Below are 54,210 nucleotides of genomic sequence, written 5' to 3'. Positions count from 1 at the left end.
TGGACGTAGGGCTTTCCCATCGCAACACCTCGCCGACAAGGTGTTGCACTTCGTTTGTGAACTCAGGGGACCCACGCCAGTCGCCGCAAACTCAACTTGGAAATTGCCTGCGACGCCCGCCGGTGCCGCGTCAGTTCGTTCTCTCAACCGACGAACCCGCTGACCCTCGCGTGGGTGCCGGCCTTCGCCGGCATGACGGTGGTTTAAGGCTGCCGGGGCGATATTGATGAGGATGAGGTAAAGTCGGATCAGCCCTTCTGATAGCGCCATGCCCGCACGGCACCATCTCCTTCGCTAGCCCCTTAAATGCAAGAGACGAATAAAGCGAAGGCGATGCCCCGCGTCGCGCTTTCAAAACTGGCATACAAAATGTCCGCAAAGACGGGAAGGATCACAAATCCCGCCGCGAAAATCGCCATCAGTCGGCCGAAACCGCGCCAGAAGCCATCCCAGAAGACAGGCCATGGCCAACTATCGGAGCCAATCTTTCTCGTCATTTTTTGACCAACCCGCCAACCTACTCCGCTGCCGCCTTGGTGTACCCGTACTTCTCATTCAGCTTGTTGATCAGGTCCGCTGCCGCCTTCGGGATGTTCGTGCCCGGGCCGAAGATCGCGGCCGCACCGGCGGCGTACAGCGCCTCGTAATCGTGCGGCGGGATCACGCCGCCGACGACGACCATGATGTCCTCGCGGCCATCCTTGGCGAGTGCGCCCTTGAGATCCGGCACCAGCGTCAGATGCCCGGCCGTCATGGTCGAGACGCCGATCACATGCACGTCGTTCTCGACCGCCTGGCGCGCCGCCTCGTCTGGCGTCGCGAACAATGGCCCGATGTCGACGTCGAAGCCGAGATCGGCGAACGCGGACGCGATCACCTTCTGCCCGCGATCGTGGCCATCCTGGCCCATCTTGGCGATCAGAATGCGCGGCCGCCGACCATCGACCTTCTCGAACGCCGCCGCCATCTTGATGACCGTGCCGACATCGTCGTTCATGGAGCCTGCCTCTGATCTGTAGACGCCGGAGATGGTGCGCACTTCCGCGCGGTGGCGCGTGTACACTTTTTCCAATGCATCCGAAATTTCGCCGACGGTGGCCATCGCGCGCGCCGCCTTGACGCCGAGGTCGAGCAGGTTCGCGTTGCCCTTTGCGCCTTCGGTCAGCGCGTTGAGGGCGGCCTGAACGTCTGCCTCGTTGCGTTCGCCGCGCAGACGCTTGAGCTTGGCGAGCTGCTGCTCGCGCACGGAGTGGTTGTCGACCTTCAGAAGGTTGATCTTGAGGTCTTCGGTCGTGCGCAGCTTGTTGATGCCGACGATCGTCTGCCGCCCGCTGTCGATACGGGCCTGCGTGCGCGCGGCCGCTTCCTCGATGCGGATCTTCGGGATGCCCGCCGCGATCGCCTTCGCCATGCCGCCGAGCTTCTCGACCTCGTCGATGTGCTTCATCGCCTTGAGCGCCAGCTCGTAGGTCAGCCGCTCGATGAAGTGACTGCCGCCCCACGGATCGATCGGACGCGTCGTGCCGCTCTCCTGCTGCAGCACCAACTGAGTATTGCGCGCGATACGGGCGGAGAAGTCGGTCGGCAAGGCGATGGCTTCGTCGATGCCGTTGGTGTGCAGCGACTGCGTATGGCCTTGCGTCGCCGCCATGGCTTCGATGCAGGTGCGCGTCGCGTTGTTGAAGATGTCCTGCGCCGTCAAGCTCCAGCCGGACGTCTGGCTGTGCGTGCGCAACGAGAGCGAGCGAACGTCCTTCGGCGCGAACTCGCGCTTGATCAGCGTCGCCCACAGCAGGCGCGCGGCCCGCATCTTGGCGATCTCCATGTAGTAGTTCATGCCGATCGCCCAGAAGAACGACAGGCGCGGCGCGAACTTGTCGATGTCGAGGCCGCCGGCAACGCCCGCGCGGGCATATTCGATGCCGTCGGCGATGGTGTAGCCGAGCTCCAGGTCCGCCGTCGCGCCCGCTTCCTGCATGTGGTAGCCGGAAATCGAGATCGAGTTGAACTTCGGCATGTGGGCCGACGTGTAGGCGAAGATGTCGGACACGATCCGCATCGAGGGATCGGGCGGATAGATGTAGGTGTTCCGCACCATGAATTCTTTGAGGATGTCGTTCTGGATCGTACCGGCGAGCTTCGAAGCCGGCACGCCCTGTTCCTCGCCCGCCACGATGAACAGCGAAAGGATCGGCAGCACGGCCCCGTTCATCGTCATCGAGACGGTCATGTCCTGCAGCGGAATGGAATCGAACAGCGTCCGCATGTCGTAGATGCTGTCGATGGCGACGCCCGCCATGCCGACATCGCCACGCACGCGAGGATGATCCGAGTCGTAGCCGCGATGCGTCGCGAGATCGAAGGCGACCGAGAGGCCCTTCTGTCCGGCCGCGATGTTGCGGCGGTAGAATGCGTTTGAATCTTCAGCCGTCGAGAAGCCGGCGTACTGGCGCACCGTCCAGGGCTGCGTGACGTACATCGTCGGGTATGGCCCGCGCACAAAGGGCGCGATGCCGGGCCACGTGTCGAGGAAGTCCAGCCCCGCCGTGTCGGCCTCCGTGTAGACGGGCTTGACCGGGATGCCCTCCGGCGTCGCGAAGGTTTCGCCGTCCGGCAGGGACGAAGCTGTGTCCGCCTTCCGCGCGTTTTCGAGCTTGACCTGGGTGAAGTCCGGAATGGTGGTCATGCCTTAGTCTTCTCTTGCTGGGCTCAAAAAAGGGCAACGTCCGAAGAGTGTAGTCCAGAATGGCCGGAGTTACGAAGTGAAGCGGCCGGTCCGGGCCGGAAGTGGGCGCGTCAGAAGCCAGAACACCAAGCCGCCAACGCCGCCGGATAGGCCGTGGTAAACGGCCATTTCGCCGACAGCGGCCCAGGTGCTCGTGCCGTCCGTCGGAACGAACAGACCGAGAAACGGCAGCATCCAGAGAAGCGCCGCGAGTGCTGAAAAAGCGAGATAGCCTGCGAGATCGCGAAAGGATCCCGCAGACGACGTGCGCAGAAGCCTGCGGATGACGAGCAGTGCGGGTATCCCGGGAAGTGCCGCATAGACGAGCCCGGCAGGGATGAACGCTCGAGCCGGATCTTCGGATAATCCCCGTCCAAACACGAGGACGAGGCCGATCGTGCCGGCAACGAACGAGGCGAATACGGCGGCGAAGACGACGCCAAGCAATCCCGATTGCGTTCCAGCACCGGGAGCTTCGGTCATGCTTGCGCAGCGGTCGCTCACGCCACAACTCCGAGTTTGTCGTGCAGCCCTTTGAGGGTAGCCACGGCATCCGCGCCCGCAAACAGGAACTGATCGACGCCAGCCGCCCTGAGGGCAGCTTCCTTGTCGCCTGGGCGGCCCGCCATCAGCACGAACTTCGCGCCCGCAGCCTTGAGAGCTTTCGCGGTCGCTTCCGCGTGCTCGGCGTTAAGCGCGTCGGACGAGCAGATGCACGCCATGGTTGCGCCGGACGCCTTGAAGGCGCTGGCCGCTTCATTGGCCGATGCATAGCCTTCGGTCGTCAGCGAGGCGATGCCACCGGCGGCGAGGTAGTTCTTGACCCACGTCGAGCGCCCGGTGTGATCGATCACCGCGCCGATGCTGGCCAGGAACACGGCCGGCTCCGGGTTGCCCTTTGATGCGAATGCGTCTGATGCGTCGCGCAGTTTCTCGAACGGCTCGGCAAGCCGGTGCGGAACGAGCGGACGCACCATCTGCTTGGTGAGGACGGGAGGAACGGGTGCGGCCGGCAAAACCGACACGCCATCGTCGCCAAGCTGCGGGAACGCGGAGACGCCCGTGAGATCCTGCTTGCCGGTCGCGATGGCTTTCGCGCGCGTCGCGGCGTCGGCTGCGACGCGGTCCTGGATGAAGTCCTGGTCGAGCGCGGCGATGATGCCGCCCTTGGCCTCGATCTCCTGCATTAGGCCCCACGCGGCCTTCGCAGTCTCGTCCGTCAGCGCCTCGATGAACCAGGAGCCGCCCATCGGATCGACCACGCGGCCGAGCCAGCTCTCTTCCTGCAGCACGATCTGGATGTTGCGCGCGCAGCGGCGCGCGAAGTCGTCCGCTTCCCCGAGCGCCGCCGTGAACGGCAGCACGGTCATGGCATTCGCCCCGCCGAGCGCCGCGCCTGCGCAGGCGAGCGTCGAGCGCAGCATGTTGGTCCATGGGTCGCGCTGGGCCATGACGCGCAGCGAAGCGCGCGCGGAAATGTGGAGCGAGCCTGCCGCGTCGCCTGCGCCGGACGCGTCGGCGATGCGCCAGATCAGGCGGCGCGCAGCGCGAAGCTTGGCAACCGAGGCGAACAGGTCGGTGTCGGTCGAAACGGCGAACGAAATCTGGGCAAGGGCGTCCGCAGGTGTGATCCCTGCCGCCTCGAACATCCGCAGGTAGGCGATGAGCGTTGCTCCGAGGGCAGCCAGCTCGAACGCGTCCGTGGCGCCGGCCTCATGATAGAGGCTGCTGTCGACGCGTAGGGTCCGCATGGCGGGCGCTTCGGCGTGGGCCTCGCGGGCCAGCGCCATGGTCTCGGCGAAAGTCTGCTCGACGGGAGCGGGAAGGCTGCCCCAGCGGGCGAGGGAGCCGATCGGATCGAGCCCAAGAAAGATGACAGCGGACTTGGGCGGGATGTCGAGCCCGGAGAGCGCGGCGAGGAGGTGGCTGGCTGCCGTGTTTGCGTCGAGACCCGCCTTGAGCTCCAACGGCGCGAGGTCGAGCCGCATGCCGCGCAGCGCAGCGGTCATGTCGGCGGCGCTTTCGATCCGGCAGCCGGCCTGACCCGGGGCTTCGATCTCAAGCAGCACGCCATTGCTGCCGCCATTCAGCTCGGTCAGAATTTCCGTATTGGCCCGGTCCGGGTCGGTCGCGCGGATGGCCTGGCGGATTTCCCAGCCAAGTCCGGCGACGGTCGCACTCGCCCCACGTGTGAAGGGAGCTTGGCCCGGCAGCGCCGACTGCTGGCCCTGATCAGCCGTCGCACGCATATAGATCGGCTCGATCCGAATGCCGTCCGCCGTCCGCGTGACGAGCTTCTTTTCGAAGTCCGCGCCCTTGATCGCCTTGTCGACCAGGGCGAGCCATTGATCGCGTGTCGCCGCCTCGAAATCCGACGCGAGAGGAATTGCCGAGGCGCCAGCAGCGGGGTCAGTGGCCGTCATGTCGTTCTTGATCCTCGTTCATACGGGTCCGGGCTAGGCGGGACAGGCCGAACATCAGGGATTTCTATAGGGAAAACCACAAGCGCGCGCACGCGGAAAGGGGGTTTGTGACGGGTCCGCGACGGTTCGGCGCGCTTGTCGCGCCCGCCGCCCAGGGGAACGCGCCCGGGAATTTCCCCAGCTTGGCGAAGCGGGCCATGCAACTGAATTTGCAATGCGAGGGGCGGCGTGCAAAGACGGCCTTCATGTGGGATTCAGTCCGAGTCGGCCGTCTGGAACCGCCGCCATCGCGCTGAGGCACACGCTGTGAGCGTCACTTCGGAGAGCGGAATGAGCGAGTCGGTGTTGGCTGACGGCAAGATTTTCATCGGCAAGAGCGTGAAGCCCGAATACCTGGAGCTCCGCTTTGCGAACCGCCACGGCCTGATCACGGGCGCGACCGGCACCGGCAAGACGGTGACGCTGCAGGGCTTGGCCGAGGGCTTTTCCGCCGCCGGCGTGCCGGTCTTCGCCGCCGACATCAAGGGTGACCTCTCGGGTGTTGCGGCCGTCGGTGATCCGAAGGATTTCCTTGTCAAACGTGCCGCTGAGGTCGGCCTCGGCTCGGATTGGCACCAGCGCGCCTACCCGACCATCTTTTGGGACGTGTTCGGCAAGGAGGGCCACCCCATCCGCGCCACCGTGCTCGACATGGGCCCGTTGCTCCTGTCGCGCATGCTCGAACTCAACGAGGTCCAGGAAGGCGTCCTCAACATCGCCTTCCGCGTCGCCGCCGACGAAAAGATCCCGGTGCTCGACCTCAAGGATCTACGCACCATCATTTCCAACGTGGCCGAGCGCTCCAAGGAGCTGATCGCCAAGTACGGCAACGTCGCGACGACGTCCGTGGGCGCCATCCAGCGCCGCCTGCTGGTGCTGGAGGAGCAGGGCGCCGACCAGTTCTTCGGTGAGCCGTCGCTCGACATCAACGACTTCATGCGCCTGGCGCCGGACGGCCGCGGCGTCATCAGCATTCTCTCCGCCGACAAACTGATGGAGAAGCCGCGCCTCTACACCACGTTCCTGCTCTGGATGCTGACCAAGCTCTGGCAGACGCTTCCTGAAGCCGGCGACCTTCCGAAGCCCAAGCTCGTCTTCTTCTTCGACGAGGCACATCTGCTGTTCAGCGAGGCGCCGAAGGCGCTGCTGGAGCGCATCGAGCAGATCGCCCGCCTGATCCGCTCGAAAGGCGTGGGCGTCTACTTCATCACGCAGAACCCGATGGACGTGCCGAACTCGGTCTCCGCCCAGCTCGGCAATCGCGTCCAGCACGCGTTGCGCGCCTTTACGCCCCAGGAACAGAAAGCGGTCAGGTCCGCCGCGGAAACCTTCCGCAAGAACCCTGACCTCGACACCGCGCGCGTGATCTTGGAGCTGAAGGTCGGCGAGGCGCTCGTCTCGACCCTCGAGAACAAGGGTGAGCCGTCGATTGTCCAGCGCACGCTGATCCGCCCGCCCGAAGGCCGCGTCGGCCCCGTCACCGCCGACGAGCGCCTGAGCGTCATTGAGTACAGCCCGGTCTACGGGAAGTACGAGGAGACGATCGATCGCGAGAGCGCGCACGAAATCCTGACCAAGCGCGCCGACAAGGCGACGGACGCAGCCGGCGCCGGCAGCGGCGGTGGTGGTTGGGGCGACATCATTTTCGGCGGCGGCGGCGGCGGCACGACAGCCGACGGCAAGCCCAAGGGAAGGCCGAGCCAGGGCATGGGCGAAATGATCGGCAAGGATCTTCAGCGTTCGATTTCACGCACGATCGCCACCACGATCAAGAACATCATCATCAAGTCGATCACCGGACGCAGCCGCTAAGGCGCATCCGAAGTCCGCGTTTGCGTCGCAGCTTAAACGGGGAGCCTCGGGCCAAATCCGGCCCACGCTTTGGAAACAGATGGCGCGCATCCTCATTTGCCACGTGCCAAAGGACGGCAGCGTTGCCCGCGATCTCGGATCCGCGCTGATGGGGCGCGGCCACTTCGTCTCGTTTGACGGAGAGCCGGATCAGCCGCGCGACGACCGGTCGGCCCGCCTGCGCCAGTTTGAGGCCGTGATCGTCGTCTGGACGGAAACGTCGGCGCAGAACGCCGGATTGTCCGACATCGCCCGCGAGGTCATGCCGCTCAACCAGCTCGTGCCGGTACGCGCCGAAGATCTTTCGACGGCCCGCCTGCCGCTGATGTTTCGCAAGTTGAGCATGATCGCCCCGCGCGACATCGACGGCATCGCGCGTGTCGTGGCCCGCATGAGCACAGCCGCATCGTCGCTGCGAGAGATGGCTGAGCGCGACACGGCTCGGCGCACGGCATCCACCGCCACCGAGCAGTCCGCGGCCAACGCAGGGCGGGGGTCTCCCTATGTCGCCGGCCGTCCTCGCCCGAAAAGTGCCGATCCCGCAGCCCGCGTTCAGGGCGACACGTTTCAGTACAAGCCCAGCCAAGACAAACCGGGTCAAGATAGGCAAGGCCAGGACAAGACGGCCGCGCCGCCACCGGTTGTCGAGTCGAGCGCCGCCGTGTGGGCGCGCCCTCTGCTCGCCCTCCCGGAAGTGGACGCCGACGCGGCGGCCTACGGCGAACGCCAAACGGTCGGGAACGCTGCGCACGGACCGGCACGCGACGCTCGGCCGTCCGGCTCGCACCAGGAGCGCCCATCGGCTGCTGTCGTAACGGCGGAGGATTTGGGCCGCGCTGTGGATGCCGGGCTGCTCGTGCAGCGCATCCCCGGCACGATGTGGCTCGGAGAGCCGGCCACGGTCGAGTTCACGCTCGGCCGCGACTTCATTGCCGGCCTCTTTCAATCCGGCGCGCCGCAGGATGTCGCCGAGGTCCGCCAGTCTCTGGAAACGCTGTCACTCAGCCTCTATGGCGAGGCGGATGCTTTTGAAATCGAGCGCCAGTCCGAGCGCACTCAGTTCGTGAACCTCAAGCTCGCCATGGCGGCGCGCGACCCCGAGACGTTCGGGCGCTGGGCTTGGCTCGTGACCCCGCGCGCGGCCGGTGCGCACGACGTGGTGGTGCGCGTGTCCGCGCTCATGCGCGACCGCAATGGCGTCCCCGCGCCCGTCGCTTTGCCGGATCGCCGCTTCTCCATCACCGTGGACGTGCCGGCGAACACGAGTCTCGTGTCCGCGATCGCGGGCTGGGTTCGCCGCTGACCACCGTCGGGATGTACGCAGTTTCCCCAAGCCGATAGCGACACGGAACCGCTAGCCGGTCACTCTTGGACGTTTGTGTGGGTGCCGGCCGTCCAAGCGAGGCATGGCTGCCATGACGCCGGCATGACGATCAACTGTAGGCAGCCGCGGGCCGCAAATCCTCCGTCATCCCGGCGCAGGCCGGGACCCACGCAAGCGTCAAAAAATGCCACGGTTGAATCGGGCATTCCCCGCGGGAAACGTTCCGACAATCCGCTGCACGCGAAACGAAAAAGCGCGGGACCCTGGGGATCCCGCGCTAATCAAAGTCTGCGATGGTCCGGGCGTCAGCCCGCCATTTCCTCGACGTGCTCCCAGTTGACCAGATTGTCGAACCAGGCCTCGAGATACTTCGGACGCGCGTTGCGGTAGTCGATGTAGTAGCTGTGCTCCCACACATCGACGCCGAGGATCGGCTGGGCGCCGTGCATCAGCGGGTTTTCGCCGTTCGGTGTCTTGCTCACTTCGAGCTTGCCGTCGCGGACGGCAAGCCAGGCCCAGCCCGAGCCGAACTGCGTCGTGCCGGCGTTGATGAAGTCCGCGCGCACCTTGTCGAACCCGCCATAGCCGTCGACGAGCTTTGCAACCGAGCCGGGAAGCTTGGTGCCGCCGCCGCCCTTCTTCATCCACTGCCAGAAGTGGAGGTGGTTGTAGTGCTGGCCAAGGTTGTTCACGAGCGGCTGGTTCTTGCCGGCATAGGCGGCCGTACAGATCTCCTCGAGCGGCTTGCCCTCGAGACCGGAGCCGACGATCAGCTTGTTGCCGTTGTCGACATAGGCCTGATGATGCTTGTCGTGATGGTAGGTCAGGGTCTCGGCCGACATGTACGGCGCCAGCGCGTCGTAGGCGTAGGGGAGATCAGGGAGCTTGAAGGTCACGGGAATTCTCCGTTTGGGCGGAAGATAGTTCCCAATGCCTACCGGCTCGGACGGTTCCGTTCAAGCTTTGTCGGCCAGCCGCACGCCGTTGTGAAAGCTGCCGAAAAAAAGAGGGCGAGGATGAGGGGGAGGAAGCAGGGGTGCACCGACCCTGAACGATGCACCCCCATGGATCACGCCGGGGAAGATAAGGATCTCAGGGTAAAGACACCCTAGGACCGCGCCGCTGAACCCCCTCTGAATGGCGCGTTCACCTGCCGTTCATCGATGTGGCGGATTTGTGCCAGCCCCCGGTTTGACGCCGAAATGCCGGCCGGCGCGCGACGGAAGTTTCACAGGCGCGCGTCTTCCACTAGGGATACTGGAGAGTTTGAGGCAAACGGCAGGCGATGAAACGACGGATCAGTTCACTTTTTACACTCGCCGTGCCGGTCGCGGCTGCGGGCCTTGTGGGCTTTTGGCTGATTGGAGCGCCCGCCCAGACCGGGCAAGTGGTCTACGAGACGTCGCCCGCGTCCAAGGGTCAGATCCGCAAGATCGTGTCGACCTCAGGCCCCGTGCGCGCCCTCGTGACCGTCAGCGTAGGGTCCCAGCTCTCCGGTCAGGTGGAAGAGGTCAAGGTCGACTTCAATACCGAGGTCAAGCCGGGCGACATCCTGGCCACCATCGATTCCAAGACGTTCGCTTCCCGGGTCACCCAGGCGAAAGCGGACCTGATGGCCGCCGAGGCCGCCTTGGCCAACCAGGAAGCAGCGAAGAAAAAGGCCATCGCCATTCTCGAAGCCGCCGAGACCAATGTCGAGCGCCAGCAGAACCTGGCGGACAAGCGGCTGTCTCCTCAATTGACGCTGGAAACCGCGCTCCGCGACCGCGACGTCGCCAAGGCTGAAATTTCCGTGGCCGACGCTCAGGTGATGAGCGCCCGCGCGACCATCGAGCAGCGCAAGGCGTCACTCGACCAGGCCTCCATCGATCTCGACCGCGCAGAAATCCGCTCGCCGATCGACGGCACCGTGATCTCGCGCACCGTCGACCCCGGACAAACGGTGGCCGCAAGCCTGCAGGCGCCGGAGCTGTTCAAGATCGCCCAGGATCTCTCCCGCATCCGCATTGAAGCGCAGGTCAACGAGGCGGATGTCGGAGCGGTCGCCGACGGCAATACGGCGACCTTCACGGTGGATGCCTATCCCGACCGCCAGTTCGAAGGACGCGTGACGCAGGTCCGTCTCGCGGCGACCGAACTCAACAGCGTCGTCACCTACACGGTCATCATCGAAGCCGCCAACGAGGGACGCAAGCTCTTCCCCGGCATGACCGCCAACGTCAATATCGTCTCCGCCACGCGTGACGGCGCGCTCCGCGTTTCGAACGACACCTTGCGCTTCAAACCGAAAACCGATGCAGCCGGAGCCGACCGGCCGCGCGGCGAGGGGGGCCAAGGCGACCGCGGCGGCCAGATGGTCGAGCGGCTCAAAACCGAGGTGGGGCTGACCGACGAGCAGGCCGCCGTCGCGCGCGAGACGATGGCAAAACTCGGACGCGAGATGCGCGACTCGAGCCAGCCGAGCTTCATCGGCGGCGGTCCGGGCGGCGGCGATCGGAGCGCCATGCGCCAGCGCACCATGTCGCGCCTGGAGCAGGCCTTGGCGCCGCTTTTGACGGACACGCAAAAGGCCGCCTTCCAGCGCTGGAAGGACGGCCGCGAGGCCGTGCGGCCTGCCACCGTCTGGGTGCTCGGCAAAACCGGCGTGCCGGAGCGGCGCACGATCAGAACCGGCATTTCCGACGACCAGTTCACCGAGGTCGTGGGCGGGCAACTGGCCGAGGGCGAGGCGGTCATCGTCCGCGCCCGCGACGTGAAATCATGAACGCGATGGAGCGCACGTCCGAGCCCGCTCCGCCATCGCCACCGGCGCTGGGACCGCCGCTCATCGTCGCGCGCGACCTGAGCAAGGTCTATCGCGTCGGCGAACAGGATCTCGTCGCGCTCGATCACGTCTCGCTTGACATCGCGACCGGCGATTTCGTCGCCATCATGGGCCCCTCCGGCTCCGGCAAATCGACCATGATGAACCTGATCGGGGCGCTGGATGTGCCGACGTCCGGGCAACTCGTGCTCGACGGGCGCGATATCGGCACGTTGTCGGTGGATGAACTGGCCGACCTGCGCAACCGGTCCATCGGCTTCGTCTTCCAGCAGTTCAATCTGCTGCCGCGCACGTCGGCGCTCAATCAGGTGATGTTGCCCTTGCTCTACGCCCATCCGCGCCCCGCCGACAGCGCCGAGATGGCGAAGAAGCGCCTGGAGCAGGTCGGCCTCGGCAATCGCATGGATCACACGCCCCGCCAGCTGTCCGGCGGCCAGCAGCAGCGCGTCGCCATTGCGCGCGCGCTCGTTAACAATCCCAAGCTCCTGCTGGCGGACGAGCCGACCGGCGCCCTCGACAGCCGCACGTCCGACGAGATCATGCAGGTGTTCGCCGATCTCAACCGGGCCGGGATCACCGTCGTCGTCGTGACCCACGAGCCCGAAATCGCGCTCTGGGCCGGCCGCCGGATCACCTTCCGCGATGGCCATATCGTCGACGACGTGCGCCAGACGCCGATCGCCGGCGCGACGGAGGCGCAGTCGTGACCTTCTGGGACAGCATCCTCATCGCCGTGCGCGCGCTCCGGGTCAATCTCCTGCGCTCCGTTCTGACCACGCTCGGCATCGTCATCGGCGTGGCCTCGGTCATCATCCTGGTCGCCGTCGGCACCGGCGCGTCGAGTGAAGTCGATCGCCAGATCAAGGCGCTGGGTACGAACATGCTCGTCGTTTTTCCGGGCTCGATGCGCGTCATGGGCCGGGCGGGCGGAGCCGGAACGGACTTGCCGCTCGCCGAATCCGACGTGACCGGCATCCGCGACAGGGTAAGCGGCGTGACCGAGGTGGCAGGCCAGATCGAGGACTCCGCCCCCGTCGTCCGCGGCAGTGCAAACTGGACATCGAGCGTCAGCGGCGTTCACGCGGAATACGCCAGCGTGCGCGATTGGCCGATCAAGTCCGGCCGCGACATCGAGCCGGGCGACGTGCGGACGGGCGCCAAGGTCGCCGTTCTGGGCGCGACCGTCGCCAAGGAAATCTTTCCGGGAGAAGATCCCGTCGGCGCCGCCATCCGCATCAAGAACGTACCGTTTCAGGTCGTCGGCGTGCTCACCGCCAAGGGCCAATCCGTCATGGGGCGCGACCAGGACGACATCGTCCTGATCCCGATCACGACCGCCCGCCTGCGCGTCTCCGGAAAAAGCCAAATCCAGAATGACCGCGTCGGCCGGATCTACGTCAAAGTCGATAGCGGATCGGACATGGCGACGGTGCAGGAGGACATCGAAAACCTGCTGCGCCAGCGCCGCAAAACCCGCGCCGGGACGGAAGACAGCTTTTCCGTGCGCAATCTCGCCGAAACGATGAAGGCGCGCAGCGAAGTGCTGACGACAATGAGCTACCTGCTCGCTGCCACGTCGGTCATTTCTTTGATCGTCGGCGGCATCGGCATCATGAACATCATGCTCGTCTCGGTGACGGAACGGACGCGCGAAATCGGCCTTCGCATGGCTGTCGGCGGCCGGCGAAAAGACATCATGCTGCAGTTCCTCGTCGAGGCCGTTTCGCTTTGTCTGTTGGGCGGATTGATCGGCATCGCGATTGGCGTTTCCGCATCCGCCGTTATTGCATTTGTCGCCGATTGGCCGATTTTGGTTTCGCCGGCGGTGCTCGGTGGCGCACTTGCGGCCGCGGCCGCGACGGGTATCTGCTTCGGACTGTTTCCGGCGCGGCGCGCTGCGCTCCTCAATCCGATCGACGCTTTGCGCAGCGAATAGCCTTTGCGCGGGCTTAAGCGCCAGACACACAACCCATTGATCCAGCACGCGCCTCGATATTGCGACTGCCGTCGCGGGATCGTCGGCATACATATTAAATGTATCGCGACGTTTTTTATCTATTCGCAGGATTTTTGGTGTGAAAAGTCCGTTGGACGAATATAAACGCCACCACGGAACCTTTGAAAGCTGGGACGGAGTAACGATGGCCACCATCAATTACGACAAGATGTCGGTGAAAGAGCTGACGGATCATATTGCGAAGGCGACGAAAGCGCTCAACGCCGCAAAAGATCGCGAACGCGCTGATTTGAAGCACAAGATCGCATCGTTGGCCGAAAATGCTGGTTTCTCAGTGGGCGAACTTTTTGGCGCCCGCGGCCGCGGCAAGTCCGTTGCCGTGAAATACATGAATCCGGATAATCGCTCTGAGACCTGGACGGGTCGCGGCAGAAAGCCGAATTGGCTTGTCGCAAAACTCAACAAGGGCGCCAAGATGGCGGATTTCGCCGTCTAATTGCGCAAAGCTCGAAAGAACGCCGTGCGCCGCTCGTCCAAAACCGGATGGGTGGCGCAATGCTTTTGTGAGCCTGAATGCGGAACCCTTGCGAGAACAAAGCGGCAATATCCCCGCATGGGCCGCTCATAGTGCTGCCAAGGTGGATGATTATGACCTGGAGCTCCGTCGCCTGGGCCGTCTCCCGCTCTGCAATGCGGGGGTGTATACGCGACGGTAACAACTTGCCAGCTATAGGCCGGATTATGCCGCCCGGGCGCCGCCGCTGAGGTAACCACGCCGGCCGATCGGCGGCTGTCGCTGACCCTCGTTAGCACTCAGACCTTGACACTGCTAACAGGGTTTTACATATAGCGGCTGCACACGCCGCGTTCCGCCGGAAAACGGCGGCGGTCTGTGCAACCTCCGGGCCCGGCCCAGATGCCCGCCCGGAGCTGCAGAACCTGAACAGTTTCAACACTTTCAATCATGAGGGTTTACCCATGAAGTTCCGTCCCTTGCATGATCGCGTTGTGGTCAAGCGCCTTGAGGAGGACACCAAGACCGCTGGCGGCATCATCATTCCCGATACCGCCAAGGAAAAGCCCCAGCAGGGCGAAGTCGTCGCCGTTGGCCCAGGTGCCCGCGACGAGCAGGGCAAGGTCATTGCCCTCGACGTGAAGCCTGGCGATCGCGTTCTGTTCGGCAAGTGGTCGGGCACCGAGGTCAAGATTGACGGCGAGGATCTCCTCATCATGAAGGAGAGCGACATTCTCGGCGTGCTCGACGGCAAGGCATCGGCCAAGAAGGCCGCCTAAGCCTTTCATCCCCCTGAATAGCTTTCCCCCGAATATCCGAACGGAGTGCCACACATGGCAGCTAAAGACGTAAAGTTCTCGCAGGAAGCGCGCGAGAAGATGTTGCGCGGTGTCGACATTCTCGCCAACGCCGTCAAGGTGACCCTCGGCCCGAAGGGCCGTAACGTCGTCATCGAGAAGAGCTTCGGCGCCCCCCGCATCACCAAGGACGGTGTGACGGTCGCCAAGGAGATCGAGCTCGAAGACAAGTTCGAGAACATGGGCGCGCAGATGCTGCGTGAAGTCGCCTCGAAGACGGCCGATCTGGCCGGCGACGGCACCACCACCGCAACCGTTCTCGCCCAGGCGATCGTCCGCGAAGGCGCCAAGTCGGTTGCCGCCGGCGCCAACCCGATGGACCTCAAGCGCGGCATTGATCTCGCCGTCGCCGCAGTCGTCGAAGAGCTCAAGGCCAAGTCGAAGAAGGTCACGTCGAACGACGAGATCGCCCAGGTTGGCACCATCTCGGCCAACGGCGATGTCGAAATCGGCGCCAAGATCGCCGAAGCCATGAAGAAGGTCGGCAACGAGGGTGTCATCACCGTCGAGGAATCGAAGAGCCTCGAGACTGAGCTCGACGTCGTCGAAGGCATGCAGTTCGACCGCGGCTACCTCTCGCCGTACTTCATCACCAACGCCGACAAGATGATCGCGGAGCTCGAAAGCCCGTACATCCTGATCCACGAGAAGAAGCTGTCGGGTCTCCAGGCCATGCTGCCGGTTCTCGAAGCTGTCGTTCAGACCGGCAAGCCGCTCCTGATCATCGCTGAAGACGTTGAAGGCGAGGCGCTCGCAACGCTCGTCGTCAACAAGCTGCGCGGTGGCCTCAAGGTTGCAGCCGTCAAGGCGCCTGGCTTCGGCGATCGCCGCAAGGCCATGCTCGAGGATCTCGCAATCCTCACCGGCGGCACGGTGATCTCGGAAGACCTCGGCATCAAGCTCGAGACCGTCACGCTCGATATGCTCGGCCGCGCCAAGCGCGTTTCGATCGACAAGGAAAACACCACCATTGTCGACGGTTCGGGCAAGAAGGCTGACATCGAAGCACGCGTGAAGCAGATCAAGGCGCAGATCGAGGATACTTCCTCGGACTACGACCGCGAGAAGCTGCAGGAGCGTCTGGCCAAGCTTGCTGGCGGCGTTGCCGTCATCAAGGTCGGCGGCGCGACCGAAGTCGAAGTCAAGGAACGCAAGGATCGCGTCGATGACGCGCTGCACGCAACCCGCGCAGCCGTCGAAGAAGGCGTTGTCCCCGGTGGCGGCGTGGCTCTGCTCCGCGCCATCAAGGCTCTCGAAAACCTCAAGAGCGACAACGAAGACCAGAAGGTCGGCATCACGATCGTGCGCAAGGCACTTCAGTCGCCGGCTCGCCAGATCTTCCAGAACGCGGGCGAAGATGGCTCGGTCGTCGCTGGCAAGATCCTGGAAAACAACAAGTACAACTTCGGCTTTAATGCTCAGACCGGCGTTTATTGCGATCTGATTGCCGAAGGCGTCATCGACCCGACCAAGGTTGTCCGTTGCGCGCTTCAGGATGCGGCCTCTGTCGCCGGCCTCCTGATCACGACGGAAGCCATGATCGCCGACAAGCCCAAGAAGGATGGCGCACCTGCCATGCCGATGGGCGGCGGAATGGGCGGCATGGGCGGCATGGACTTCTAAGACCGCGTTTCCGTCAGGCCCTATCAGCCTGACGCGTGAATCGCTGTCTTGAAAAAGTCCGGCCAAATCAGCCGATACAGTCATGAGAGGCCGGAGCGCAGTCGCGCTCCGGCCTTTTTTGCTCTTGCCATTGCCTCGTCACGCCCCACATGCCGGAAAGGCCATGCCAGCATCGAAAACGAGCGAAGGAGGTCATGCCATGCTCGCCATCGAGATCGAGGAACATGCGCGCAAGCTCATGGAAGCCCAGGGCCCCAAGGCACTAGCGGAGGCGGCTCAGAAAGCGCGCAGCTTCGAAGAGCAGGGCTCCGCCGAGCAGGCCGCGACGTGGCGACGGGTCGAAGCGGCGTTGCACCGCTTGCAGGGCCCACGCGCGAAATAGCGAGGCAACGGGCAGCAGGCCAACAATCCAAGCTACTGCCTGACCCGCCTACTGCCTCACTGCCTACTGCCTCACTGCCGACTGCCTTACTGCCGCATTGACTCACCGCTGCCGGCTGCCCGTTGCCTGCTGCCCAATCCTACCGGCTCGCCTTGACGATATTCGACAGGGTGCGGGCGAGCAGATACTCGTCCTTGGGAAAGTCTTCCGAGACCCACCAGTCTTCGAAGGCGCGCAGGATAAGCCCGACGGCCGGGCCCTGCGCCAAGCCGCGCGAGAGAAGATCCGCGCCGCGCACGGGAAGCGCCGGTGCCGTCCACCGCTCTGGCAGGGTGAACCGCCCGCGCCATCGTTCGCAATCCGGTGCGGCATCGCTGCGCGACCACGCCAGCAGCACGCCGTCGCGGAAGGCCTCGGCGCCTAAGCGATAGATGAATGCCCGCGCTGTTTTCTCATCGGCTGAGGGAACGAGCGCCTGGGACGGCAGCGCCACCTGATGGAGCCGGTCCGCTTCCGCATTCGACAGCCGCAGCCTCTCAGCCAACGCGCTGGGGCTCGCGCCCGCGCCGACACCGGCCAGCGCGGCGAGCCGCAGCAGGGCATCGGGTTCGCGGCCGAGCGCGGCTTCGATGGCTGCGAGGCGCGCAAGAGCCTGCACATCGCCCGCCGTTCCAATCAGCGCCTCGAAAAATCCGGCCTCTGCCATGACGCGCGCGATCTCGACCGCGCGTGGCGCTTTGAGCAAGCGCAGCAGCTCGGCCCGAACGCGCTCGGCCGAAAGCTGAACCATCCCCGGCGCCATCTCGATCGCCGCGGCCAACCCGTCGCTGTCCGGCTCCCCCGATGCGTATTCGGCCGTGAACCGGAAAAAGCGAAGGATGCGAAGGTAATCCTCGCGGATCCGTTCGCGGGCCTCGCCGATGAAACGCACCCGCCGCGCCAGCAGATCGCCATAGCCTCCGAGCGGGTCGTGAACCGCACCGTTCGCATCGCAATAGAGCGCGTTGATCGTGAAGTCGCGCCGCTCCGCGTCCTCGCGCCAGTCCTTCGTGAATGAGACCCGCGCCTGCCGCCCGAAGGTCTCGACGTCGCGTCGCAGTGTCGTCACCTCGATCGGTTGGCGATCAGCGATGATAGTCACCGTGCCATGCGCGACACCCGTCGGCACGGCGCCGAGCCCGGCCGCTTCGGCAAGGCGGATGACGTCGGCAGGGAGGGCGGTTGTGGCGATGTCGACGTCCTTGACCGGAGTTCCGAGCAGCGCGTTGCGAACGGCGCCGCCCACCACCCGGCCCTCGTAGCCGCCGTCGGCGAGGATGCCCAGGACGCGCCGGACATTGCCGGCAAGCCAGGCTTCATCCGCAAGGCTTCGCGGGCGCAAATCGCCAGGATCGAGGCTCATATATTGCGGCTCATGTTTCGAGGCCCATGCGACCGCCCTAATCGATGTGGCTCGGCTTGATCTTTCCGTCCTGGAACACGGACGGTTGGTATTGCTGACCGGGACTGCCGCCCGAGGAACTACCGAATACGGCCAGCGTCAGCATGACGAGGATCAACCCGCTCGCAAACAGCCACAACAGAGGAGCGTCGTCGAGCACCGTTGTGATGGGCTGGCCGTCGGTCTCCGTCGGCGCTTCGCGCTCCGCCTTGGCGCGCTGGAATAGGGTCCACGCGATGTAGATGAACGTCGGTAGCAGGAACAGCAGCAGATTTTCGACGATCGTGCGGATCATTCAGTTAACCTCTGGCGCATGTGGCGCAGGATACCGGCTGTTGCGCCCCAGATGAAGCGCCCCGCGAAAGGGATCGCATAAAAATGCCGTTCGATGCCGCCGATCATCCGCGTATGACGCTGATAGTTGCCCAAGTCCATGAGAAACGGCAGCGGCACCTCGAACGTTTCGTCCACTTCGTTGCGATCGAGGCTGAGCGGCACGTCCGGCGGCACGAGACCGATCACGGGCGTGATGCAGAAGCCCGTGCCCGTCAGATAGCAGTCGAGCGACCCCAGCGGCTCGACGAGTGCGGGATCGAGGCCGATCTCCTCGTGGCTTTCCCTGAGGGCGGTCGCCAGCGCGTCGGCGTCCTGCGGCTCGCACTTCCCGCCCGGAAAGGCGATCTGGCCGGCATGCGCGCTCAGGTGCTCGGTCCGGAGCGTAAAGAGCAGCGTGACGACGGGGCGCGCGATGACAGGAATGAGCACGGCGGCCGGACGCGCGGCGCGCATCGCGTCGGCGCTCACGTTGCGCGCGGCGAGATCCGGGTTGAGGTCGAAATCGCTCGCGCCCGCGATTAATTCGGAGCCCCCCGCCGATCTGGGGGGCGGGAGCACGGCCAAGGCGCGGTCTCGGAACGACGAGGGGGTGAAACCGAGGGAATCGGGTGGCAAGGTGAAACTCATGAACGTTTCATAGAGCGGGAACGCCGTACAAGCGAGCGCGACACGCGCGCCACGCCAGATCATCGCCCTATTGTATTGCGACCACGGAAAATGAGCAGCGCGATATTATTGCTTCGAAGGATTTGCAGAATGGATCTCCGGCATACCCCAACAGCCCCCGCATCGATGTTTCGGAGACGGCTGGGCACGATTGTCATGCTGGCGATCGCGGCGATCTGGAGCCTCCCGTCGCCTGGAGTTGCGCGGACGTCGCAGGACTTCGCGCGCACGCTCTCGGAAGCCGACCGCGCCGCCTTCGAGGAGTATCTCTCCGCCAAGGCAACGCATGATTTCAAAAGCGACGCCTATTGGCGGGGCGTCTCCGACAAAAAGGCGCAGCGGAAGGGCAAGCGCGGCCGGGGCGAGGCCGTCGCGGCGAAGGATTACGTCACGTCGTTTCCCCCGAAGTACGACGGCCCGGAATTGTCGGCAGCCCTGGCCAAGCGCTGGCAGGCCTTCCAGGAGGAGGACGACAAGAAAAAGGATCGCGAGCCACCGAAGCCGAAACCGGGTATCGCTGAATTCCTTAGTTATGCCGAAACCGAATACGGGTTTCGGCCCGAGCGCATTCCCGAGCGTGAGTTCAAGCTGCGCTATGCGCGCGAGGCTTTGAAGCTTGGCCTGACCGGCGATCAGGTGGTGCGCGTCTACGCGCTCGAGACGAGCGGCCTCGGCACCGCCGACATGGTGTCCGGCATTCACCCGATCAAGAAAACGGGCACGCCGATTTCGACCGCCATCGGCTACGCCCAGCTTCTTGTCGCCAACACCACCGACGAACTGGTCAAGCATGGGCCGAAGTTTCTCGCCCGGCTGCAGGCCATGGCCACCGACCGGAATTATGATCCCGAGCGGCGCCGCGCTCTCGCGGTGAAACACGACAAGCTCGCGGCGATGTTGAAGGCCGCCAAATCCATTCCGCATCGCTGGGACCAGCACGTCGCATTCGCGCGCACACAGCGCGGCATGGGGATCCACGCCATCAACCTGGACGGCGATATCGGCCCCTGGCTCCAGGTCGTGAAGCTGTATGGCCTGAAGGAAATGGCGGAGAAGGCCGGTATGCCCAACCTGACCGGGGCCGAGATCGAGCTGATGAACCTCGCGGGTCCGGGCACCGCACTAGAAATGATGCGCCCGGCGGCCAAGAACGCCGCGACCACCAATTTCTTCGAACGCTCCGCCTACTTCCGAAACACCATCGTGCGTGACAAGACGAGCGCGGAGCTTCTGGTCGCGCTCGACAAGCGCATGGATCAGAACCTGGTCAACTCCGGCGCCATAGAGTTTTATGAAACCTTCCGCGAAGCGAGCGTCGGAAGGTAGCGATGATGCTAACGTGTTGAGTTTGGTATTCCTAGAAATTCGATTATTGCAATCGATATTATTTCGTTTTCAGCATTCGAAATGCCCGTATTGTCAGCCAACTCGTTGAACCGCGAAAAGTTTGATTGTAGAAAAGTTAGCATATTTTCTATGTCAAGCTCAATCGTGACCTTGCCTGAATCGCATTCCTGCTGCTTGGCTCGGTGAGCAGAGCATACGCAGGACCAATACGCCATAAGGCCAGAGCCCTGCCAATCAAGGCATGAAAAATAGAACCAATTGAAAAAAGCGTCAGCCTTGACGTACCAAGCCACAACCTCTGCTATTTCAAATAGCTCCCGTGGGTCGTTGTCGTATCCTGCTATCGCGATATCAACGCGTCCCTGAAGAGCGCGGCGGAGCTTTTCGTTTCGCATTATTCGGTCTGAAAATTGTTCTAAGTGTACCGTATTCCCGGACGCAACGTCAGACCTATCTACGGCGTAGAAAACGTAGTCTGACGTTCCGAGCATCTCGTTGACCGCCCAGTATTCCTCAATTGCATCTTCGGTATCATAGGTCGGCCCAGCTATGCCCAATAGTCGATCTTTTGCATCTAAGCCGAAAATATTACGTTTCGGAATTGTGATTTTCCACCCCGACTGCGTGGGTTCAGTGTCGTGAACGTCGAACTTGCTCCAATAACATCGTTTCTCCAGCGGGTCGAAAAGTACTATGATTAGAGGCATCGGAAGATTGGAGTAGTAGTTAAGGTGCTTGCGTTGACCGTAGAAAGTAATGCCGGTTGAGGTCTCATTGGCAAAGAAAGATGGTCCCGATTTAATTTGGACCGCGATCGACCGGCCGGTAACGCCGCCGTTTGCGTCGATTATGTCGATGTAGCCGTCAATGCCAAAATCATATTCAAGGCTGAGTCGGCGAAACATCCAGAAAAGCTCGTCGTTCACAATTGTTGAAACGGCATTTATTCCGGCTTCGCTGATCCTAGTGTTGGCTAGACGTTTTGGAAGGTTTTGGGACATCGGATTTAACATCATGCATTATCTGGAGGCGGGAGTTTTTAAAATGCGCCGATGAACTTCCGTTGAGCGAGAGGAATTTAACACGCTCAGCTGTTCGCAGGTCAAGGGTGCTACAGTTATCACCGGTAGCCGCGCAAGTTAGAGCTCCGAAAGATCGTGTCTCGGTTCAGTGCCGCTCCCTACATGGGTTCACGCGGCTATGGCTCCCCGTTCGCACCGTTTTCACTTGGGGAGAGGGGCGGGTGAGGGGCAGTTGTTGCGCTGCTACTTCTTTTCCTTCCTCCGTCAAAGCGGTGAGAGGAGGCACGATTACGGCCACTTCACCACAGGCGGCAGCGACGACAGGATGCTGTCGACGTTTCCGCCGGTTTTCAGGCCGAACATGGTGCCCCGGTCGTAGAGCAGGTTGTATTCGACGTACCGCCCGCGCCGGACCAGTTGCTCTTCCCGGTCGGCATCCGTAAACGGCATCGAATAGTTGCCGCGCACCAGCATCGGATATACGCGCTGGAGCGCGCGTCCCACGTCCTGCGAGAACGCGAACCCTTCCTCCCATCCGCCTTGCTCGGGCGTCGGCGTGATGTAGTCGTAGAAGATGCCGCCGATGCCGCGCGCTTCCTTGCGATGCGGCAGATAGAAGTACTCGTCGCACCATTTGCGCAGCTTCGGATAATCGGCGATGCCCTCGTGCGCCGCGCATGCGCCATACATCGTGGCGTGGAAGGCGAGGCTGTCTGCGTCCTCTTCCTTGCGCCGCCGGTCGAGCACCGGCGTCAGGTCGGCGCCGCCGCCGAACCACCACTTGCTCGTCACCACCAGGCGCGTGTTCATATGCACGGCCGGCACGTTGGGGTTCTGCGGATGCGCGATCAGCGAGATGCCCGACGCCCAGAAGCGCGGATCTTCGTCCGTGCCCGGAATCTGCTTGCGGAACTCGGGCGCGAACTCGCCGAACACGGTCGAGGTGTGCACGCCGACCTTCTCGAACACGCGCCCCTTCAGGACGCTCATCTTGCCGCCGCCGCCCGGCGCGCCCGTGTGATCGGTGCGCTCCCAGGGCGTCTGCACGAAACGGCCGGCCGGCTCGCTCCCGAGCGGCGCCGTAGAGGGGAGATCGGCCTCAAGCTGCTCGTAGGAGGCGCAGATCTCGTCGCGAAGCGTCTGAAACCAGGCTTCAGCCGTGGCCTTCTTCGCTTCGATGTCGTGCGCCGCGTCCGTCATGGTTGTCTTTTCCTCGCCTGTGTCCCACATCGTCCATGTGTGTCCCACATCATCCTTGGCCATCGTTTAGGCAACATGGCCGGGTAGCGCATACCTTGATCCAGGACAAACGAGAAGAGTTTTGCGCCACGGACGGTTGCGGGCTCTCGTCGCGCCGGTGACCAGAGAAAGAACCTGATGCTCCGTTGGTTTGAGACCCGAATTGACCCCTTTGCACCGGCCCCGCAGGAACGTCCGCCCGCCGACATAGCGGCGTTCTACTGGCACTATATCAAGCCCGTCTGGCGTCCGTTCGCCGTGCTGCTCGTCATCGGCTTCGTCGGCTCGGTGATCGAGGTCTTGCTGATGGCCTTTGTCGGCAACCTCGTCGATTTGATGCGCGCGGCCAGTTCGCCGCAGGCCTTCTTTTCGGAAAACGCCCCCGTTTTGACGCTGATGTCGCTTGTCGCGATCGTTGCCCGGCCGATTGTTTCGACCATTCACGATCTGGTGAAAAACCAGATGATCACGCCATCGGTGACGACGCGCATCCGCTGGCAGACGCACACCTACGTCCTGCGGCAGTCGCTCGGCTTCTTCCAGAACGACTTCGCGGGCCGCATCTCGACGCGCATCATGCAGACCGGCGCCTCGCTGCGGGATTCGGTCGTGCAGGGCGTGGACGCCATCTGGTTCATGGCCGTGCACGTCATCGGCGCGCTGGTGATCTTCTGGGAGGCGGACGCACGCCTCGTCGTGCCGCTGCTGGCATGGATCGGCCTCTATGCCGTGGTGCTCCGCATCTTCGTGCCCCGCATTCAAAAGCTGTCGACCGAAGCGTCCGAGGCCCGGTCCTGGCTCACGGGCCGCGTCGTGGACAGCTTCACCAACATTCTGACAGTCAAGCTCTTCGCCCACGCGGAGCGCGAAGAAGCCTATGCCCGCGAGGCCATGCAGGCCCATCTCGAACGCCACCAGGCGTCGCTGCGCAACCTCACGGTCATGGAGTTCGTGCTCTACACGTTGAACGGCGCGCTGCTGGTGTCGGTGGCCGCACTCGCGCTCTGGCTCTGGAGCCACGATGCCGTCACCATGGGCGCCATCACCGTCGCCATGACGCTGTCGATCCGCATCATCGCCATGTCGGGCTGGATCCTGTTCACGGTCGCCGGCATCTTCGAAAACATCGGCGTCGTGCACGAGGGCATGCAAACCATCTCGCGTGACTACGAGGTCGTCGATCGACCTGACGCGCCCAGCCTCGAGGTGCCCAAGGGCGAGATCCGCTTCGAGAACGTCCGCTTCCACTATGGCAAGACCAAAAGCGTTCTCGAGGAGGTCTCGCTGACCATCAAGCCGGGCGAGAAGGTCGGCATCGTCGGCCGCTCCGGCGCGGGTAAATCGACGCTCGTGAACCTGCTCTTGCGCTTCTACGACGTGGAAGCCGGACGCATCGTGATTGACGGCCAGGACATTTCGCAGGTCACACAGGAAAGCCTGCGCGCCAACATCGGTCTGGTGACGCAGGACACCTCGCTCCTGCACCGCTCGGTGCTGGACAACATCCTCTACGGCCGCCCGGAAGCGGGCGAGGCGCAGGCCGTCGCGGCGGCCAAGCGGGCCCACGCCCATGAGTTCATTCTGGGCCTCGAGGACATGAACGGACGCCACGGCTATCAGGCCCATGTCGGCGAACGCGGCGTCAAACTGTCGGGCGGGCAACGCCAGCGCGTCGCCATCGCGCGGGTCCTGCTCAAGAACGCGCCGATCCTCGTGCTCGACGAAGCCACGAGCGCGCTCGACAGTGAGGTGGAGGCGGCCATCCAGGAGAGCCTGTCGGCGCTGATGGCCGGCAAGACGGTGATCGCAATCGCGCACCGTCTCTCGACCATCGCCGCCATGGATCGCCTGATCATCATGGACGAAGGCCGCATCGTCGAGCAGGGCAACCACGCGGAGCTGCTTCGCCGTGGCGGCCTCTACGCCAGCCTGTGGGCCCGCCAGTCCGGCGGCTTCCTCTCGAAGGACGCAGCAGAATAAAAAAGTCCCGGCTTCCGTTTCGGAAGCCGGGACCTGATCGTACATTGCGCCGAAGCTTCAGAAGCGTCCCGTCAGTGTCATGCCGACGGTGCGCTCATCTCCAATGAAGCCATAGGCCGGAGAAAGCGGCGGGTTGTTCCGCGTATCGACGGACGTGAGATACTTTTCGTCGAACAGGTTCTTGGCGAAAAGCGTCAACGTGAATTGCTCCCACTCCCAGCCCACGCTCGCATCGACGACGGTGTATGCGTCGATCGCCCGCTCCGAGATGTTGGCGATGTTGCCGAAGCTGAAATAACCGTCCGTGTGACGGACATTCGCACCCGCGAACCAACCCGCAGCCGAGCGATACATCGCGCCCACTGCGAACGTGTAAGCCGGAGCTTCCGGATACTCTTTGCCGGCGAAGTCGACGCCATTGATGTCGAGCTCGTCGTAGTTTGATTGAATCAGTCCGAGATTTGCGAAGAGTTGCAGCTCGCGGAGCGGTTTCCAACGGGCTTCGAACTCGGCGCCATAAGCGTGAGAGCTGCCGGCGTTGAAAAATTCCGACACGTTATAGACGTTATCGAGCACGACGACCTGCTGGTCGGTGTAGTCGTAGTAGAACGCGTTGGCATTGAACTCGAGCGTCTTGTTCAGCCAGTTGGAGCGATAGGACAACTCGTAGGCATCCAGATACTCCGGATCGACGCTCGACACTCGATCGCCGATCGGCAGCCGCACGATCTGCTGGAAGCCGGTGCGATAGCCCTTGTTATAGGTCAGACCGACCGTTTCGTTCACCGTGAGATCGTAGGTGATACCGAGCTTGGGAAGAAACTCGTTGAAGGTCTCTTTTGTGTAGTTGTCGTTGACGTCATAAGTGAACGTGTTGGTGTTCAGAACGATGGTGTTCTCGGTCGTTTCGACGGTATCGCGCAGAAGTCTGCCGCCCGCGATCAAGGACCAGCGGTCCAAGCGATAGCGGAGATCGGCATAGGCGGCGAGGCTGCTCGTTTCGGCAGCGACTGTCCCGGTGCCGTAGGGAACGTAGTTGTCCGGGCCGCCGAAAAAGTAGCCGAGGTTCGCGGTCTGGTTCGAGAAGTTGTCGCGCGAGAACCGGCCGTAGAACACGCCCAGCACGCCCGAGATGCCGTTGCCCTGGTTGTCGATCTCGAGCCTCACGTCCTGAGTGAAGTCGCTGCCATCGGTATGGTCGCCATCGCGTGCGAACGCCGCGCCGATTGGAGTCTTGATGAGAGCGAGTGTATCGGCATAGGCGGTCACGCTGCGGATCGTCAGGCCTGGCATGAACTCGTATGAGAGGTCGGAGACATAATTGTCCGCCGTACCCTCGCGGAAGTCGGTGAATGCTGCCGAGTACGTAAGCTCGCGAGCGAAAAAGTCCGGCCCTGAAACGAAGGCGCTGCCGGGCTCGTCGTTCGTGTGCGAGATGGTGAAGAGGGCGCTGAAACCGGGCAGGGCGTCCGGTTCGATCAGCAGCTTGCCGCGCAAAGTGTCATAGGCGTCCGTGCCCATTTCCGCGTTCTTCGGCTCTGTGTAGCTGATATCGCGCTCGCGCTCGGTCTTGTAGCCGGAGAGTCGGAACGCGGATTGTCCGGCCACGATCGGCGCGTTGAGGACAAAACCGGTGCCATACAAATCGTTGGTGCCGATCGTGCCCTCGACGACTCCACCGAGCTTGTAAGTGGGATCGTTGGTCTTGACGATGACGGCGCCGCCGAGTGAATTGCGCCCCTGCAGCGTCGACTGAGGGCCGCGCAGCACTTCCACCTGGTCGATATCCCACAGCGCGCGTGCGCCGCGGCGCACGGCGTCCGAATTCTGCGTCGCGCCGTCGATAACGACGCCAACCAGCGGCACGGCGGAGATGTGCTGATTGCCCGTCTGGCCTTCCGAGTTCATTCCGCGGATGGCGAAGCCGGAATTCGGATCCTCGCTCGTGACGACGTTTGCGGCCTGCCCGACCGCTTCGTCCAGATCGCGGATCTGCCGCTCTTCGATATCCTGCCCGCTCACGATGCCGACGCTGGTCGTCGTGTCGCGCAGGGTGCGAGTGATTTTCTCGCCCTCGACCACCTGTTGCTCGAGAACCGGCTGGTTCGCTTGCTGTGGCGCGCTCTTGCGCAGCTTCTCTTTCCTGACGTTGCGCTTGGCAGGCGCCTCGACGACCAAGCCGGGAAGCTCGATCGTTTCCGTCTCGGCTTGCTCAGCCGGTGCTCCGGCCTCCTGCGCGATGACCGGGTGAACCCACCCGGCCGCAAAGAGCAGAGCCAGCGAAGATGTCGTCAACTTTATGCCGTGCACTGTAAGTCCCCCACGTCTAATCCCTGGCCCACAGCTAAACCAACGATCAAAACATTGTCGACAAAAAAAGTAATGTATGTTGATGCAGGGATTACTGAGGGGGCCACACGCGCAGTACGGATGACATGTACAGGGAGCGTCCGGGGCGGAGTTCGACCCCTCGTCAACGTGCTCTTGCGCCTGGCGGCTTTCTCTCGAAGGACTCCGCGGAAGAGCCGCCGCGCCTCCGAGATCCGGCATGCACGTTCGTGTAGCCGGACCTCGGTGCGTCGGTGCCTCGGTGCGTCGGGTGTGCGGCCGGCTCAGGCCGCGCTCGGTCCCGGATCGTCGTTCGTTGCGTGCGCCGCGCCATTTCCCTTGGCCGACGCAACCGATCGGAACTGCAGCACCGCTGCCGTTGCAGCCGCGTGCTCCCGTCGCCGTGCTGCTTCCGGCTGGTAGCAGACCTTCTCGAGCCGCAGCGGTTCGATGATGCCGTTCTCCTTTCTGAGGGGATACACGTCGCCTTCCTTGAGGCCCAGGAGGGCGAGCCCACGCAACGTCGTGACCGGCAGCGACAGGCCATGCGTCGCCGACTTTTCATCACGCGAGAGCACGCGCTGCTCGGCGCTGCCGCCGCCGACGCTGAACGCAATGCGGCTGTCGATCGTCGCGGTGCGTGCGTGGATCAGCTCGGTGGGAACGACAGTGGCCGTTTCGAGCTTGTGGCGCAGCAGCTGCAGGTAGGCGTCGGTGTTGCGCCCGTCGGCCAGCAGGGATTCCAGGAACAGATGATCCTTGGCCGTCAAGTGAACGGTCGATGTCATGGCAAAACTCCGTCAGGCCGGATGTTCGATCCGGCGATGGCTCGCGCACATCCCGACGAGGCGGAGACCGGCTCGTCTTACGGAAACGCGAAAAACGAAAACCTGCAGCGTCCGGTCCGATGTGATCGGAGCGGACGACGCTCGAAAGGTTTCAGCGATTGCGGTGTGGAGAGTGTCCCTGGCCTCGGGGGTCGATAGGCCGAGCCAGGGCTACGCGCCTGCGATGAGGCGGCCCGACTTGAAATCCAGCATTGGCACAGCGACGGAATGCATGGAGCCCGATCCTGATGACGCGTGCAGCATATCAGATTTGGAGATGAAAGGGAATGCGCGGGCGCGCGCCCTTGCGTCGCGTAGGCTGGAGCACGCCTGCCAACGCCGAAAAAGAAAACCAGGGCGCCCGGTCTCCGTCGCGTGCCGAAGATCGAACGGCCCTGGCGATTGCGTGTCGAAGGCTTGCGCTTATTCGGCGGCGAGTGCGCTGGGGCCTATGGTAGGCTGTCCGACCGGACCGGACAGACCCGGAGTACCGGCACGCGCGGCCGTAGCTCAACGGTAGAGCACTCAGGCACCACCTGAGAGATCGTCAGTTCGAATCCGGCGCGGCTGCAGGGTGGGCATCCGAAGCGCCACGCGCGACGGTGCAGGCATAAAAAAACCCGGTCAGCAGCCCCACCCCAGGCTAGTGCGTGATCACCTCGGGGCGGCCGTCCTGGCGGCGAGCAATCACTCCCGCCGCTTTCGTCTCCGTCAGCAACTCTGACAGCGACGGAATGCATGGAGCCCGATCCTGATGATGCCTGCAGCATATCAGATTTGGGGACGAAAGGGAACGTGCGGGCGCGCGCCCTTGCGTCGCGTAGGCTGGAGGACCTGCCAACGCCGAAAAAGAAAACCAGGGCGCCCGGTCTCCGTCGCGTGACGAAGATCGGAACGGCCCTGGCGATTGCGTGTCGAAGGCTTGCGCTTATTCGGCGGCGAGTGCCGCCGGCAGATCGGCCTTGGAGAGGCCCATGCGCTCGGCGACTCCGAGGCCGTATTTCGGATCGGCCTTGTAGAAGTGGCCGACCTGACGCTTGACGATTTCGACCGGTACGCCCTGCATGGCGGCCGCGATGTTGTCCATCAGGCGACCCTGCTGCACGGCCGTCATCAGGCGGAAGAGGTTGCCCGGCTGCGTGTAGTCGTCGTTGCCGTCGCGATGATTGTAGCGGTCGGCTGCGCCGTCGAGGGCCAGCGCGGGCTCCGCGAAGCGCTTGTCCTCAGCCGGGCCTTCGAACGAATTCGGCTCGTAGTAGGCGTTGGCGTTGCCGGTATCGTTCTGGAAAAAGCGCATTGCGCCGTCCTTGTGATAGTGGTGCACGGGGCACTTCGGCGCGTTGACCGGCAGGTGCTCGTAGTGCGTGCCCAGGCGGTAGCGGTGCGCGTCGGCATAGGCGAAGATGCGTGCCTGCAGCATCTTGTCGGGCGAGAAGCCGATGCCGGGAACGATGTTCTTCGGCGCCAGCGCGAGCTGCTCGATCTCGGCGAAATAGTTGTCCGGGTTGCGGTTCAGCTCCAGCACGCCGACTTCGATCAGCGGGAACTCGCCGTGCGGCCAGACCTTCGTCAGATCGAAGGGATTGTAGCTCGTGTGCTTCGCCTGCTCCTCGGTCATCACCTGGACGTACATGGTCCAGCGCGGAAAGTTGCCAGCTTCGAGGGCGCCGAACAGGTCTTCCTGCGTGGATTCGCGCGTCCGCCCGACAACCTCGGCCGCTTCCGCGTTCGTCCAATGCTTGTGGCCCTGCTGGGTCTTGAAGTGGAACTTCACCCAGTGGCGCACGCCCTCGGCGTTGATGAACGAGAACGTGTGCGAGCCGAAGCCGTCGACATGGCGGACGTCCGTCGGCAGGCCGCGATCCGACATCAGGATCGTCACCTGATGCAGGCTCTCCGGCGACAGCGACCAGAAATCCCACATCGCCGTCGGCGAGCGCATGTTGGTCTTCGGATGGCGCTTCTGGGTGTGGATGAAATCGGGGAACTTGAGCGGATCACGCACGAAGAACACGGGCGTATTGTTGCCGACGAGATCCCAGTTGCCTTCGTCCGTATAGAACTTGATCGCGAAGCCGCGCACGTCGCGCTCGGCGTCGGCCGCGCCCATCTCGCCCGCGACGGTCGAGAAGCGAAGGATCAGCGGCGTCTCCTTGCCGACCTTGGAGAAGATCGACGCCGTCGAATACCGCGTGATGTCGTGCGTCACCTTGAAGGTGCCGTAGGCGCCCCAGCCCTTGGCATGCACGGTGCGCTCGGGGATGCGCTCGCGGTTCTGGTGCGCGAGCTTCTCCAGAAGATGGAAATCCTGCAGCAGCAAGGGTCCGCGCGGTCCGGCAGACAGCGAGTTCTGGTTGTCGGCGACCGGCGCGCCGTTGGTCGTTGTGAGCGTTGTCTTCGTCATGTCCATCCGCCTCTTTAGAGAGTTTCCAGACGAGTACCCCGGTGGGTCGATAAGCACAACTCATATTGCCGGATAGGTCCGATAGGAAACGCTTATGATCGAGCGCGTGAATTGCGGGAAATTATCCCCGATCTGGCAATCTCCGCGTGCAGAATCCGGAAACAATCCGCCGTCGGCGTATAAATGAAAAAATAACGTTTAATTGCCAGTGTTTAGTCGTCGGTACGGGGACATTGGCGATGAAGGGTATCGTGTTTACGGAGTTTCTCGACTACGTCGAGGCAACCATAAGTAGCGACATGGTCGACGACATCATTGACGATTGCAGCTTTTCACATGGCGGCGCTTTTACCGCAGTCGGCACCTATCCCTTCCAGGACATGGCCGCGCTCGTCGGCGCGCTGTCGCAGCGGACCTCGGTTCCCATGCCGGACCTGCTGCACGGGTTCGGCCATCATTTGTGCGGCCGCTTCGCGAACCTCTATCCGCAGTTCTTCGAGACGCAAAAGTGCCTGTTCGACTTTCTCGAAAGCGTGAACGATCAAATCCATGTCGAGGTGAAGAAGCTCTACCCGGATGCTGAGCTTCCAGCCTTTGAAACGCACGCCCGAACCGGCAACCGGCTCGACCTCGACTATCGAAGCTGCCGGCCGCTGGCCGCGCTCGCCGAGGGAATGATCGAGGCCGCGTCGGAGCACTATCGCGAGCCGGTTGCAGTCACCGCCCAGCGGATCGACGACGGCGCGGCGAGCTTCGTAAGATTTTCGATCAGGCACCAATAATGACGGACAAGTGCGAGAAGGGCGACGATGAGCAGCTCCGGCGGCTGGAGCGGCGTGTGGACCGGGAGCGGGCCGCGCGCCACGAGGCGGAGAAGCTTCTCGAGCAGAAATCGCGAGAACTCTATTTCGCCAACCAGCGACTCCTCGCTTTGGCTGAGGGTCTGGAACAACGCGTCGAGGAGCGCACGCAGGAGCTGGTGGCTGCGCGAGAGAACGCCGTCAGGCTCGCCGAGCGCGATCAGCTGACCGGCTTGGCCAATCGCATGTGTTTTGCCCGGCTTCTGAGCGAGGCGATCGAAGGCTGGAGTGTCGGCAACCATCGCTTCGCGCTGCTATTCATCGATCTCGATCGCTTCAAGGAGATCAACGACACCGTCGGCCATGACGCTGGCGACGCCGTCCTGCAGCATGCGGCCGCTTTGATCAAGAAAGCCATCCGCGGCCACGATATCGTTGCGCGGCTCGGTGGAGATGAGTTTGCCGTCATCTGCAATTTCATAGAGTCTCCGTGCGACGTCGAACGCGTCGCCGAGCGCATCATGGCCGAATTCCAGAAGGCTCTCAGCTTTCGCGGCAGGATCTTGCCCGTGGCCTGCTCGATCGGTTCGGCGCTGGTGCCGGACGACGCGTGCAATCAAATCGATTTGCAGCGCTTCGCGGACATTGCGCTCTATCGCTCCAAGTCTGCTGGCCGCTCCGTCTATACCGCATTCAGCGCAACCATGAACGTGGAGATACACGAGCGGCAGACGCTTGAAAGCGCTCTCAAATTAGCTCTCCGCAACGGCGACATCGAGCCTTGGTTTCAGCCTATTCAAAGCGTTGATGCCGGCGATACGGCCGCCGCGGAGGTCTTGGCGCGGTGGCGCAAGGCCGACGGGTCGATTGAACCGCCAGCCAAGTTCATCCGGGTTCTTGAAGAATGCGGTCTCATGCGCGAGCTCTTCGTCAGCGTGCTCACCGCGAGCTGCCGCGCCGCGCGTCCATGGGTGGAACAGCAGCGATTGCAGTATCTGTCGGTCAACGTTTCACCCGGCCAGTTCAAGCGTGGATCGCTGCTGGATGACGTCGACCAGGCGCTCGAGCAGACCGGCTTTCCTCATGGCGCGCTCCAACTCGAGATCACGGAAGAGGCGCTGATCTATGATCTTCACGCCGTCAGCAGTCAGCTCGAGGAGCTGACGCAGCGTGGTGTCCGTATCGCCCTCGATGATTTCGGGAGCGGGTATTCGAGCATCGGCTATCTGCGGCGGCTGCCGATCCACACGTTGAAGCTCGACCGGTCATTGATATCGGATGTCGCGACAGACGTGCGTGCGCGCGCAATCGTCAACGCGATCGGCGAGATTGCGCGGGCTCTCGGAGTCGAGCTGGTGGCCGAAGGCGTCGAGACCGAAGCGCAGGCGCTTTGGCTTGGCCGCGCCGGATGCAACCTGCTTCAAGGCTACCTGTTCGGCAGGCCGGTATCCCGCGAGACGTTCGAGGCCCAACTTTTGCGGGCCGCGCCGATGCCATCGAACCTCAGTGCCTGACGCCCTCATACGTCCCAGGCGTGACCGCTGACATTTGCCTGTCGAGAACGCCCGCTTGCGCGGCGCCCGCACTCGATCAGGCGATACAATTTAAGGTATACTAAAATACCACTTTGCAACCAAGCAGAGTAAACGTAGTCTGAGGACAGATGTTCGTTCACGAGAGTGATTAGGGTTCATGCAGTCGGGCAACCATGAGGTGAGGCCGTGCAAAATATATCGAAGCTGAAGTTTCCCAGCACGAATTTGCCATCGCAACAAGAGACAGCCGAGTATATTTCGGAGATGCTGCTTGAGATGAAAGGGCTCGCGGCCAAAACCGACTTGACTGTACTGGCTGTGTTGCTTGCGTTGGCACATCACGAAGCCGATTTCAGGTCGAAAGACGGCCGCTGACTCACAGTTTATCGGGCGACCGCGATACGAGCTGAAAGCCGTGCCGCGTGATTTCACCCGCAAGATCTAATTCCATCAGCAGAACACGCATTTCGCGCGCCCCGAGAGCGGTCGCGCGGGCCAATTCGTCGATATCGACGGGATGCGGTCCGAGAGCGGCCAGAACGCGATCGCCGTCGTGCTGTCCAAGCGTGACGGGCGGACTCACCGCGCGGTCGTTGTTGGGCCAACTCGCCGGACCGGCCGCCGCGTGTTCCGGCAACGCGTGTTCCCGCAAAGCGCGCGGCGTCAATTGCGCTTCGAGCGCGTCCAGAACGTCTTGGGGCTGCGTAACGAGCGTCGCACCGGCTTTGAGGAGCTGGTTCGTCCCCTCGGCGCGGGGATCGAGCGGATGCCCCGGGAGCGCGAATACCTCCCGGCCTTGCTCGGCGGCAAACCTCGCTGTGACGAGCGTTCCCGATCGGCGCGCCGCCTCCACGACGACGACGCCGAGCGACAATCCCGAGATCAGGCGATTGCGGCGTGGGAAATCCTTTCCACGCGGCACGAAGCCCGGAGGCTGTTCCGTCACGAGGCAACCGGCCTCGCCGATGCGGGCATGCAACGCCGCATGCTCGGGCGGATAGACGATGTCCGCGCCGCCCGCCATCACGGCGATGGTGCCCTCGCGCAGGCTGGCTTCATGCGCGGCTGCGTCCACGCCGCGCGCAAGCCCGGAGACGACGACGAGCCCCGCTTCGGACAGCGCGCTGCCGAACATCCGCGCCATCTTGAGGCCCGCGGCCGAAGCCTGACGCGATCCGACGATCGCCACCGCGGGACGGGCGAGAAGCTCGGCGCGGCCTTTGATGTAAAGCATGGGCGGTGGCGCGTCGACGGCGGCCAACGCTGCGGGATAACCGGGCTCGATCGTGAACAGGAGCGTCGCGCCCGCGCGCCGGGCGGCGGCCATCTCGGCCTCCGCGTCCGCTTCCGGGCAAATCCGCAACGGGCGGCCGGAGCGCCGTGCCATCGTGGGCAGAGCGCGGAGCGCCTCGGCAGCTCCACCGAAATGATTGATCAACTCGCGGAAGGTGACAGGACCGACCTGCGCCGAGCGGATCAGGCGGAGGCACGCCAGCCGTTCGCTGTCGTTCAGCGCGCAGACGGGAAGCGGCGCCGCCGTGAAGAGTGTGGATGGATCACGCTTTGGCACCGATTTTCGGCTCCTCGCCGCGGAGCAGCCGCTGGATGTTCGCGCTGTGCTTCCAAAGCAGCAGCGCCGACATTGCGAGGGCCAGGATGGCCTCGATGATGTGGCCGAGCGCAAGCAGGGCGACCGGTGTGGCAACGCTCGCCGCGAGGGCGGAGGCCGACGAATACCGCGTCGCGTACGCGGCCGCGAGCCACACGCCGCAGAAGATCAGCGCGCCCGGCCAGGCCAGACCGCCGATGACGCCGATGTACGTGGCGACGCCCTTGCCGCCCTTGAAGCCGAGCCAGACCGGGAAAATGTGTCCGATGAACGCGGCGAACCCGGCAATCACCGCGCCGTCGACGGCATACCCGTACGCGGCGCCGATGCGATAGCCGATCAGCACCGCCGCGGTGCCCTTCAGCGCATCGAGCAGCAACGTCAGCGCCGCGAGGCCCTTATGGCCGGTGCGCAGAACGTTCGTCGCGCCGATGTTGCCCGAGCCGATCGAGCGGATGTCGCCGAGCCCGGAAAGGCGCGTGAGCAGGAGGCCGAACGGGATGGAGCCGAGAAGATAGCCGAGAGCGGCAGCGCCACCGTAAGCGGTCAGGGCATCGCCCGGAATTGCGGCGCCGACAGCCGCCAGAACGACGCTCACGAGCGTCGCGCCGCCGATGACAAAAAAGCCGCCAGCCATGTGAATGCACCCCGATTGCCCAATCCCCGCCAACGGAGATCCCCGCCAAACGGAAGCTAGTGCCACTCGTGGCGTCGGGCAACGGAGAGTTGTGCGGAAGCCGCTCGCTGGCCCGATGAGGGCCAGCGAGAGAGGAACGACGGACGGCCCGGCGCTTGGCTTAGCGGCCGTTGCGCTGCGACTCGGGATCGACCGCGAGCACAATCCGCGACAGGGACTTGAGGAACAGGTCGCGCTGCGTGGGCGCGAGCGCCGAAAGGATCTTTTCGTCGGTGTTGCGGGCGGCCGGCTCGGCCATCCGCAGGGCGTTTTCGCCCTTGTCCGTGAGGCGTACGGCGTAGCGGCGCGCGTCGCGGCGCGTCCGGCGGCGCTGCACGAGGCCGCGCGAAGTCAGGCGCCGAACGATATCGGCCATCGTCGAGCGGTCGATTCCGGTGCGGTCGACAAGCGTGGTCTGGCTCGGCTCTTCGCTGTTCGAGATGGCATTCATGACGGCGAACTGACGCGGCGTCAGCCCGAGCTCGCCAACGCTCACCGCGAACATCTCATCCGCGCATTGGCCTGCCCTGTGAAGCAAGTGCAGCGCTGACGACATACGATCGTCTCCAGCATCGTTTTTCATTGTTTTATCCATTCCATGGCTGCTGCGTTAGAGGCATTGAACCCTGCTGGAGCGGGGGCTCCGGCATACAAAACCTCAAAACGAGCAATTGAGCCGTGTAGATCAGATGCTTTCCGAAACTCACGACCCTGATTATGCGCGATCGAATAGTTTTTTTGAAGGCTACGAAAGATATTGTGCCTGCCGCTGTACGCGCCATTGTCTCAAGCGAGAACGACACCATATGGCTTCGACCGGCGCGGCGCATGAAGACAAGTGTTCACGAATTTTGTCTGCGTGGCGTGTGGTCACGCACGCCAGGCAAAACAACCAGACATTGTTTCGTCGGACCGTAAATCCCGATAGTCCTCGACCCATTCCCGTGAGCATTCGTCTAATGCTTCGCGCTGCGTCGAGTTCCGCGGATGATCTTTAATTTTACGTATTTACGCATGTTTCGTGACTGACGGCGCGTGCACTCTGAACGAGTTCCCTGGCTGGTTGCAAAGCGCCTCGAACTTGCCCGTCAACGATGCCGGAACGTTTTAGTTGGCAAAACGCCGCATGCGGTCGAGTGCACCTTGCAGGATGAGCGTCGCGGCGAGTTTGTCGATCACTTCACCGCGCCGCTTTCGGCTCGCGTCAGCCTCGATGAGCATGCGCTCCGCTTGCGACGTCGTCAGACGCTCGTCCCAAAGCAGGATCGGCAACGGGCTGAGGGCGTTCACGTTGCGCGCGAACGCACGTGTACCCTGCGCCCGTGGGCCCTCGGTCCCGTCGAGGTTGACCGGAAACCCGAGCACGAAGCCGGCGATCGCATGCTCCCGGGCGAGGTCGAGCAGCCGTGCGGCATCGATCGAGAACTTCGTACGGCGGATTGTTTCGAGCGCGGAACCGATCGTTCGCGTCACGTCGCTCAACGCGAGCCCGATCGTCTTCGTCCCGGCATCGATGCCGATCAGCCGGCCGGGCCCGATGAGGCTCGAGAAGGTCTCGGCGTCGATGAAAGTCGTTCCTCGCTGAGCGGGTGAAGGGTCAGCGGTCATGGAGTGAAGGCCTTGGGTATGGTCATGCGGCCTTATACGACGCCCGGACGGAGAAGCGAAACAGCGGGGTTAACCGTGGTGATGCGGAGGGAAAAATGGCTGCCTCGGCACCCCTGACACTCGCCGGCTTACCGTCTATGGTCCCGCGCACGGCGGAGCGGGCGCACAAGATGCCCGGCCCAAGGAGGATATGTGACTCAAGACCCGCAGGCCGCTAGCGGCGCACGGCCCATCGACGTTCGCAGCTCTTCCGGCATCGCGGTTTTCACGGGCACGACCTTTCTCTCGGCGGTGTTGCTGTTTTCGGTCCAGCCGATGTTCGCCAAGATGGTGCTGCCATTGCTGGGCGGGGCGCCGTCCGTCTGGGCCGTGGCGCTGCTGTTCTTCCAGGGTGCGCTTCTTGTGGGATACGCCTACGCCCACGTGCTGGTGCGCTATGTTCCCGCTCACCTGACCGGCTTCGTGCACCTCGCGGTGTCCGCCTCCGCGCTGCTGGCGTTGCCGATCGCCATTCCCGCCGGCTGGACATCGCCCCCGCCGGGTGACGCCTACCTTTGGCAACTCGCTCTGTTCACGGTCGCCATCGGCCTGCCGTTCGTCGCGGTGTCGGCGAATGCGCCGCTCATTCAGGCCTGGTACGCGCGCACCGGACTGCCCTCGAGCGCCGATCCCTACTTTCTCTACGCGGCATCCAACCTCGGCAGCCTTCTGGCGCTGCTCGGGTATCCCTTCTTGTTCGAACCCGTCTTCGGGCTCAAGACGCTGGCGCTGGTCTGGACGATTGGCTTCGTCGGATTGATGGGCGCGCTCGCGGCTTGCTTCATGATCGTCAGACGCTCAGGCCCCGCGCGTCCGCAGGATGACGCCCTGGCCGCCGCCGTGCCCGCGCGCCCAGAGCCCGATTGGCGCGCGCGCGCGTCGTGGGTGGGCTTGGCGTTCGTGCCGTCGGCGCTGCTGACCGCCTTTACCACCCATGTTGCGACGGACGTCGCGTCGGCGCCCCTGATCTGGGTCATCCCGCTCGCCCTCTACCTCGCGACGTTCGTGGTCGTGTTTCGCGAGCGCGCCCTCATTCCGCCGCGGCTGCTGCTGGCGCTGCATGCCGTCGCAACGGTCATGGCCCTGCTGCAACTCGCGCAGGTCGAAAAGGAGACGTGGTTCTACGCGGCGGGCTTCGGCATCGGCGCGTTCGTCACGGCGACCCTCGTCGCGCATCGCACGCTCTACGAGAGCCGCCCCGACGCGCGCCACCTCACTGAATTCTACATGTGGATGTCGGTCGGCGGCGTGCTGGGCGGCATCTTCGCGGCGTTGATCGCCCCGCAGATCTTCTCCGAGGTGTTCGAGTACCCGCTGCTGCTGGCGCTGAGCTTCGCCTGCCGTCCCGGCGCCTTGAACCTCAAAGGCGCGAGCCGCAACTCGCTCGTGCTCCTGGCCGCCATCGTGGTTTTCGCCGCCGCCGTGATCGCGTGGGCGCCGGACATTGCGCGGCACTACCAGATCGGATTTGGCGGCTGGGGATCGACGGCGGGCATCGCCGCCGGCTTTGCCGTCGCGGCCTTGGCGCTGTGGCGCTTCCCGCCGCACATGCTGGTCGTCGCGCTGGGGCTGTACCTCGTTGTCGTGTTGCTGCCGTCGGGCGTCCACCGCGGCACGGCGCAGCGGAGCTATTTCGGCGTCTACCGCGTCATTCAATCCTACGACGGGCAGTTCAACGTGCTCCAGCACGGCACGACGCTGCATGGCGCGCAGCGCATTCGGGACCGGTACGGCAGGAACGTCGCGAGCACGACGCCGGTCACCTATTACCACATCTATGGTCCCATGGCCTCGGCGGTGCGGCTCACCAGCTCGATCGCGGCCGCCATGCGCGTCGAGCCCAAGTTCGGCGTCATCGGCCTCGGCGCGGGATCGCTCTCCTGCTATGCGGGCTCCGGCGAGACATGGCGCTTCTTCGAGATCGACCCAGTGGTCGTCGAGATCGCCAAGTCGAAGAATTTCACGTTCCTGTCGAATTGCCAGCCGAAGGCCGACATCGTGCTCGGTGACGCGCGCCTGACGTTCGCGAAGGAGCCCGCCGAAAGCTACGACCTCCTGATCGTCGATGCGTTTTCCTCCGACGCCGTGCCGATGCATCTCCTGACGTCGGAAGCTCTCAGCATGTACGCCTCGAAGCTGAAGCCGCTCGGGGCCGGCGTGCTGCACATCTCGAACCGCTATCTGGATCTCGAGCAGGTGTTGGCCGCCACCGTGCCGACCGTCCCCGGCCTCCACGCCCTGGCCATCGTCGATCCCTCCGAGGACGACGGCTATTCCGTGACCGGCTCGACGGTCGTCGTCTTCGGCACGAGCATGGAAGCCATCGACCGGTTCCGCGCCCTCCCGGGCGCGCGCAATCTGCCGGCCCCCGAACTCAAGCCGTGGACCGACGACGCGTCCGACGTCCTTGGCCCCTTCCTGTCGCAGTACCGCAAGCGCCACTGAGCGGCGGACAGGTCCGCCAGCCGCGCTGAACAGGTGCCAATCCGCCGCGGAGTTGCACGGCGGGGGCCAGCCCGCTATGAGAAACACGCGGCGCGTCGGGAGCCGCCAATCTCCGGCTCTGAAGAGGCCTCATGCACGTTGACGAAACTACCGTGCGGCGCATTGCGCGGCTGGCGCGCATCAAGATCACGGACGACGAGGCCAAAAGCCTCGAAGGCGAGCTTTCGGGCATCCTGAACTGGGTCGAGCAGCTCGACGAGATCGACACGGCCGGCGTCGAGCCGATGACGCGTGTCGTCGCCCAGAACCTCAAGATGCGCGACGACAAGGTTGACGACGGCGAAATCGCCGACGCGGTTTTGAAGAATGCACCCATGGTCGACGATCACTATTTCGTCGTCCCGAAGGTGGTGGAGTAGGGGAGGCCCGGACATGTCCAAGTTGTTCGCACTGCTGGCCGTCGCGCTGATCGCAACCGGCCTTCTGGTTCTCGCCGTGCCGCGTGAGGAGGCGGCCACGGGCGCCCGGTCCCTCTCGCCGCAAAGCGTGAGCGAGACACCTGTCTATCTTCTGAAGGCGCGCGAATTTGCCGAGCAGGCCAATGCGCCGCTGTCGATTTTCTTTGGTCTTGTGAGTCTCTTTTATTCGCGGCGCAGCTATCACATCAACAAGGCGCGCGCAGAAGCCGAGAAAGCCCGGTCCACCTGATGCAGAAATTTCACAACCTCTCCGCGCGTGCCGCACTCGTCGCACTCGTCCTCGCCGTGTCGGCCTCGGTCAGCCTCGCCGATGGCGAGCGCGCGACCTTCCTCACAGGCCAGTACGCCACCGCCGATCAGTGCGCCAAGCTGCGCAAGATTGAGGCCGGCGAACCGCGCAACGTCGGCACGGCGCCTGAGCTGCTCGACGAGACAGGCTTCCACGGCTGGGAACACGACTGCGCCTTCACGAAGGTGTTTGAGCACAAGCCCGGCAAGTCGTGGGCCGCGATGATGATCTGCTCGGAAGGCATGTCGATGAAGCCCGAGCTGTTCGCCTTCTTCAAGGAAGGCGAAGAGGACCGCTTCGAGGTCTCCGGCACGAACGACGAGCAGCCCGAGGTTTACGCGCGCTGCGACGCCAATAAGGGAAAGTAAATCGTGACTGATCTTACGCGCCTGACGCTGGCGGAAGCGCGCGACGGGCTCAAGTCCAAATCGTTCTCCGCGACCGAGCTGACCCAGGCCCATCTCGCAGCGATTGACGGCGCCAACGCGTCGCTCAACGCCTACGTGCTCGTCACACCCGACCATGCGCTCGCGCAGGCCAAGGCCGCCGACGCCCGGATCGCCAAGGGGGACGCGCGTCCCCTGGAAGGGCTTCCGCTCGGCAACAAGGATCTCTTCTGCACGGAAGGCATCCGCACCACCGCCTGCTCGAAGATCCTCGACGGCTTCACCCCCACGTATGAGTCGACCGTCGGCGCCAATCTCTGGAACGCCGGCGCCGTCATGCTGGGCAAGCTCAACAATGACGAGTTCGCCATGGGCTCGTCGAACGAGACCAGCGCGTTCGGACCCGTCGTCTCGCCCTGGCGGCGCAATGGCAAGCAGGACAAGCTCGTGCCGGGCGGCTCCTCCGGCGGCTCGTCGGCGGCGGTCGCGGCCGGCCTCTGCCTCGCCGCCACGGCAACAGACACCGGCGGCTCGATCCGCCAGCCCGCAGCCCTCACCGGCACGGTCGGCATCAAGCCCACGTACGGGCGCTGCTCACGCTGGGGCATCGCCGCGTTCGCGTCCTCGCTCGATCAGGCGGGTCCGATCGCCAAGACGGTGCGCGACGCCGCCATCATGCTGGGCTCCATGGCGAGCCACGACCCGAAGGACACCACGTCCGTCGATGCGCCCGTTCCCGACTACGAGGCCGCGCTCGCGAAGGGCGTGAAGGGGCTCCGTATTGGCGTGCCGAAGGAATACCGCGTCGAGGGCATGTCGAAGGAAATCGACGCGCTCTGGACGAAGGGCATCGAATGGCTGAAGGCGGCCGGCGCCACGATCCACGACATCAGTCTGCCGCACACGAAATACGCGCTGCCGGCCTATTACATCGTCGCCCCAGCCGAAGCCTCGTCCAACCTCGCCCGCTATGACGGCGTGCGCTACGGCCTGCGCGTTCCGGGCCGCGACGTGATCGATACCTACGAGAACACCCGCGCCGCGGGCTTCGGCAAGGAAGTGCGCCGCCGCATCCTGATCGGCACCTACGTGCTCTCGGCGGGCTACTACGACGCCTACTATCTCAAGGCCCAGAAGGTCCGCACCTTGATCAAGCGCGACTTCGATAACGCCTGGAGCGATGTCGACGTGGTGCTGACGCCGACGACGCCGTCGCCCGCCTTCGCGTTCGGCGAAAAGACCGGCGATCCGCTCGCCATGTACCTTGAGGACATTTTCACGGTTACGGTCAACATGGCCGGATTGCCGGGTCTCTCCGTTCCGGCCGGCCTCTCGTCGGAAGGCACGCCGCTCGGCCTGCAGCTCATCGGCAAGCCCTTCGACGAAGCGACGCTGTTCCGCGCCGCCCAAGCCATCGAAGACGCTGCCGGCCGCTTCACGATCGACGATCGCTGGTGGTCTGGGGCAGCGAGCCCGGCCGCGGCGTCCGCCAAGAAAAAGCCTGGAGGCAAGTGACATGGACCCGAAACGCCCCTGGGATTGCGCGGACATGACCCAGGTCCGCGACCAGATCGACCGCATCGACGCGGCACTCGTCGACTTGATCGCGGAGCGCTTCGGCTACGTCGAGCGCGCCTGGCAGCTCAAGAAGGACCCGAGCGAGGCGAGCGTGCCGTGGCGCATCCAGCAGGTCATCGACAAGGTCAAGACCCAGGCGCGCCAGCGCGGTCTTCCCGCTGAGATGATTGAAATGGTCGGCGCCCAATGGCGCAACATGATCGGCTGGTTCGTGCAATACGAGGAAGAGAAGCTGCGCAAGCAGGAAGCGAGCAGCGGCGGACCCCGCGAATGATCCCGATCAATTCCTTCGACCCGATCACGCTGGTGCTGCTGGCCGCCGCCAACCCGGCGGTGATCGCGGTCGCGTTTCTGATGGGTCGCCATGCGGATCAGTGGCAGAAGCTTCCGGTCGCCGCCTTCGCAGCCGCGCTCGTAGGGTTCATCGTCTATTGGCTCGGCGGCCAGTTTGGCCTGTTCGCGATCCACGCCATCGGCGGCGAAGCAGCGCTGTTGCTGCTCGGTTTCGCCTTCGGCCTCGCCTGGGCCGCGCTGGGATATTGGTTCTCGCGCAACAAGACCGCGCAATAGGAAGTCCGACGGATGCAAAGCACGGCCAAGAACAGCGGCAAGAACAACCTGATCGCCGGCGCCACCGGCGACTGGGAGGTCGTGATCGGCTTGGAGGTCCACGCCCAGGTCGCGTCCGCTTCGAAGCTGTTCTCCGGCTCTTCGACGGCCTTCGGCGCCGAGCCGAACAGCCATGTCTCGCTGGTCGACGCCGCCATGCCGGGCATGCTGCCGGTCATCAACAAGGAGTGCGTGGCGCAGGCGATCCGCACCGGTCTCGGCATCAAGGCCGCGATCAACCTCAGAAGCGTCTTCGATCGTAAGAACTACTTCTATCCCGACCTGCCGCAGGGCTATCAGATCAGCCAGTACAAGCAGCCGATCGTCGGTGAAGGCGAGATCGAGATCGACGTCGACGGCGACGGCGATGCCAAGCGCGTCGGCATTGAGCGCCTGCATCTCGAGCAGGACGCCGGCAAGTCGATCCACGACCAGAGCCCCGAGTTTTCGTTCGTCGATCTCAACCGTTCGGGTGTCGCCCTGATGGAGATCGTCTCGAAGCCCGACCTGCGCTCGTCGAAGGAGGCGCAGGCTTACGTGACCAAGCTGCGCACGATCCTGCGCTATCTCGGCACCTGCGACGGCGACATGGAGAAGGGCAACCTTCGTGCGGACGTCAACGTGTCGGTCCGCAAGCCCGGCGACGCGCTCGGCACGCGCTGCGAAATCAAGAACGTCAATTCCATTCGCTTCATCGGCCAGGCCATCGAGGTCGAGGCGCGCCGCCAGATCGACATCATCGAGGACGGCGGCAAGATCGACCAGGAAACGCGCCTGTTCGACCCCGGCCGCGGCGAGACGCGCTCGATGCGCTCGAAGGAAGAGGCGCACGACTACCGCTACTTCCCCGATCCCGACCTGCTGCCGCTCGAGTTCGAGCAGGCCTACGTCGACGATCTTGAACGGCACCTTCCGGAGTTGCCGGACGAAAAGAAAGCACGATTTATGCGCGACTACGGTCTAAGCGCATACGACGCAGACGTGCTGGTGGCGGAACGAGAAAAGGCGGACGACTTTGAAGAAACCCTCAAGGAGGAGGACAAGCTGCGAGAGGCGGCTGCTACTGGAATCAAGGCGGAAGCAAACATCACAGAACAGGACGATCGGCTAGAGGCCACCGCGATCATTCGAGATCGGAAACCTGCAGCGAACTGGATAATTAATGAATACTTCGGACGCCTCAATAAGGAAGGTTTGACGCTCGATTTGAGCCCAATAAAGCCGAGCGTGAATGCGCAAATTATCTCGATGATCTCGGATGGGACAATATCTGGCAAGATCGCCAAGGATCTGTTCGAGATCGTCTGGACCGAAGGCGGCGACCCGGTCGACATCGTCAAAAAGCGCGGCATGAAGCAGGTGACCGACACCGGCGCCATCGAGAAGGCCGTCGACGAAATCATCGCCGCCAATCCGGCCAAGGTGGAGCAGGCGAAGGCCAAGCCGTCGATGCTCGGTTGGTTCGTCGGGCAGGTCATGAAGAACACCGGCGGCAAGGCAAACCCCGCCGCCGTCAACGAGATCCTGAAGAAGAAGCTAGGGCTCTGATCGTGTCGAAGTCGGCGGCGCGTTTCGACATAGCCGAAATCGCAGCCTCGTTTCCCCCGACTGCCGGGACGCTTCTGCTCGACCGCTATCTGACCGACACGGCCCACGCCAGCGCCCGCGTCTTCCGCGTCTACAAACCGACGCCGCCGCACGACCACGCCACGTGCGATGCGACGTCAGCACCGAAGCCGAGTTCGGACCGGGCCAGTTGCTCTACTTCACGAAGGGCACAGTCCATGCCTTGCCGAAGATGATCGAAGAACCGCTTGTCTTCCTGTCGGTCGATGCGCCTCGGCGCGACCCAAAGGACGTCATCTTCGTCGATCCGGCGGATGGAACACCGGAAACATTCGTGCGTCCCGTTGACGGCGACTGACGGCGGCCCGGTTCGCCCGCCTCGCTAAACCTGCGGCCCCGCCGACACATGCGCGGAGAAATATCGCTGTCACGGACCCGAGCACCGTTTTCAAGCGTTAGCTCAATTGTCAACGTGGGCGTCGAGAATCGGCGCGGACGCCAGGGGTACTCATGAACGGCTTACGGAAAGCGGCCACACTCACCAAGGCATGGCTCAAGCGGTCTCGCATCGCGGTCGCGGCGGCTCTCGTCGTCGCGCTCGCCGTGACGGCGGCGCCCGCCGTCGATGCGGCCCCGCAAGCCGTCGGCCCGTTCGCCAATCTTGACGGCTGGTGGGGCGGCGCCGGCCGTCTCCGCTTCAAGGACGGCAAGACCGAGGACGTGAAATGCCGCGCCACCTACTTCATCGAGGGGCAGGGCGAGCAGCTCAAGCAGACGATCCGCTGCGCCTCCGGCAGCGGCAAGATCGAGGTGCAAAGCACGGTGCGCCACTCTGGCGGCAAGCTCAAAGGTGAGTGGACCGAGGTGATGTACAACATCACCGGCGTGCTGGACGGCGAGGTGACGCCGCGCGGCTATCGCGTCACTGTGAGCGGCACGGAAGGCACCACGCTGTCGGCGAACATGGACATCATCGTCAAGGACAAGCGGCAGATGGTGGAGATCCAGTTCTTCAGCGAGACGCTCGTCGGCCTCACTTTGTTGCTGAACAAGGGCTGACCTCGCGACTCCCTTGGAGATATGGGAATCGGCAATCTACTGCCTACTGCCTACTGCCTACTGCCTACTGCCTACTGCCTACTGCCTTCAGCGACGCGCTTCACTTTCCCTCTCCCGGGACGGGAGAGGATGCCCGTCGAGCCCTTCGGCGAGACGGGCAGGTGAGGGACTTGCGGTGAGAGACACGGTTCGAGCGCAGAGAGACCCCTCATCCGCCGCTCCGCGGCACCTTCTCCCGAAGGGAGAAGGAAGCGAGGCGTTCGCCACGCGCCACGCTACTGCCTACCGCTGCCCGCTGCCCGCTGCCCGCTGCCTGTTGCCCTCTTCACTGGCCTACTGCCTACCCGGAAACCCTCCCGTCTGGCGCAGCGCCTCGCCGAGCACCATGGCCGCGGCCACGGCGATGTTGAGCGAGCGCAGTCCGGCCCGCACGGGAATCCGCACGCGCGCATCCGCAACGTCATGGACTGCCGCGGGAACGCCCGCGCTCTCGCGCCCGAGCAGCAGCACGTCGCCGTCCGAAAATCCGAACTCGAAATGCGCGGTCTCGGCGTGCGTCGTCAGCAGCACGAGCCGGGCGGGCGGCGTGCGAAGGGCGCGAGCCTGTTCGAAGGTCTCGAAGCTCTCGTGACGGACCAGTTCGACGTGATCCAAATAGTCGAGTCCAGCCCTCCGGAATGAGCGGTCGCTGAAATCGAATCCGGCGGGCCCGATGAGATCGACAGGCACGCCGAGGCACGCGGCGAGGCGCAGGATTGTGCCGGTGTTCTGGGGAATATCGGGTTGATAAAGTGCGAGCCGCATGAAGTTCCTGGCAAAACGAAGTGTGCGCCACTTTGACCCGTGGCGTGCGGGTGGAGCAGCCTTGAGCGGCCCCCCAAACGGTGCAAGAACAAGTTCCGAATGTAACGACGCGGGTGTGGCATCCGTCAAAGGCGAGGGGATGGGTTCGCCGTGACAGGACGCGAAACTTGCGCACGAAGCGAGGCTCAGTTAGTGCTTCGAGTCTGCTTTAGAGCGTGCGCATCGTCTCGTCCGTCGCGATAAATCCGGTTCCTTGCGGGGCTTCAAGAAAGAGTCGGAAACGATCCGCCGCTGTCTTGTCCCACCGTCCTTGTCCCACCGTCGCGTTGCGAGAGTTGAACATCCTCGAATCTGGAGGGGTTACGTGGCAAGCGAAGCCGAAGAGCCAAATCGCCGAGATTTCATTGTGATCGCGGGCAACGCGTTCATCGCCGTTGGCGCCGCGGCCACGCTCTGGCCGTTCGTCGATCAGATGAACCCGGACGCAGGTGCCCAGGCTTTGGCCTCGGTCGAACTCGACCTGTCTCCCGTCAAGGAAGGCCAGGCCATCACGGCCATGTGGCGCGGCAAGCCGATTTTCATCCGCAATCGGACCGCGGACGAGATCAAGCAGGCCGAGGCGACACCTCCCGCTGACCTCCCCGACAATTCGGCGCGCAACGATCTTCTTCCGGAGTCGACGCCCGCCTTCGACAAGAACCGCGTCAAGGATGGCAAGGCCAACTGGCTGATTCTCGTTGGCATCTGCACCCACCTCGGCTGCATCCCGAAGGGACAGTCGATGGGCGACGCCAGGGGCGATTTCGGCGGCTGGTTCTGCCCGTGCCACGGCTCGCACTACGACACGTCGGGCCGCATTCGGAAGGGCCCCGCGCCGCGGAACCTCGAGGTGCCGCCGTACGAGTTCGTCTCCGACACAAAAATCAAGATCGGCTAAGGGGCGGGACCGATGGAGCACAACTCGACCTATGCGCCGAAGTCGTCGTTCGCCAAGTGGTGGGACGAGCGTCTTCCGGTCGCGCGTCTCATGCACGGCCAGTTCGTCGACTTCCCGACGCCGCGCAACCTTAATTATCTCTGGACGTTCGGCGGCATCCTGACCTTCTGCCTCGTCGCCCAGATCGTGACCGGCGTCGTGCTCGCCATGCACTATCAGCCGAGCGCGGCCGAAGCCTTTAACTCGGTCGAAGCCATCCGCCGCGACGTGAACTACGGCTGGCTGCTGCGCAACCTGCACGCCGTCGGCGCCTCGATGTTCTTCATCGCGGTCTACATCCATATCTTCCGCGGCCTCTACTATGGCTCCTACAAGGCGCCGCGCGAGGTGCTGTGGATTCTCGGCGTCCTGATCTTCCTGGTCATGATGGCCACGGCGTTCATGGGCTACGCGCTCCCCTGGGGCCAGATGAGCTTCTGGGGCGTCACCGTCATCACGAACCTCTTCTCGTCGCTGAACGAGATCATTCCGGGCGTCGGCACCGCCATCGTCGAATGGCTGTGGGGCGGGTACTCAGTCTCGGGCGCCACTCTCAACCGCTTCTTCGCCCTTCACTATCTGCTGCCCTTCGTGCTGTTCGGCATCGTCGTGCTGCACATCTGGGCGCTCCACGTGGCTGGCCAGAACAACCCGACCGGCCTCGACATCAAGACCAAGGCCGACGCCGTACCGATGTTTCCGTATGCGGTCGCCAAGGACATGGTCGGCATGTTCGCCTTCCTCATCCTGTTCGCCTGGTTCGTCTTCTTCCTGCCGGACTACCTCGGCCACGCCGACAACTACATCGAGGCGAACCCCCTCGTGACGCCGCCGCACATCGTGCCTGAATGGTACTTCCTGCCGTTCTACGCCATCCTGCGCGCCATCCCCTCGAAGCTCGGCGGCGTGATCGCCATGTTCTCGGCCATCGCCGTGCTGATCTTCGTGCCCTGGCTCGACACCAGCCGCGTCCGCTCGGCCAAGTATCGCCCGCTCTACAAGTGGGCCTTCTGGCTCCTGGTCATCGCCAGCGTCGGCCTGGGCTACCTCGGGGCCAAGCCCGCGGAAGGCGCCTACGTGATCTGGTCGCGCATCTTCACGGTCTACTATTTCGCGCACTTCCTGCTCGTCATGCCGATCCTCGGCATTATCGAGACGCCGACAGCGCTGCCCAAATCCATATCAGCCTCGGTATTGCCGAGCGGCTCCGGCGCGCCGGCTGGCGCGACGGCAGCTCCAGAGACGCGTTGAGCGGGGGACTTCGATGATGCGAGCTCTGAAAAAGTCCCTGGCCACGCTGGTTCTTGTCGCCAGCGCCGCCACCACGGCCAACGCCAGCGAAGGCGTTCACATCGAGCGCCAGACGTGGAGCTTCGGCGGCTTCACCGGCCAGTACGATCGCGACCAGCTGCAGCGCGGGTTCCAGATCTACAAGGACGTCTGCTCGGCCTGTCACGGCCTGAAGCGCGTTCGCTTCCGCAACCTCGCCGAGCCCGGTGGTCCGGCGTTCCCGGAGGCGGGCGTGAAGACGCTCGCCCACGAATGGCCGAACAAGGTCGTCGATGGCCCCAATGACGCCGGACAGATGTTCGAGCGCGAGCCGAAGCCGTTCGATCCCATTCTCGGCCCCTTCAAGAACGAAAAGGAAGCGCGCGCGGCGCAGAACGGCGCCCTGCCGCCGGATCTCTCGCTCGTCGCCAAGGCGCGCAACGTCGAATACACAGGCACCTGGTGGGCGCATCCGTTCTCCATGCTGCGCGATATCGCGACCAGCTATCAGGAGGGCGGCGCCGACTACATCTACGCACTCCTGACTGGCTACGGCGAGCAGCCGGCCGGCATGACCATGGCCGAAGGCATGCATTACAATGCGGCCTTCCCCGGCCATCAGATCGCAATGGGCCCGCCGCTCGCGTCGGACAACTTCGTCAAGTACCAGGGCGACTGGGGCTCTTTCGATCAGAACGCACGCGATATCGCCGCGTTCCTCTCCTGGACGGCCGATCCGACGTTGAACACGCGCAAGAGCACCGGCTGGCTTGTCATGCTCTATCTCTTGGTCACGACCGGCCTGCTCTACGTCGGCAAGCGCCGGATTTGGGCAAGCATTCCGCACTGAGCCCAACGCGTCGCCGGATTTCTCTTTTCAAGGGCGGGGCTTCTCTTTTCAAGGCATGGGCAGTAGGCAAGAGGTGGAAACACCCTGGTCTCACTGCCCATTTCTTTTGGAGCCCTCATGACCCAATCCATCCTCGGCATCATCGGCGGCAGCGGCTTCTACAACCTGCCGGGGCTTGAGAACACCCGTTGGGAAAAGGTGATGACGCCGTGGGGTGCTCCCTCGGACGACATCCTGTTCGCCGAAATCGACGGCCTGCCGATCCGCTTTCTGCCGCGCCACGGCCGCGGGCATCCCGTGCCGCCGTCCGCCATCAACTACCGCGCCAATATCGACGCGCTGAAGCGGTCGGGCGTGACGGATCTGGTTTCGATCTCGGCCTGCGGATCGCTGCGCGAGGATCTGGCGCCGGGCCATTTTGTGCTCGTCGACCAATTCGTGGATCGCACGTTCGCGCGCGAAAAGAGTTTCTTCGGCCCCGGCCTCGTGGCGCATGTTTCCGTCGCCGATCCGGTGAGCCCGCTGCTGGTCGACGCGGTCGAGAAGGCCGCCCAGGCGGAAGGGCTGGTCTATACCCGCGGCGGCACGTACCTGGTGATGGAAGGCCCGCAGTTTTCGACGCGTGCCGAGAGCAATTTGTACCGGAGCTGGGGCATGGACGTCATCGGCATGACCAACATGCCGGAGGCCAAACTCGCGCGCGAAGCCGAGATCTGCTACGCGACCGTCGCCATGGTGACCGACTACGACTGCTGGCATGACGAGCACGCGGCGGTGGACGTCGCTTCGATCATCGCCATCATGAAGGACAACACCGAAAAGGCGCAGCGCCTCGTCGCGCACCTGGCGCGCAACTTCCCGCGCCAGCATCCCGCGTGCCCGATCGGATCGGACCGGGCGCTGGACGTGGCGTTGATCACCGCGCCGGAAGCGCGCGATGCCTCGCTCGTGAGGAAACTGGATGCTGTCGCCGGCAGAGTGCTCTCCCAGGCCGGCGAGTGAACTTAGGTTGCCGCGCGCGGGTGCTGGCCCAGCAGCGCCGCGACGCGCGCGATCAGCGAGCCGACGTCATAGGGCTTTGAGAAAAAGGCGTCGGCGACGGACGCGGCCCGTGTCTGGGGCACCTGGCCCGACACAACGATCACGGGGGTGTTCGGGTAGTGGGACCGGACGTGCATGGCCAGCGCCAGCCCGTCGTGATGCCCGGGCATCTCGATATCCGTCACGATCAAATCGACGGTTGCGCCCGTCTCCAGGACGGTTTCGGCTTCGTCGGCGGTCGCGGCTTCGCGAACCTTGAAGCCGGCTTGGCTGATTTCGTGGGCTAGCATCAGCCGCAGAACCGCGTTGTCGTCGACGATCAGGATGGTCGGACTGCGTGTGTCATGGTTGTCGTCGCTAACTTGCATTGCTGTCATCATTTTCACCTGATGATCCAACGCGGGCTCTGAAGGCGAGTTCCTTTAATTCCGCGCAATGTACGTCCGCCTCCGGCGCAGGGGTGCGCCGGAACCATCGTTGAGAAACAAAGTGAATCGCCAATTAATAAAAACGGCCCCGGAGCGGCTATGTGCGGCCGAAGTGGCGCGACATAGTCTCCGGGACCGTCACTGTTGAGCGGAAGGTCGTTAGGCCGCCCGAGAAGTTCGGCGGAGCGGGCTCAGTGCCCCTCGACCTCGTTGGCCGCCTCGGCCTGGAGCTGCCCGTAGTTGGCGACGCCGATCTTGTCCATCAGGTCGAGCTGCGTCTCGATGAAATCGATATGGCCCTCTTCGTCCTCGATGAGCTTCTCGAACAGCTCCATCGACACGTAATCCTTCGCCGCGTGACAGATGTCGCGGCCGCGGATGTAGGTCTCATGCGCGATCTTTTCGCCCTTGAGGTCGCATTCGAGAACTTCCTTGAGGTTCTCGCCGATCATGAGAGGAGCAACGTGCTGCAGGTTGGGCAGGCCTTCGAGGAAGATGATGCGATGGACCAGCTTGTCGGCATGCTGCATCTCTTCGATCGACTCGGCGCGTTCCTTCTTGGCGAGCTTCGTGTACCCCCAGTTTTCGAGCATCCGGTAGTGAACCCAGTACTGGTTGACCGCGCCGAGTTCGAGCTTCAGGGCTTCGTTGAGAATTTCGATAACTTCACGTTTGCCCTTCATAGGCTCCCTCCACGGACCAAATTGCCCAGTAATTGAACGGTGACGGAATGTCAGCCGGCCTCTTATAGTGATTAGAATAATTCTAAGAAGGTTTAATCCGGCCGTTCGATATGGTCAACGGCTTTTGCATTACCCCTTGCCGACGATAGCTTTTTCCCTTGGCCCTGCAAACTTTCGCCGCCGCCCGTCTGCGCCCGATTGACCATGTGACTGTGCCGACCGGAACAGCGGCACCGGAATTGCTTACCTAGGGTGCCGGCAATCGAAGCCGGTACTACTGAGGCAAGTCATGCAGTTGAGCGATGTGAGTTTGAAGTCCAAGAGCGGTCAAGTCGGCGTGCTCCTCATCCACGGTCTTTGTGGATCGCCCCGTGAGATCCGCTTTGTCGCCAACGGCCTCACGCGCAACGGCTACACCGTCCTCTGCCCGGAACTCGCCGGCCACGGCGGCACGGAAGCGGACCTCATGGCCACCAGCTGGCACGACTGGTACGAAAGCGCCAGGCAGGGCCTCGATAAGCTGGCTGAAACCTGCGAAACGGTCGTTGTCGGCGGGCTGTCCACCGGCGCGGTCCTGAGCCTGATGCTGGCCGCCCGCCACCCCGAGAAGGTGAGCGCCGTTGCGCTCTACTCTCCGACTCTATGGCTCAGCGGTCGCCAGATTCCGTGGTATTTGCGGATCCTGCGCCTGATCGACAGCAAGCGCTTCGCGAACCTCTTCCGCTTCCCCGTTCCGATCCATGTCGGCATCAAGGACAAGCGCATCCGCGACTTCATTGCCAACGCCATGAGCGCGAGCGGCGGCCGGATCGGCCAGTCCTCGACCCCGGGCGGCCCGGTTCTGGAACGCCGTCGCCTGTCGAAGGCCGTCATGAAGGATGTCGGCTCAATTACCCAGCCGGTTCTGATCCTGCACGCCCGTGAGGACGACTACGCCGGCCTCGACAACGCGGCTTATCTGCAACGCGAACTGGCAGGCCCGGTCGACCTCGTGGTGCTGGAGGACAGCTACCACATGGTGACCGTCGATCGGCAGCGCCACATCGTGCTGGACCGGACTGCGGATTTCATCTCCCGCACGGTTGCTGCAATTGCGAAGTCGCTTGGCGCCCAGCCGGACCTCGCCGCCCTTCGCATGGCCGCCACGGCAACCGTTGCCTAGGCGCTGAGGCTCCCGGCTGCGACCCCCGTCCAATTCCGGCCATCGCCCGCGATCTTGGGGCGCGGGCCGTTATCCAATCGTCCCGGCAAATTCCTTCGGTAAGCCATGGGCGGGGAAAATGTTTCGTGATAGGATGATTTCCAGATCAGGCGGCTGGGCATTTATCCTGGCCGCTGGCGCGCTCCATACCGAGCCGCGCCGCTAAACGCAGAAATCGGCCTTTTTCAAAACAAATCTGCGGTTTGTTACACCAGGAACAGCTCTCGCTCCGATCGTCCGTCATTGTGACCCCATGAGAGCACGGCGTCACGCCCGCCACACCGCTCCCGCCAATTCGATGGAGATGAAAATGGCCAAGAAATTCCGCTTCAGCCTGGTAGCAGCGACGGTCGCTGCAAGCATGGCAATCGTTCCCGCAGCAGAGGCTGGCGGACGCGGCTTGGCCCTAGGGGTAGGTGTCGGCATCGGCCTCCTCGCCGCTGGGGCTATGGCTAAACAAGCCCAACAGCAGCAGGCTGCCAAGGCCCGCGCCCAGGCTCAGGCCCAGGCTCGTGCCCGCGCTCAGGCTCAGGCACGTGCCCGCGCTCAGGCTCAGGGCCAAGCTCGCGCCAGGGCCCAGGCCCAGGCTAAGGCTGAGGCCCGCGCGGCTCAGGCTCAGGCCAACGCGAAGGCAGCGGCCTCGACAACCGAAACGAAGGCCGATGAGACGGCGGCTGTGACCGAGACCAAGAAGGAGGAGACGAAGTCGACCTACGTCGCCGCTCCTTCGAGCTCGGCCGCCCTTACCCAGGTTGATGTCGATCAGGCGAACAACGCCAACGGCGCAGCGTCCGACGAAACCGACGCCAATGGAAAGACGATCGCCGCGGCCGATCAGACGGAAGGTTACGCCGAAACCACGACGACGGATGTCAAGGTTGAGACCTGCAAGAAGTTCGTCCCGGCGATCGGTGTTGCGGTCGAGGTTGCCTGCGACACCAAGTAAGCACGCAATCAATAAGCGAAATAACCAGGCCGGCTCCGACACCAGGGGCCGGCCTTTTGCTTTGCGTTGACGCGAAATAAGCGGTCCCGCGCGCAGATGCTGCCGGCGCCAGAGCGCAAATAATCGATCGTGTCACGACTGGAACAGCGCCCGCGCGAGATCCCGCGCATGGTTCCAGTCAGAAGCGCTCCGTGCGACGGAGCGAAGACGAATTTTGAGGAGTCCCGTCATGAACACGAAGCTCGTAGCGATTGGCGCCGCCATCCTGGCAGCGGCATCTCTCGCCTCGGCGGCAGAAGCCGGCGGCGGAGGCGTGCGTCTCGGTTTTGGCGGTCCCCTCGGCACGTTCGTCGCAACGCCGGCCCATGGCGGCGGGGGCGGCGGCGGATACCACAACAAGCCTACGAAGCGGCCGCCGGTCGTGCAGGCTGCACGCAAGCAAGAATTGCACGCTGCGCGCAAACCGGAGAAGCCCGCGCGCATCGCCAAGGTGCAGCAGCCGGGCAAGGCCGAGGCGACGAAGACCGAGGCGGTCACAGCCGCTCCGTCCAAGACGGAAGAAATAGCGCCCGCCGCGACCGGCAGCTCCGCTTTGATCCAGGGTTCGATCCCCGCCGACAACTCCGCCGAGCAGCCGGAAGCCATCAGCCCCGTAGAGCCGGCCGCCCCCCGGGCAGAAGCGCCCGCCGATACGGTCACGGCCAACACCGACAAGGCGCCCGACGAGAACGATTGCAAGAAGTTCATCCCGGCGATCGGCACGACCGTAAGCGTCGGCTGCGGCAATTAACCCCCGGCCGGCGGCCAGCCGGACGCGCAACGGATCGTGTCAGAGCCGCAAAAAAAGCGGTCCTGACACGTCATGCTGCGTGCAATAAATCCCGTTAAGGTTCTGCGCCGAGTCTGGACGCAGCAAAAAGTTCAGCGCACAACTCATGCGCGACCGTATTGGAGAGCGACATGTTCAGCAAAAAGGCGGCCCTGCCGTCTGCCGGTCCCGGCAAAGTCATCAAGATGGCGCCTAAGATTGCCTATCGCAATCTCTTCCACGATCGCATGAGCCTGATCGTTACGCTGGTCGGCATTGTCTTTTCTGTCGTGCTGGTTGCGATCGAGGTGGGCCTGTACAAGGGTTCCGAAAGCAAGATTGCCACCGTTCTCGACAAGTCCAAGGCCGATTTGTGGATCATGCCGTACGGCACCAAGAGCTTTGACGATCCCTCGC

Annotated in this window: 49 protein-coding genes, 1 tRNA gene and 1 pseudogene (1 of these 51 running past the window's edge); 32 read left to right on the top strand and 19 right to left on the bottom strand. The window is 63.6% G+C overall.

The window, feature by feature from the left end; all coding sequences use genetic code 11:
- Window positions 1–517: 517 nt before the first annotated feature.
- The 3 genes from scpA to ACTIFK_RS10780 form a co-directional block, all read right to left on the bottom strand.
- Window positions 518–2,686: a methylmalonyl-CoA mutase gene (scpA, locus tag ACTIFK_RS10790; RefSeq protein WP_439543070.1), complete on the bottom strand. Its 2,169-nt coding sequence runs from the start codon at window positions 2,684–2,686 to the stop codon at window positions 518–520.
- A gap of 69 nt (window positions 2,687–2,755) precedes the next feature.
- Window positions 2,756–3,229, bottom strand: a complete 474-nt coding sequence (locus tag ACTIFK_RS10785) for a hypothetical protein (protein ID WP_439543069.1) — start codon at window positions 3,227–3,229, stop codon at window positions 2,756–2,758.
- Window positions 3,226–5,148: a methylmalonyl-CoA mutase family protein gene (locus tag ACTIFK_RS10780; protein ID WP_439543068.1), complete on the bottom strand. Its 1,923-nt coding sequence runs from the start codon at window positions 5,146–5,148 to the stop codon at window positions 3,226–3,228. Before ACTIFK_RS10780 ends, ACTIFK_RS10785 begins: the two co-directional genes overlap by 4 nt.
- Before the next feature lie 330 nt (window positions 5,149–5,478).
- On the opposite strand from ACTIFK_RS10780, the gene ACTIFK_RS10775 reads away from it, so the two are divergent.
- On the top strand, window positions 5,479–6,999 hold the full coding sequence (locus ACTIFK_RS10775) for a helicase HerA-like domain-containing protein (protein WP_439543067.1): 1,521 nt from the start codon (window positions 5,479–5,481) through the stop codon (window positions 6,997–6,999).
- A 79-nt stretch (window positions 7,000–7,078) separates the two neighbouring features.
- Window positions 7,079–8,341, top strand: a complete 1,263-nt coding sequence (locus ACTIFK_RS10770; RefSeq protein WP_439543066.1) for a hypothetical protein — start codon at window positions 7,079–7,081, stop codon at window positions 8,339–8,341.
- A 326-nt stretch (window positions 8,342–8,667) separates the two neighbouring features.
- On the opposite strand, the gene ACTIFK_RS10765 is transcribed toward ACTIFK_RS10770, so the two are convergent.
- Complete coding sequence (locus ACTIFK_RS10765) at window positions 8,668–9,258, bottom strand: superoxide dismutase (protein ID WP_439543065.1); 591 nt, start codon at window positions 9,256–9,258, stop codon at window positions 8,668–8,670.
- A gap of 389 nt (window positions 9,259–9,647) precedes the next feature.
- Between ACTIFK_RS10765 and ACTIFK_RS10760 the strand changes: the two genes are divergently transcribed.
- The 7 genes from ACTIFK_RS10760 to ACTIFK_RS10730 all read left to right on the top strand — a co-directional run bounded on the left by ACTIFK_RS10760 (window position 9,648) and on the right by ACTIFK_RS10730 (window position 16,519).
- Window positions 9,648–11,126: an efflux RND transporter periplasmic adaptor subunit gene (locus tag ACTIFK_RS10760; protein WP_439543064.1), complete on the top strand. Its 1,479-nt coding sequence runs from the start codon at window positions 9,648–9,650 to the stop codon at window positions 11,124–11,126.
- Window positions 11,123–11,893, top strand: coding sequence for an ABC transporter ATP-binding protein (locus ACTIFK_RS10755; protein ID WP_439543063.1), 771 nt, complete (start codon window positions 11,123–11,125; stop codon window positions 11,891–11,893). The genes ACTIFK_RS10760 and ACTIFK_RS10755 overlap by 4 nt, the downstream gene beginning before the upstream one ends.
- Window positions 11,890–13,122: an ABC transporter permease gene (locus tag ACTIFK_RS10750; RefSeq protein WP_439543062.1), complete on the top strand. Its 1,233-nt coding sequence runs from the start codon at window positions 11,890–11,892 to the stop codon at window positions 13,120–13,122. Before ACTIFK_RS10755 ends, ACTIFK_RS10750 begins: the two co-directional genes overlap by 4 nt.
- Window positions 13,123–13,327: 205 nt before the next feature.
- Window positions 13,328–13,639, top strand: coding sequence for an H-NS histone family protein (locus ACTIFK_RS10745; protein ID WP_439543061.1), 312 nt, complete (start codon window positions 13,328–13,330; stop codon window positions 13,637–13,639).
- Window positions 13,640–14,121: 482 nt separating this feature from the next.
- Window positions 14,122–14,436: a co-chaperone GroES gene (gene groES, locus ACTIFK_RS10740; RefSeq protein WP_439543060.1), complete on the top strand. Its 315-nt coding sequence runs from the start codon at window positions 14,122–14,124 to the stop codon at window positions 14,434–14,436.
- 54 nt (window positions 14,437–14,490) lie between these two features.
- A complete protein-coding gene (groL, locus tag ACTIFK_RS10735; RefSeq protein WP_439543059.1) occupies window positions 14,491–16,137 on the top strand; it encodes a chaperonin GroEL in 1,647 nt (548 codons plus the stop codon).
- Between the two features lie 163 nt (window positions 16,138–16,300).
- Complete coding sequence (locus ACTIFK_RS10730) at window positions 16,301–16,519, top strand: hypothetical protein (RefSeq protein WP_439543058.1); 219 nt, start codon at window positions 16,301–16,303, stop codon at window positions 16,517–16,519.
- A gap of 139 nt (window positions 16,520–16,658) precedes the next feature.
- Here ACTIFK_RS10730 and ACTIFK_RS10725 read toward each other — a convergent pair whose 3' ends face one another.
- From ACTIFK_RS10725 to ACTIFK_RS10715, 3 genes are read right to left on the bottom strand one after another with little or no spacing between them, the layout of a single operon-like run.
- Window positions 16,659–17,921 carry a CCA tRNA nucleotidyltransferase gene (locus tag ACTIFK_RS10725; protein ID WP_439543057.1) on the bottom strand — a complete coding sequence of 421 codons (1,263 nt, stop codon included), beginning with the start codon at window positions 17,919–17,921 and terminating at the stop codon, window positions 16,659–16,661.
- A gap of 37 nt (window positions 17,922–17,958) precedes the next feature.
- On the bottom strand, window positions 17,959–18,255 hold the full coding sequence (locus ACTIFK_RS10720) for a DUF6111 family protein (RefSeq protein WP_439543056.1): 297 nt from the start codon (window positions 18,253–18,255) through the stop codon (window positions 17,959–17,961).
- A complete protein-coding gene (locus ACTIFK_RS10715) occupies window positions 18,252–18,923 on the bottom strand; it encodes a CoA pyrophosphatase (RefSeq protein WP_439543055.1) in 672 nt (223 codons plus the stop codon). The genes ACTIFK_RS10720 and ACTIFK_RS10715 overlap by 4 nt, the downstream gene beginning before the upstream one ends.
- Window positions 18,924–19,088: 165 nt before the next feature.
- Between ACTIFK_RS10715 and ACTIFK_RS10710 the strand changes: the two genes are divergently transcribed.
- Window positions 19,089–20,288: a hypothetical protein gene (locus ACTIFK_RS10710; protein ID WP_439543054.1), complete on the top strand. Its 1,200-nt coding sequence runs from the start codon at window positions 19,089–19,091 to the stop codon at window positions 20,286–20,288.
- Between the two features lie 8 nt (window positions 20,289–20,296).
- Here ACTIFK_RS10710 and ACTIFK_RS10705 read toward each other — a convergent pair whose 3' ends face one another.
- Both ACTIFK_RS10705 and hemF read right to left on the bottom strand, forming a co-directional pair.
- The gene (locus ACTIFK_RS10705; RefSeq protein ID WP_439543053.1) at window positions 20,297–21,325 is read right to left on the bottom strand and encodes a DUF4365 domain-containing protein; all 1,029 of its coding nucleotides are present in this window, start codon (window positions 21,323–21,325) and stop codon (window positions 20,297–20,299) included.
- A gap of 294 nt (window positions 21,326–21,619) precedes the next feature.
- Window positions 21,620–22,531 (bottom strand): oxygen-dependent coproporphyrinogen oxidase, encoded by a 912-nt coding sequence (gene hemF, locus ACTIFK_RS10700; protein WP_439543052.1) that lies wholly within the window; start codon window positions 22,529–22,531, stop codon window positions 21,620–21,622.
- A gap of 177 nt (window positions 22,532–22,708) precedes the next feature.
- Between hemF and ACTIFK_RS10695 the strand changes: the two genes are divergently transcribed.
- Window positions 22,709–24,550: an ABC transporter ATP-binding protein gene (locus ACTIFK_RS10695; RefSeq protein ID WP_439543051.1), complete on the top strand. Its 1,842-nt coding sequence runs from the start codon at window positions 22,709–22,711 to the stop codon at window positions 24,548–24,550.
- Window positions 24,551–24,607: 57 nt separating this feature from the next.
- Here ACTIFK_RS10695 and ACTIFK_RS10690 read toward each other — a convergent pair whose 3' ends face one another.
- Both ACTIFK_RS10690 and ACTIFK_RS10685 read right to left on the bottom strand, forming a co-directional pair.
- On the bottom strand, window positions 24,608–26,860 hold the full coding sequence (locus ACTIFK_RS10690; RefSeq protein ID WP_439543050.1) for a TonB-dependent receptor: 2,253 nt from the start codon (window positions 26,858–26,860) through the stop codon (window positions 24,608–24,610).
- A 302-nt stretch (window positions 26,861–27,162) separates the two neighbouring features.
- Window positions 27,163–27,666: a nucleoside-diphosphate kinase gene (locus ACTIFK_RS10685; RefSeq protein ID WP_439543049.1), complete on the bottom strand. Its 504-nt coding sequence runs from the start codon at window positions 27,664–27,666 to the stop codon at window positions 27,163–27,165.
- Between the two features lie 538 nt (window positions 27,667–28,204).
- Between ACTIFK_RS10685 and ACTIFK_RS10680 the strand changes: the two genes are divergently transcribed.
- Window positions 28,205–28,277: transfer RNA gene (locus ACTIFK_RS10680), tRNA-Gly, on the top strand.
- 356 nt (window positions 28,278–28,633) lie between these two features.
- Here ACTIFK_RS10680 and ACTIFK_RS10675 read toward each other — a convergent pair.
- Complete coding sequence (locus ACTIFK_RS10675) at window positions 28,634–30,109, bottom strand: catalase (protein WP_439543048.1); 1,476 nt, start codon at window positions 30,107–30,109, stop codon at window positions 28,634–28,636.
- Between the two features lie 239 nt (window positions 30,110–30,348).
- Here ACTIFK_RS10675 and ACTIFK_RS10670 point away from each other — a divergent pair, with 239 nt between their 5' ends.
- Together ACTIFK_RS10670 and ACTIFK_RS10665 are read left to right on the top strand one after the other, a co-directional pair.
- Window positions 30,349–30,891 (top strand): heme NO-binding domain-containing protein, encoded by a 543-nt coding sequence (locus tag ACTIFK_RS10670; RefSeq protein ID WP_439543047.1) that lies wholly within the window; start codon window positions 30,349–30,351, stop codon window positions 30,889–30,891.
- Window positions 30,891–32,423 carry a putative bifunctional diguanylate cyclase/phosphodiesterase gene (locus tag ACTIFK_RS10665; RefSeq protein WP_439543046.1) on the top strand — a complete coding sequence of 511 codons (1,533 nt, stop codon included), beginning with the start codon at window positions 30,891–30,893 and terminating at the stop codon, window positions 32,421–32,423. Before ACTIFK_RS10670 ends, ACTIFK_RS10665 begins: the two co-directional genes overlap by 1 nt.
- Window positions 32,424–32,820: 397 nt before the next feature.
- Here the strand turns inward: ACTIFK_RS10665 and dprA are convergent, their stop codons facing one another.
- From dprA to ruvX, 4 genes are all read right to left on the bottom strand, one after another.
- Window positions 32,821–34,014: a DNA-processing protein DprA gene (gene dprA, locus ACTIFK_RS10660; RefSeq protein ID WP_439543045.1), complete on the bottom strand. Its 1,194-nt coding sequence runs from the start codon at window positions 34,012–34,014 to the stop codon at window positions 32,821–32,823.
- A complete protein-coding gene (gene plsY / locus ACTIFK_RS10655; RefSeq protein ID WP_439543044.1) occupies window positions 34,001–34,690 on the bottom strand; it encodes a glycerol-3-phosphate 1-O-acyltransferase PlsY in 690 nt (229 codons plus the stop codon). Before plsY ends, dprA begins: the two co-directional genes overlap by 14 nt.
- A 160-nt stretch (window positions 34,691–34,850) precedes the next feature.
- Entirely contained in the window at window positions 34,851–35,285 is a 435-nt protein-coding gene (locus tag ACTIFK_RS10650; protein ID WP_439543043.1) for a MarR family winged helix-turn-helix transcriptional regulator, read from the bottom strand.
- 551 nt (window positions 35,286–35,836) lie between these two features.
- On the bottom strand, window positions 35,837–36,337 hold the full coding sequence (gene ruvX / locus ACTIFK_RS10645; protein ID WP_439543042.1) for a Holliday junction resolvase RuvX: 501 nt from the start codon (window positions 36,335–36,337) through the stop codon (window positions 35,837–35,839).
- Between the two features lie 192 nt (window positions 36,338–36,529).
- Here ruvX and ACTIFK_RS10640 point away from each other — a divergent pair, with 192 nt between their 5' ends.
- The 10 genes and pseudogenes from ACTIFK_RS10640 to ACTIFK_RS10595 all read left to right on the top strand — a co-directional run bounded on the left by ACTIFK_RS10640 (window position 36,530) and on the right by ACTIFK_RS10595 (window position 44,787).
- Window positions 36,530–38,821, top strand: coding sequence for a fused MFS/spermidine synthase (locus ACTIFK_RS10640; protein ID WP_439543041.1), 2,292 nt, complete (start codon window positions 36,530–36,532; stop codon window positions 38,819–38,821).
- A gap of 131 nt (window positions 38,822–38,952) precedes the next feature.
- Complete coding sequence (gene gatC / locus ACTIFK_RS10635; protein ID WP_439543040.1) at window positions 38,953–39,240, top strand: Asp-tRNA(Asn)/Glu-tRNA(Gln) amidotransferase subunit GatC; 288 nt, start codon at window positions 38,953–38,955, stop codon at window positions 39,238–39,240.
- 13 nt (window positions 39,241–39,253) lie between these two features.
- Window positions 39,254–39,529 carry a hypothetical protein gene (locus ACTIFK_RS10630; RefSeq protein ID WP_439543039.1) on the top strand — a complete coding sequence of 92 codons (276 nt, stop codon included), beginning with the start codon at window positions 39,254–39,256 and terminating at the stop codon, window positions 39,527–39,529.
- Window positions 39,529–39,957 carry a hypothetical protein gene (locus ACTIFK_RS10625; protein WP_439543038.1) on the top strand — a complete coding sequence of 143 codons (429 nt, stop codon included), beginning with the start codon at window positions 39,529–39,531 and terminating at the stop codon, window positions 39,955–39,957. The genes ACTIFK_RS10630 and ACTIFK_RS10625 overlap by 1 nt, the downstream gene beginning before the upstream one ends.
- A gap of 3 nt (window positions 39,958–39,960) precedes the next feature.
- The gene (gene gatA, locus ACTIFK_RS10620) at window positions 39,961–41,490 is read left to right on the top strand and encodes an Asp-tRNA(Asn)/Glu-tRNA(Gln) amidotransferase subunit GatA (RefSeq protein WP_439543037.1); all 1,530 of its coding nucleotides are present in this window, start codon (window positions 39,961–39,963) and stop codon (window positions 41,488–41,490) included.
- 1 nt (window position 41,491) lies between these two features.
- On the top strand, window positions 41,492–41,827 hold the full coding sequence (locus tag ACTIFK_RS10615) for a chorismate mutase (RefSeq protein ID WP_439543036.1): 336 nt from the start codon (window positions 41,492–41,494) through the stop codon (window positions 41,825–41,827).
- Window positions 41,824–42,123, top strand: a complete 300-nt coding sequence (locus tag ACTIFK_RS10610; protein ID WP_439543035.1) for a hypothetical protein — start codon at window positions 41,824–41,826, stop codon at window positions 42,121–42,123. The genes ACTIFK_RS10615 and ACTIFK_RS10610 overlap by 4 nt, the downstream gene beginning before the upstream one ends.
- Window positions 42,124–42,135: 12 nt before the next feature.
- Complete coding sequence (gene gatB, locus ACTIFK_RS10605) at window positions 42,136–43,710, top strand: Asp-tRNA(Asn)/Glu-tRNA(Gln) amidotransferase subunit GatB (protein WP_439543034.1); 1,575 nt, start codon at window positions 42,136–42,138, stop codon at window positions 43,708–43,710.
- Window positions 43,707–44,086 (top strand): annotated as a pseudogene (locus tag ACTIFK_RS10600) (cupin domain-containing protein). The gene gatB and the pseudogene ACTIFK_RS10600 overlap by 4 nt, the downstream one beginning before the upstream one ends.
- A 152-nt stretch (window positions 44,087–44,238) precedes the next feature.
- On the top strand, window positions 44,239–44,787 hold the full coding sequence (locus ACTIFK_RS10595; protein ID WP_439543033.1) for a hypothetical protein: 549 nt from the start codon (window positions 44,239–44,241) through the stop codon (window positions 44,785–44,787).
- A 333-nt stretch (window positions 44,788–45,120) separates the two neighbouring features.
- Here the strand turns inward: ACTIFK_RS10595 and ACTIFK_RS10590 are convergent, their stop codons facing one another.
- A complete protein-coding gene (locus tag ACTIFK_RS10590) occupies window positions 45,121–45,591 on the bottom strand; it encodes a tRNA (cytidine(34)-2'-O)-methyltransferase (protein WP_439543032.1) in 471 nt (156 codons plus the stop codon).
- Window positions 45,592–45,955: 364 nt separating this feature from the next.
- Between ACTIFK_RS10590 and petA the strand changes: the two genes are divergently transcribed.
- The 4 genes from petA to ACTIFK_RS10570 all read left to right on the top strand — a co-directional run bounded on the left by petA (window position 45,956) and on the right by ACTIFK_RS10570 (window position 49,688).
- Window positions 45,956–46,528, top strand: coding sequence for a ubiquinol-cytochrome c reductase iron-sulfur subunit (petA, locus tag ACTIFK_RS10585; protein WP_439543031.1), 573 nt, complete (start codon window positions 45,956–45,958; stop codon window positions 46,526–46,528).
- 12 nt (window positions 46,529–46,540) lie between these two features.
- On the top strand, window positions 46,541–47,818 hold the full coding sequence (locus ACTIFK_RS10580; protein ID WP_439543030.1) for a cytochrome b: 1,278 nt from the start codon (window positions 46,541–46,543) through the stop codon (window positions 47,816–47,818).
- Window positions 47,819–47,831: 13 nt separating this feature from the next.
- The gene (locus tag ACTIFK_RS10575; RefSeq protein ID WP_439543029.1) at window positions 47,832–48,686 is read left to right on the top strand and encodes a cytochrome c1; all 855 of its coding nucleotides are present in this window, start codon (window positions 47,832–47,834) and stop codon (window positions 48,684–48,686) included.
- A 117-nt stretch (window positions 48,687–48,803) separates the two neighbouring features.
- On the top strand, window positions 48,804–49,688 hold the full coding sequence (locus ACTIFK_RS10570; RefSeq protein ID WP_439543028.1) for an S-methyl-5'-thioadenosine phosphorylase: 885 nt from the start codon (window positions 48,804–48,806) through the stop codon (window positions 49,686–49,688).
- Between the two features lie 2 nt (window positions 49,689–49,690).
- On the opposite strand, the gene ACTIFK_RS10565 is transcribed toward ACTIFK_RS10570, so the two are convergent.
- Both ACTIFK_RS10565 and bfr read right to left on the bottom strand, forming a co-directional pair.
- Window positions 49,691–50,095, bottom strand: a complete 405-nt coding sequence (locus ACTIFK_RS10565; RefSeq protein ID WP_439543027.1) for a response regulator — start codon at window positions 50,093–50,095, stop codon at window positions 49,691–49,693.
- A gap of 251 nt (window positions 50,096–50,346) precedes the next feature.
- On the bottom strand, window positions 50,347–50,838 hold the full coding sequence (gene bfr, locus ACTIFK_RS10560; RefSeq protein WP_439543026.1) for a bacterioferritin: 492 nt from the start codon (window positions 50,836–50,838) through the stop codon (window positions 50,347–50,349).
- A 289-nt stretch (window positions 50,839–51,127) separates the two neighbouring features.
- Here bfr and ACTIFK_RS10555 point away from each other — a divergent pair, with 289 nt between their 5' ends.
- The 4 genes from ACTIFK_RS10555 to ACTIFK_RS10540 all read left to right on the top strand — a co-directional run.
- Window positions 51,128–52,000 (top strand): alpha/beta hydrolase, encoded by an 873-nt coding sequence (locus ACTIFK_RS10555; protein WP_439543025.1) that lies wholly within the window; start codon window positions 51,128–51,130, stop codon window positions 51,998–52,000.
- A gap of 349 nt (window positions 52,001–52,349) precedes the next feature.
- A complete protein-coding gene (locus ACTIFK_RS10550; RefSeq protein ID WP_439543024.1) occupies window positions 52,350–52,985 on the top strand; it encodes a hypothetical protein in 636 nt (211 codons plus the stop codon).
- A gap of 229 nt (window positions 52,986–53,214) precedes the next feature.
- Window positions 53,215–53,775, top strand: a complete 561-nt coding sequence (locus ACTIFK_RS10545) for a hypothetical protein (RefSeq protein ID WP_439543023.1) — start codon at window positions 53,215–53,217, stop codon at window positions 53,773–53,775.
- Window positions 53,776–53,945: 170 nt separating this feature from the next.
- Window positions 53,946–54,210: the start of an FtsX-like permease family protein gene (locus ACTIFK_RS10540; RefSeq protein ID WP_439543022.1), read on the top strand. 926 nt of this gene lie beyond the right edge of the window; 265 of the gene's 1,191 nt are visible here — the first part of the coding sequence; the start codon lies at window positions 53,946–53,948; its stop codon lies off the right edge, out of view.

The organism is Hyphomicrobium sp., assembly GCF_051860585.1.
Classification (GTDB): domain Bacteria; phylum Pseudomonadota; class Alphaproteobacteria; order Rhizobiales; family Hyphomicrobiaceae; genus Hyphomicrobium_C.
Note: the sequence above shows the minus strand (reverse complement) of the source record. Positions and strands in the feature narration are given on the sequence as shown.

Bases quoted from the DNA above. Each gene is read 5' to 3' on its own strand.
- ACTIFK_RS10555 (WP_439543025.1), top strand. From the start codon at position 51,128: ATGCAGTTGAGCGATGTGAGTTTGAAGTCCAAGAGCGGTCAAGTCGGC.
- ACTIFK_RS10625 (WP_439543038.1), top strand. From the start codon at position 39,529: ATGCAGAAATTTCACAACCTCTCCGCGCGTGCCGCACTCGTCGCACTC.
- ACTIFK_RS10580 (WP_439543030.1), top strand. From the start codon at position 46,541: ATGGAGCACAACTCGACCTATGCGCCGAAGTCGTCGTTCGCCAAGTGG.
- ACTIFK_RS10775 (WP_439543067.1), top strand. From the start codon at position 5,479: ATGAGCGAGTCGGTGTTGGCTGACGGCAAGATTTTCATCGGCAAGAGC.
- ACTIFK_RS10575 (WP_439543029.1), top strand. From the start codon at position 47,832: ATGATGCGAGCTCTGAAAAAGTCCCTGGCCACGCTGGTTCTTGTCGCC.
- ACTIFK_RS10590 (WP_439543032.1), bottom strand. From the start codon at position 45,591: ATGCGGCTCGCACTTTATCAACCCGATATTCCCCAGAACACCGGCACA.
- ACTIFK_RS10730 (WP_439543058.1), top strand. From the start codon at position 16,301: ATGCCAGCATCGAAAACGAGCGAAGGAGGTCATGCCATGCTCGCCATC.
- scpA (WP_439543070.1), bottom strand. From the start codon at position 2,686: ATGACCACCATTCCGGACTTCACCCAGGTCAAGCTCGAAAACGCGCGG.
- ACTIFK_RS10610 (WP_439543035.1), top strand. From the start codon at position 41,824: ATGATCCCGATCAATTCCTTCGACCCGATCACGCTGGTGCTGCTGGCC.
- ACTIFK_RS10725 (WP_439543057.1), bottom strand. From the start codon at position 17,921: ATGAGCCTCGATCCTGGCGATTTGCGCCCGCGAAGCCTTGCGGATGAA.
- hemF (WP_439543052.1), bottom strand. From the start codon at position 22,531: ATGACGGACGCGGCGCACGACATCGAAGCGAAGAAGGCCACGGCTGAA.
- ACTIFK_RS10630 (WP_439543039.1), top strand. From the start codon at position 39,254: ATGTCCAAGTTGTTCGCACTGCTGGCCGTCGCGCTGATCGCAACCGGC.
- ACTIFK_RS10705 (WP_439543053.1), bottom strand. From the start codon at position 21,325: ATGATGTTAAATCCGATGTCCCAAAACCTTCCAAAACGTCTAGCCAAC.
- ACTIFK_RS10550 (WP_439543024.1), top strand. From the start codon at position 52,350: ATGGCCAAGAAATTCCGCTTCAGCCTGGTAGCAGCGACGGTCGCTGCA.
- bfr (WP_439543026.1), bottom strand. From the start codon at position 50,838: ATGAAGGGCAAACGTGAAGTTATCGAAATTCTCAACGAAGCCCTGAAG.
- ACTIFK_RS10755 (WP_439543063.1), top strand. From the start codon at position 11,123: ATGAACGCGATGGAGCGCACGTCCGAGCCCGCTCCGCCATCGCCACCG.
- ACTIFK_RS10570 (WP_439543028.1), top strand. From the start codon at position 48,804: ATGACCCAATCCATCCTCGGCATCATCGGCGGCAGCGGCTTCTACAAC.
- ACTIFK_RS10670 (WP_439543047.1), top strand. From the start codon at position 30,349: ATGAAGGGTATCGTGTTTACGGAGTTTCTCGACTACGTCGAGGCAACC.
- ACTIFK_RS10565 (WP_439543027.1), bottom strand. From the start codon at position 50,095: ATGCAAGTTAGCGACGACAACCATGACACACGCAGTCCGACCATCCTG.
- gatC (WP_439543040.1), top strand. From the start codon at position 38,953: ATGCACGTTGACGAAACTACCGTGCGGCGCATTGCGCGGCTGGCGCGC.
- ACTIFK_RS10545 (WP_439543023.1), top strand. From the start codon at position 53,215: ATGAACACGAAGCTCGTAGCGATTGGCGCCGCCATCCTGGCAGCGGCA.
- ACTIFK_RS10760 (WP_439543064.1), top strand. From the start codon at position 9,648: ATGAAACGACGGATCAGTTCACTTTTTACACTCGCCGTGCCGGTCGCG.
- ACTIFK_RS10595 (WP_439543033.1), top strand. From the start codon at position 44,239: ATGAACGGCTTACGGAAAGCGGCCACACTCACCAAGGCATGGCTCAAG.
- ACTIFK_RS10695 (WP_439543051.1), top strand. From the start codon at position 22,709: ATGCTCCGTTGGTTTGAGACCCGAATTGACCCCTTTGCACCGGCCCCG.
- ACTIFK_RS10720 (WP_439543056.1), bottom strand. From the start codon at position 18,255: ATGATCCGCACGATCGTCGAAAATCTGCTGCTGTTCCTGCTACCGACG.
- ACTIFK_RS10770 (WP_439543066.1), top strand. From the start codon at position 7,079: ATGGCGCGCATCCTCATTTGCCACGTGCCAAAGGACGGCAGCGTTGCC.
- ruvX (WP_439543042.1), bottom strand. From the start codon at position 36,337: ATGACCGCTGACCCTTCACCCGCTCAGCGAGGAACGACTTTCATCGAC.
- ACTIFK_RS10665 (WP_439543046.1), top strand. From the start codon at position 30,891: ATGACGGACAAGTGCGAGAAGGGCGACGATGAGCAGCTCCGGCGGCTG.
- groES (WP_439543060.1), top strand. From the start codon at position 14,122: ATGAAGTTCCGTCCCTTGCATGATCGCGTTGTGGTCAAGCGCCTTGAG.
- ACTIFK_RS10685 (WP_439543049.1), bottom strand. From the start codon at position 27,666: ATGACATCGACCGTTCACTTGACGGCCAAGGATCATCTGTTCCTGGAA.
- ACTIFK_RS10675 (WP_439543048.1), bottom strand. From the start codon at position 30,109: ATGACGAAGACAACGCTCACAACGACCAACGGCGCGCCGGTCGCCGAC.
- ACTIFK_RS10780 (WP_439543068.1), bottom strand. From the start codon at position 5,148: ATGACGGCCACTGACCCCGCTGCTGGCGCCTCGGCAATTCCTCTCGCG.
- ACTIFK_RS10710 (WP_439543054.1), top strand. From the start codon at position 19,089: ATGTTTCGGAGACGGCTGGGCACGATTGTCATGCTGGCGATCGCGGCG.
- ACTIFK_RS10650 (WP_439543043.1), bottom strand. From the start codon at position 35,285: ATGTCGTCAGCGCTGCACTTGCTTCACAGGGCAGGCCAATGCGCGGAT.
- gatB (WP_439543034.1), top strand. From the start codon at position 42,136: ATGCAAAGCACGGCCAAGAACAGCGGCAAGAACAACCTGATCGCCGGC.
- plsY (WP_439543044.1), bottom strand. From the start codon at position 34,690: ATGGCTGGCGGCTTTTTTGTCATCGGCGGCGCGACGCTCGTGAGCGTC.
- ACTIFK_RS10715 (WP_439543055.1), bottom strand. From the start codon at position 18,923: ATGAGTTTCACCTTGCCACCCGATTCCCTCGGTTTCACCCCCTCGTCG.
- groL (WP_439543059.1), top strand. From the start codon at position 14,491: ATGGCAGCTAAAGACGTAAAGTTCTCGCAGGAAGCGCGCGAGAAGATG.
- ACTIFK_RS10615 (WP_439543036.1), top strand. From the start codon at position 41,492: ATGGACCCGAAACGCCCCTGGGATTGCGCGGACATGACCCAGGTCCGC.
- ACTIFK_RS10745 (WP_439543061.1), top strand. From the start codon at position 13,328: ATGGCCACCATCAATTACGACAAGATGTCGGTGAAAGAGCTGACGGAT.